37 protein-coding genes are annotated in these 46093 nt (G+C 47.8%); 19 read left to right on the top strand and 18 right to left on the bottom strand.

Annotation, left to right across the window (positions count from 1 at the left end; genetic code table 11):
* Positions 1–143: 143 nt before the first annotated feature.
* From RIF36_RS02750 to eat, 7 genes are all read right to left on the bottom strand, one after another.
* A complete protein-coding gene (locus tag RIF36_RS02750) occupies positions 144–848 on the bottom strand; it encodes a glutamine amidotransferase-related protein (RefSeq protein WP_350149309.1) in 705 nt (234 codons plus the stop codon).
* Between the two features lies 1 nt (position 849).
* Complete coding sequence (locus tag RIF36_RS02745; RefSeq protein ID WP_350121203.1) at positions 850–2235, bottom strand: aldehyde dehydrogenase family protein; 1386 nt, start codon at positions 2233–2235, stop codon at positions 850–852.
* A gap of 4 nt (positions 2236–2239) precedes the next feature.
* Positions 2240–3013, bottom strand: a complete 774-nt coding sequence (locus tag RIF36_RS02740) for a glucose 1-dehydrogenase (RefSeq protein WP_350121201.1) — start codon at positions 3011–3013, stop codon at positions 2240–2242.
* Between the two features lie 44 nt (positions 3014–3057).
* Positions 3058–3489, bottom strand: a complete 432-nt coding sequence (locus tag RIF36_RS02735) for a PIN domain-containing protein (protein WP_350121198.1) — start codon at positions 3487–3489, stop codon at positions 3058–3060.
* Positions 3486–3689 (bottom strand): hypothetical protein, encoded by a 204-nt coding sequence (locus tag RIF36_RS02730; RefSeq protein WP_350077036.1) that lies wholly within the window; start codon positions 3687–3689, stop codon positions 3486–3488. The genes RIF36_RS02735 and RIF36_RS02730 overlap by 4 nt, the downstream gene beginning before the upstream one ends.
* 96 nt (positions 3690–3785) lie before the next feature.
* On the bottom strand, positions 3786–5162 hold the full coding sequence (locus RIF36_RS02725; RefSeq protein ID WP_350121195.1) for a glutamine synthetase family protein: 1377 nt from the start codon (positions 5160–5162) through the stop codon (positions 3786–3788).
* Between the two features lie 2 nt (positions 5163–5164).
* Complete coding sequence (eat, locus tag RIF36_RS02720) at positions 5165–6499, bottom strand: ethanolamine permease (protein WP_350121192.1); 1335 nt, start codon at positions 6497–6499, stop codon at positions 5165–5167.
* 165 nt (positions 6500–6664) lie between these two features.
* Between eat and RIF36_RS02715 the strand changes: the two genes are divergently transcribed.
* The 8 genes from RIF36_RS02715 to RIF36_RS02680 all read left to right on the top strand — a co-directional run bounded on the left by RIF36_RS02715 (position 6665) and on the right by RIF36_RS02680 (position 11064).
* Entirely contained in the window at positions 6665–6937 is a 273-nt protein-coding gene (locus tag RIF36_RS02715; RefSeq protein ID WP_350121190.1) for a hypothetical protein, read from the top strand.
* 73 nt (positions 6938–7010) lie between these two features.
* Complete coding sequence (locus RIF36_RS02710) at positions 7011–7628, top strand: hypothetical protein (RefSeq protein WP_350077028.1); 618 nt, start codon at positions 7011–7013, stop codon at positions 7626–7628.
* Positions 7625–7915 carry a winged helix-turn-helix domain-containing protein gene (locus RIF36_RS02705; RefSeq protein WP_350089391.1) on the top strand — a complete coding sequence of 97 codons (291 nt, stop codon included), beginning with the start codon at positions 7625–7627 and terminating at the stop codon, positions 7913–7915. Before RIF36_RS02710 ends, RIF36_RS02705 begins: the two co-directional genes overlap by 4 nt.
* A 52-nt stretch (positions 7916–7967) precedes the next feature.
* Positions 7968–9308 (top strand): cell envelope integrity protein CreD, encoded by a 1341-nt coding sequence (gene creD, locus RIF36_RS02700; RefSeq protein WP_350121187.1) that lies wholly within the window; start codon positions 7968–7970, stop codon positions 9306–9308.
* 100 nt (positions 9309–9408) lie between these two features.
* Positions 9409–9792: a VanZ family protein gene (locus tag RIF36_RS02695; RefSeq protein WP_350121184.1), complete on the top strand. Its 384-nt coding sequence runs from the start codon at positions 9409–9411 to the stop codon at positions 9790–9792.
* Positions 9793–9899: 107 nt separating this feature from the next.
* The gene (locus tag RIF36_RS02690) at positions 9900–10151 is read left to right on the top strand and encodes a hypothetical protein (protein ID WP_350121181.1); all 252 of its coding nucleotides are present in this window, start codon (positions 9900–9902) and stop codon (positions 10149–10151) included.
* 134 nt (positions 10152–10285) lie between these two features.
* Positions 10286–10756, top strand: coding sequence for a hypothetical protein (locus RIF36_RS02685; protein ID WP_350121178.1), 471 nt, complete (start codon positions 10286–10288; stop codon positions 10754–10756).
* 128 nt (positions 10757–10884) lie between these two features.
* Positions 10885–11064 carry a type II toxin-antitoxin system HicB family antitoxin gene (locus RIF36_RS02680; RefSeq protein ID WP_350121175.1) on the top strand — a complete coding sequence of 60 codons (180 nt, stop codon included), beginning with the start codon at positions 10885–10887 and terminating at the stop codon, positions 11062–11064.
* 7 nt (positions 11065–11071) lie between these two features.
* Here the strand turns inward: RIF36_RS02680 and RIF36_RS02675 are convergent, their stop codons facing one another.
* The 6 genes from RIF36_RS02675 to RIF36_RS02650 all read right to left on the bottom strand — a co-directional run bounded on the left by RIF36_RS02675 (position 11072) and on the right by RIF36_RS02650 (position 18846).
* The gene (locus RIF36_RS02675; protein ID WP_350121173.1) at positions 11072–11515 is read right to left on the bottom strand and encodes a hypothetical protein; all 444 of its coding nucleotides are present in this window, start codon (positions 11513–11515) and stop codon (positions 11072–11074) included.
* Positions 11516–11750: 235 nt separating this feature from the next.
* Positions 11751–12815, bottom strand: coding sequence for a 3-isopropylmalate dehydrogenase (gene leuB, locus RIF36_RS02670; RefSeq protein WP_151998450.1), 1065 nt, complete (start codon positions 12813–12815; stop codon positions 11751–11753).
* Between the two features lie 5 nt (positions 12816–12820).
* On the bottom strand, positions 12821–14335 hold the full coding sequence (locus RIF36_RS02665) for a hydroxymethylglutaryl-CoA lyase-like TIM-barrel protein (RefSeq protein ID WP_350121170.1): 1515 nt from the start codon (positions 14333–14335) through the stop codon (positions 12821–12823).
* Positions 14336–14344: 9 nt separating this feature from the next.
* Complete coding sequence (leuD, locus tag RIF36_RS02660; protein ID WP_350121167.1) at positions 14345–14938, bottom strand: 3-isopropylmalate dehydratase small subunit; 594 nt, start codon at positions 14936–14938, stop codon at positions 14345–14347.
* A gap of 23 nt (positions 14939–14961) precedes the next feature.
* Positions 14962–16359: a 3-isopropylmalate dehydratase large subunit gene (gene leuC / locus RIF36_RS02655; RefSeq protein ID WP_350089375.1), complete on the bottom strand. Its 1398-nt coding sequence runs from the start codon at positions 16357–16359 to the stop codon at positions 14962–14964.
* Positions 16360–16626: 267 nt separating this feature from the next.
* Positions 16627–18846 carry an ATP-binding protein gene (locus RIF36_RS02650; protein ID WP_350121164.1) on the bottom strand — a complete coding sequence of 740 codons (2220 nt, stop codon included), beginning with the start codon at positions 18844–18846 and terminating at the stop codon, positions 16627–16629.
* Between the two features lie 215 nt (positions 18847–19061).
* Here RIF36_RS02650 and RIF36_RS02645 point away from each other — a divergent pair, with 215 nt between their 5' ends.
* The 7 genes from RIF36_RS02645 to RIF36_RS02615 all read left to right on the top strand — a co-directional run bounded on the left by RIF36_RS02645 (position 19062) and on the right by RIF36_RS02615 (position 32335).
* Positions 19062–19403: a PadR family transcriptional regulator gene (locus RIF36_RS02645; RefSeq protein WP_151998445.1), complete on the top strand. Its 342-nt coding sequence runs from the start codon at positions 19062–19064 to the stop codon at positions 19401–19403.
* The gene (locus RIF36_RS02640; RefSeq protein ID WP_350121161.1) at positions 19400–21985 is read left to right on the top strand and encodes an FtsX-like permease family protein; all 2586 of its coding nucleotides are present in this window, start codon (positions 19400–19402) and stop codon (positions 21983–21985) included. Before RIF36_RS02645 ends, RIF36_RS02640 begins: the two co-directional genes overlap by 4 nt.
* A 39-nt stretch (positions 21986–22024) precedes the next feature.
* Positions 22025–24670, top strand: a complete 2646-nt coding sequence (locus RIF36_RS02635; RefSeq protein WP_350121158.1) for an ABC transporter permease — start codon at positions 22025–22027, stop codon at positions 24668–24670.
* A complete protein-coding gene (locus RIF36_RS02630) occupies positions 24670–27288 on the top strand; it encodes an ABC transporter permease (protein ID WP_350121155.1) in 2619 nt (872 codons plus the stop codon). The genes RIF36_RS02635 and RIF36_RS02630 overlap by 1 nt, the downstream gene beginning before the upstream one ends.
* A gap of 40 nt (positions 27289–27328) precedes the next feature.
* A complete protein-coding gene (locus tag RIF36_RS02625) occupies positions 27329–29938 on the top strand; it encodes an ABC transporter permease (protein WP_350121152.1) in 2610 nt (869 codons plus the stop codon).
* 133 nt (positions 29939–30071) lie between these two features.
* Positions 30072–31100, top strand: a complete 1029-nt coding sequence (locus tag RIF36_RS02620) for a DUF4097 family beta strand repeat-containing protein (RefSeq protein ID WP_350121149.1) — start codon at positions 30072–30074, stop codon at positions 31098–31100.
* Between the two features lie 113 nt (positions 31101–31213).
* Positions 31214–32335 (top strand): FG-GAP repeat domain-containing protein, encoded by a 1122-nt coding sequence (locus tag RIF36_RS02615; protein WP_350121147.1) that lies wholly within the window; start codon positions 31214–31216, stop codon positions 32333–32335.
* 65 nt (positions 32336–32400) lie between these two features.
* On the opposite strand, the gene RIF36_RS02610 is transcribed toward RIF36_RS02615, so the two are convergent.
* Positions 32401–34713 (bottom strand): glycoside hydrolase family 20 protein, encoded by a 2313-nt coding sequence (locus RIF36_RS02610; RefSeq protein WP_350121144.1) that lies wholly within the window; start codon positions 34711–34713, stop codon positions 32401–32403.
* A 127-nt stretch (positions 34714–34840) separates the two neighbouring features.
* Positions 34841–35995: an ATP-binding protein gene (locus RIF36_RS02605; protein ID WP_350121141.1), complete on the bottom strand. Its 1155-nt coding sequence runs from the start codon at positions 35993–35995 to the stop codon at positions 34841–34843.
* Between the two features lie 195 nt (positions 35996–36190).
* Between RIF36_RS02605 and RIF36_RS02600 the strand changes: the two genes are divergently transcribed.
* The 3 genes from RIF36_RS02600 to RIF36_RS02590 all read left to right on the top strand — a co-directional run bounded on the left by RIF36_RS02600 (position 36191) and on the right by RIF36_RS02590 (position 39258).
* A complete protein-coding gene (locus tag RIF36_RS02600; RefSeq protein ID WP_350121138.1) occupies positions 36191–37102 on the top strand; it encodes an SMP-30/gluconolactonase/LRE family protein in 912 nt (303 codons plus the stop codon).
* 23 nt (positions 37103–37125) lie between these two features.
* Positions 37126–37896 (top strand): 3-keto-disaccharide hydrolase, encoded by a 771-nt coding sequence (locus RIF36_RS02595; protein WP_350121135.1) that lies wholly within the window; start codon positions 37126–37128, stop codon positions 37894–37896.
* Between the two features lie 225 nt (positions 37897–38121).
* Positions 38122–39258: a glycoside hydrolase family 18 protein gene (locus RIF36_RS02590; RefSeq protein WP_350121132.1), complete on the top strand. Its 1137-nt coding sequence runs from the start codon at positions 38122–38124 to the stop codon at positions 39256–39258.
* Between the two features lie 551 nt (positions 39259–39809).
* Here the strand turns inward: RIF36_RS02590 and RIF36_RS02585 are convergent.
* Together RIF36_RS02585 and RIF36_RS02580 are read right to left on the bottom strand one after the other, a co-directional pair.
* Positions 39810–41807, bottom strand: a complete 1998-nt coding sequence (locus tag RIF36_RS02585) for a tetratricopeptide repeat protein (RefSeq protein ID WP_350121130.1) — start codon at positions 41805–41807, stop codon at positions 39810–39812.
* A gap of 225 nt (positions 41808–42032) precedes the next feature.
* Positions 42033–43358: a Zn-dependent hydrolase gene (locus tag RIF36_RS02580; RefSeq protein WP_350121127.1), complete on the bottom strand. Its 1326-nt coding sequence runs from the start codon at positions 43356–43358 to the stop codon at positions 42033–42035.
* A gap of 334 nt (positions 43359–43692) precedes the next feature.
* Here RIF36_RS02580 and RIF36_RS02575 point away from each other — a divergent pair, with 334 nt between their 5' ends.
* Complete coding sequence (locus RIF36_RS02575; protein WP_350121124.1) at positions 43693–44991, top strand: M28 family metallopeptidase; 1299 nt, start codon at positions 43693–43695, stop codon at positions 44989–44991.
* 226 nt (positions 44992–45217) lie between these two features.
* Here the strand turns inward: RIF36_RS02575 and RIF36_RS02570 are convergent.
* The coding region (locus tag RIF36_RS02570; RefSeq protein ID WP_350149308.1) for an IS1634 family transposase at positions 45218–46093 on the bottom strand (876 nt) is incomplete at its 5' end.

The following is a 46093-nucleotide window of genomic DNA, read 5'->3' as shown; positions in this document are numbered from 1 at the left end:
ATTTAGTCAGTTCGAAGGTTCAAAAGAAATGGTCCAGACCGGTATCATGGACCAAGGTGATAAGTATACTAACTATGACATATCCCGAAAGACTTGAACCCAACTTTTAAAAAATGACACACTTAACTGAACATAACCTTTTATTACTTTCGTACATCATATCCTTCCTCTAAGAATCCCAAAATCCACCCCTTCAACCCCTCCCTATCCGGCTCCACTTTCAAACTCTCGACAGCCCTGTCAACCTTCTCCTTCCCTATCCTTTCCACTCTCGATTCAAAGACCTCCCGGTCATATTCCAGGCTAAATTCGGGATGCCCCTGGATACCAAAAAAAGTATCGCCGACAGTGAACATTCCTACTGGGCACTCAGGAGATGAGGCCAGCACTTTTGAGTTGGGGGGTAGCTTCATTACCTGGTCCTGACAAAGCATGAGGATATTGTAGCTGTCAGGCGCTGGTCTCATCCACGTGGGTTTCTCTTTGATAGCGAATTGATGAACGCCAATCAGGTAGCCCACTTCAGCCCTTTCCACCTTTCCGCCAAGGGCTTCTCCCATCATTTGATGACCAAAGCAAACGCCTACAAACTTTTTTCCACTGTCGTAAATCTCTTTCGTAAACACTTTTAACTGGTGTATCCATGGAATGTCGTCGTATACTGAGGCTTTGGATCCGGTGCAAACAAAAGCATCATAGTCTGCGATGGACGGAAAACTTCCTTCGCAGACAAACCATGGTTCCAGTTTCAGCTCAGGCAGCAGTTGGTCAAACATGAAGTGGTAGTCGCCGTGCTTCTCTGCAAACTGCGCCGCCACATGATCACAAACCAGCAGGGCCACTTTCATGTTAAGATACTCTCAGGTGAAACGACTTGGGGCGGGTAAGTGCATCATATCCTAAGGAAGAAAGTGTATATCCCTTGCCAGAGTTCTTCACGCCAGTCCACGCCAGCTCCGGATCGAGGTAATCGCAGCGATTCATGAACCAGGTGCCAGTTTCCACTTCGTTGCCAATAGAAAGGGCTTTTTCTACGTCTTTCGTCCATATAGAGGCGGTGAGTCCGTACTGACTGTCGTTCATCAGCCTCATGGCTTGGTTATCGTCTTTCACCGGCATGATACCAATGATCGGCGCAAAGCTTTCCTCAGACATGATCTCCATGGTGTGATTAACGTCTACCAAAACATGTGGAGCCAAATAGGGCGCCGACATCTCCGGAAAGTCAATGGCACTGACTAGCAGTTTGGCTCCTTTGGCTACTGCTTCTTTCACTTGTTGCTGGGCTTTGGCCATATTGGAAGGTCGTACCATTGGCCCCAGTGTGGTATCTGACTTACGAGGGTCAGCTACTTTGTAGGTTTTTGTCAGCTCTACAAAGGCTTTAACAAACTCATCATATTTCGACTGGTGCACATAAATGCGCTCAATACCACAACAGCTTTGTCCAGAATTGAAGAAAGCCCCGTCCACCAGGTTTTCTACTGCAAAAGCCAGGTCAGCATCTTCCCGCACATACGCTGGGTCTTTACCTCCTAGCTCCAACCCTGCCGTAATAAACCTATTGCCTGCCGCTTCCTGAATGGCATGACCACCTTCCACCGAACCGGTGAATGCCACATAGGCAATTCTTGGGTCATGGATCAGGTCGGCTACCTGGGCATGGCTGATGTGCAAAAACTGGAAAACCCCGTCGGGGAGTCCGGCGGCTTTGAATGCCTCTGCATATCGCTCAGCGCACAACGCTGTTTGCTCAGCGTGTTTCAGTATCACTGTGTTACCCGCCATGATGGCCGGGATGACCACGTTTACCGAAGTAAGATAGGGATAGTTCCAAGGCGCCAGCACGAGCACAGTTCCCAGTGGCTCCTTTCGAATGAAGCGTTTAAAGCCCTCTTTTTGCGATACTTCTTTGTCCTTCAGGGCGTCGAAAGCAGAAGTGATCATGTATTCTGCCCGGTCTTTGAAACCACCTTTGATTTCGTTGGGTGTGTAGCGAACCGGCCGGCCCATTTGCATGGTAATTTCCATGCCCCAGTCGTCGGCATGATCGACAAAATACTGCACCGCTTTGCGGCAGATTTCCGCCCGCTTTTCTAACGATGTTTTTCTCCACGAAGGAAACGAATAGCAGCATTTTGCCACCACAGCATCGACTTCAGATGCTGTAGCATAGCTCCTTTCGGCGTAAACTGACCCGTCGACCGGGCTGATGATTTGAAAACCCTTTTGCATAAACTTATTGAGGAGTTACATAGGCCGCCGTGATACCACCATCTACCATAAACTCTGTACCTGTCACGTAAGACGAATCGTCGCAAGCGAGGAACAATGCTGATTTAGCCATTTCTTCCGACTCACCAAACCGTCCCATTGGCACATGCACCAGGCGACGCTGTTTCTTTTCCTCTGTGTTCAGGAACTTCATCAGTAGGTCAGTCCTTAGCGGGCCAGGGCACAAAGCATTCACACGAATGTTTTCTCTTGCATGAATAACTGCCAACTCTCTCGTCAGGGAAAGTACCGCTCCTTTGCTCGCCGTGTAGGCCACTTGCGGTGTGGCCGCACCGAGTATCGCCACAAAGGAAGCGGTATTAATGATGCTGCCTCCTCCTGCTCTTTTCAAAGCCGGGATACCATACTTACAACCAAGGAAAACCCCCTTGGCATTGATGTTCATGGTCAGATCCCAGGTTTCTTCAGAGGTGGTCTCGGCATTGTCGTCGTTGGAATCCATGATACCGGCATTGTTGAACAGGATGTTCAGCTTGCCATAAGTGCTCTCAGCGAACTTCACCATGTTTTCGCAGTCGGCAGCTTTGGACACATCTGCCCTCACAAATGCAGCCTCAAAGCCAGCTGCCTTGATTTCCTTTACCGTCTCGGTAGCACCTGCTTCATTCACATCGGCCACTACTACTTTGGCACCTTCTTTTGCAAACAGCATCGCACTGGCTTTTCCTATGCCACTGCTACCCCCTGTGATCAGGGCTACTTTGTCTTTTAGTCTCATGATAAATTATACTTGGTTCGGTTATAATCGTTTCCCTTATTGCTTTAAACAATCTCTAAAAGGTCTTTTGATAAAATAAACTTATCCCAGCCTTTTGCCTGCATCCCTGAAATCAATGCTTTGTCACCACTCCACAACTTTCCTTTGATATGGTCTGTCAATGCAATAAACTCGGTATCATCGACATCGACGTCCCTTGTCAAGTGCAAGGCATTCTTCATCAATGCTACGGGTATTAATCTAACGTCTAAGATCTTTATACGATTAGAGATTTGTGCAAAGACATCATCATACTGTTCTTGGGTGTAACCAGCTAATTGCCGCAACTTTTCTCTGTGGGATTCTATTTCAGTGAGCAGATGGTGAGTAGAATAAAAATTGAGCCCTGACCTTGGCTGAAGAATAATTCTGGCAATTCGACTATCTGCATTCAGTAAAGCACTAAATACGATGTTCGTATCGACCACTATCCTCATAAACCCAAAATGGATTTAGTCTTCTCCCATCTACCTTTCTTAGCTTCCCTCGCCAATTCATCGATTTGCTCCTGTGTTGCTTTTGACTTTCTAGAAATCTCTCTGAACTTAAGCCAGTCTACAACAGCCTGCAAGTCATCAATGTCGGTATCTCCAGGCAGCCGAAAAATAATTTCGTTATCCTTTCTTTCGATTATCATGATGATAAAAATATCGTTACTAAGTTAACACATTTCATTTCCAAATAAATTCAAACCTGTTCCGACCCTATCGGTTTGACTACCAAAGCATTGTCGTCAAATCCTCTCAAAATACCTTTTCCGCTCCCAGTCCGACACGGCTTTTTCGTGATCAGCCACTTCGGTTTCGTAGAAATGGGCGTAGTGTTTCACCACCTCTTCTCCAAACGCTTCTTTGGCAAATGAGCTTCCCTTAAACAACCTCACGGCCTCTTTCAAAGTTCTTGGCACCCCGGGCAAATGCGCAGCCGCATAAATATCGCCCTCGAAGCACCTTTCTGGCTGTAGCTTCTCCTTCATGCCTTTTAATCCACTGGCTATAGACGCCGCCAGGGTCAGGTAAGGGTTACAATCAGCACCCGGAATTCTATTTTCTATTCTTAAGCTATTCCCCTCTCCTACAATTCGAAATCCGGCCGTGCGATTATCCTTGCTCCAGGCCATGCGGGTTGGTGCCCAGCTTCCATCTACAAAGCGCTTATAGGAATTGATCGTTGGTGCATAAAACACCATCACATCAGGCACATACTTGATCCAGCCGGCCAGAAAGTGGCCAAACTCCTTCGACGCCTTTACCGACCCAAAATCTTCATCGCCCACAAAAAGGTTTTTACCGTCTTTCCACAAACTGATATGCACATGAGAGCTGCTCCCAGCCCTGTCCTCATGGAACTTGGCCATGAAGGTAACTGAGATGCCCATGGCATCGGCCAGCTCTTTCAGGCACTGCTTGTACACAGTATGGCGATCTGCCATCTCCAGTCCCTCGGCATATTGAACGTTGAGTTCGTGCTGACCAAGTCCCCATTCTCCTTTGGAGTTCTCCACTGGCACACCGGAATGCTTCAGGTGCTTGCGGGCAGCGGCTGTAAACTCCTCCGTTCTGGTGCCCTGCATGATATGGTAGTCTTCGAGGTACCATCCGGCAGGCGTCATTTGGCTATACCCAGCTTCATGTGCCGACCGATAGTCGTTTTCAAAAAGGTAGTATTCAAGCTCAGTAGCCGCAGCGGAATCGAAGCCCTGAGCTTTTAGCTGCTTGATTTGACCAGAAAGCAGGGAACGGGGTGCTTCTGGTATCAATTCATGCGTTTTGTCGGAATACACGTCGCAAACAACCAGGGCCGTGGATTCCAGCCAACTGGCTACACGCAGTGTTTTCATGTCGGGCACCAAATGAAAATCTCCGTAACCCAGCTCCCAATTGGCGAAGTCGTAGCCAGGAACCGGCTCCATTTCCATGTCGGTGGTGAGCAGGTAGTTGCAGGCATGCGTGCCACCTTTCACTACGCTTTCCAAAAAGAACTCAGCGTCGTAGCGCTTGCCCATCATGCGACCATAGTGATCGGTAAAGGCAGTGATCACCGTCTCGATCTCCTCAGAGGCCACTTTCTTTTTCAGTTCATCCAGGGTAAGCATTCCTTTCACTAGCATGGTCACGATTCTTTATAGGTGAGCTTAAACCAAATATAAGCGATAATCAGCAGTCCGAAATACACCAGCGCCAACATTGGGTTGTACCAGGTGATGGCCACAAAAGCAATCGCTGCTATCACTAACGCTGTTGCAGGAAACAAAGGGTAAAATGGCACTTTGAATGGGCGCTCCAACTCGGGCTCATTTTTCCTGAGCACAAAGAAGGTGATCATCGACAAAATGTAAAGTGTCAACGCACCGAAACACGCAATGGTAATGATTTCGCCAGTTTTTCCGGTAAGCAGAGCTAATATCCCAATGCCCATGTTTACCACCAGCGCATTGGCAGGCGTACCGGTTTTGGGGTGCACCCTGCCCAGGGATTTGGGCACGTAACCTACTCGTCCAAACTCAAAAGTGGAGCGACCGGCTGCCAGAATAATACCATGAAACGATGCTACCAGGCCAAACAGGCCAACCGTAATCAGCAGGTGATACAGGATGTGCTCGTTCCCAACTATTTTCCCAAGCGCAAGCGGCAGTGGCGAATCTGACGCTGTGGTGCTTCCTTCGGGAAATACGATGGCCTCCCATCCCGCCACACCCACCGACGAAACAAAAGTGAGGATGCAGAGCACTACCAAAGTAAAAATGGCCGATCCAAACCCGATCAAGATACTGCGCTGCGGGTTTCTGGCCTCCTCGGCCACATTTGCCACCCCCTCAATGGCCAGGAAAAACCAAATAGCAAATGGCAGGGCTGCAAAAACTCCCTGAAAACCGTTGGGGAGTGAATTTGCCTGGAGGTTTTTGAATTCAAAAGCAGGCAGTGTCACCCCAGCAAAAATCAACAGTTCCACTACGGCCAGGATGGTAATGACGAGTTCAAAAGTAGCAGCCGCCCTCACGCCGACGATATTAAGTGATGTGAAAATAACATAGGCTGCCAAAGCGATCAGCAGGGTATCGATGGCAGGAAAGAAAATATGAAAGTAGGCACCAATGGCCGCTGCAATTGCCGGAGGTGCGAAAATGAACTCTATATTCTGAGCCATACCGGTTAGAAAGCCAAGGTTCTTACCCAGTGCCCGGTTTGCGTAGTCGAACGCCCCTCCTGCCTTTGGAATAGCACAGGCCAGCTCAGTGTAGCTAAAGGTGAAGGTTACATACATGATGATGATGAAAAAGGTAGCAATGGCCAGGCCGAGTGTGCCGCCTTCTGCGAGACCGAGGTTCCAGCCGAAGTACATGCCCGAGATAACATAGCCAACTCCCAGCCCCCAGAGCATCAGTGGCCCCAGCTTAGGTTCAAGTTTGTTCTCTACTACGGCACTTTCCGGTTTGGTTCCTCCCATCGTCCGAAAATAGCGATTTGTTATTCAATTGTTAAGTAGAAGTTGGGTTAAGGATATGTTAAGAGTGAAGTTGAAAGCACGCAAAGACGCCATGTCGCAAAGAGAAGAGAGACGTTTTGCTGTCTCACTCGCTTTGCGTCACAAAAATATATCTAACTTTCACCTATGCGCCTCCTCCCAACAGAGCATAAAGACATCATGAACTTGCTTAAAGAAGCGGGGCTTGACAACGAGATCCTGCTTACCAAAAAGACTGGATGGGTGCACCTGAAACACAAAGGTGAGGTTTTCAGCTTCCATCGAAAGAAAGTGACATCACTTGAAAGTGGGAAGTTTATCGACAGCCTTGAATACTATGTCGGCACGCCACGAAAACCAGAGAAAGTTGAAAACTGGCTTGAAGTTGCCGAACAACTAAAAGCCTGGCTGGAAAAATAATTTACCAGAACTGAAAAACACATTTGCAAAATATCCGTACTATCATTTACTTTGAAACACAAAGTACTTTTAAATGGAGAAACAAAAATACTTAGACGACCTGCATGAAATAAAGTCGATCATGGATCGCTCTTCCAGGTTTATCTCACTAAGCGGCATGTCGGGTATAGTGGCAGGCTGCCTGGGGCTCATCGGCGCTTATGTTGCCTACGAAATGGTGTATAGCGGTCAGAACTACCTGGGCTACCGGCAGGCACTGCTGAGCAACGAAAACATCTCTCAGTTGTTGATTATCGCTGTGGCCCTCCTGCTCTCCGCCGTAGGCGCCGGTTTGTTTTTCACACAACGCAAGGCTTCCAAAAACAATCAAAAACTATGGGACAGTCAGGCTAAGCGCTTGTTGATCAATCTATTTATTCCCCTGGCGGCAGGCGGCATTCTGTGCGTTATTTTGCTCTTCAAAGGTCTGATTGGATTGCTGGCACCCCTCACCTTGCTGTTCTACGGCCTTGCGCTCGTGAATGCCAGTAAATACACCCTCTCCGAAGTAAGAAGTCTGGGCTTGATCCAGATAATTCTCGGCTTGCTTGCTTGTCAGTTTATCGGCTACGGCTTGTTGTTTTGGGCGATTGGCTTCGGAGTGCTCCACATTGTCTATGGCATTGCCATGTACATAAAGTACGGGTCGTGAAAGAGCTGCTGAAAGACCTGAACAAGGCGTTCGAAAACAAGATCCGCCTGGGCATTATGTCTGCCCTGATGGTGAACGATGCCATGGATTTCAACTCATTCAAAAGCCTCCTCGACGTCACAGACGGCAATCTGGCCACCCACCTGAAGTCGCTGGAAACGAGCACCTATATCTCTGTACAAAAGGAGTTTATCGAACGAAAGCCCAATACTAAATACATGGCCACCGCAGAAGGAAAAGAAGCTTTTGTCAGACACATCAAGGCTATTGAGCAATTGCTAAAGTAAAAAAATTTATCTATTCACTTTGAAAAACAAAGTACTTTTAAATATACTCAACATGGAAAATGAAACCACTCCGCTAGAAAAAGTAAACAACTGGATTAAGAATTCAGTGATGTTAAAGCTCACCACCATTACCATTTTGGTGTTGTTGTTACTGATACCCACTTCCATGATCACCTCGATCATCAGCGAACGTGAATACCTCAACAATGAAGCTGTGTCAGAAGTCAGCGGCAAATGGGCCGATAGTCAACTGGTGAATGGCCCTATCCTCACCATACCGCTTGTGTACGAATACCTGAAGGACGACAAAACGGTAGAAACGGTGAAATACTGGCATATCCTGCCCAAGTCGCTCGATATCAATGGCACGGTTGACCCGGAGAAGCTCAGGCGGGGTATTTACGAAATTGTCGTTTACAGGTCGGCGCTAGCTGTTAATGGCAGCTTCGTGATTGATAAAATGCCAGATGAAAATAACCTGAAGACCATCAGGTGGGGGCAGGCATTTCTTACCATCGGTATTTCAGACCTGAGAGGTATTGAAGACGATGTGGTAGTCAAATGGAATAACCGTGACCTGAAAGTAGAGCCCGGCTCACGTATTTCGGACATCGCCTATTCTGGCTTTACCGTCGCAGTACCTGACCTTACTGAAGCTTTTGGGAAAGACCTGGCTTTTGGTTTTGACCTCAAGCTGCAGGGAAGTCGGAACCTGTCGTTCACTCCTCTTGGCAGCAACACCAATATCAAGCTGACGTCGGCGTGGCCCAGTCCCAGCTTCAATGGCAATTTCATCCCCGACGACCGGCAAGTGAGCGATGCCGGCTTTACTGCCAACTGGAAAGTGCTTCAGCTCAACCGCAACTTTCCTCAGTCGTGGATTGACACCGGGGAAGCAGAAAAACTTCAAAACGCCGCCTTTGGCGTGGATCTCATCTTGCCTCTGGATGACTACCAGAAATCGATGCGGTCAGCTAAATACGCCATCATGACGATTGTGCTTACATTCCTTATCTTCTTCCTGGTCGAGATATTGAATGGCAGAAAAATCCACCCTTTTCAATATACACTTGTGGGATTGGCTCTTTCCCTGTTTTATATCCTGCTTATCTCGATTTCAGAACACACCAATTTCAACGTTGCCTATGCCGTTGCCACCTGTGCAATAGTCGGCATGATTTCGTTGTATTCGATGAGCGTGTTCAAAATGCCGAAGCTTTCCATGCTGCTGGTGGCTACGTTGATTGGCATCTACGGCTTCTTGTTTGTCACACTTCAGCTAGCAGATTATGCCCTGCTGATGGGTAGCATTGGGCTAACTATCATTTTGGCGATTACAATGTACTTCACCAGGAATATCAACTGGTACAAACTGAATATTGCGACTGAGTAACATGCAATAAGATTTTAGACTTCGATTACCCCTACCCTAAAGGGAGCGAAGTCTAAAATCTTACCATTTAAATCCACAAGTATTTAATAAATCTATAGCAATGAGATACATTCCCTCTCTCCTTTTCTTTGGCTTTATCTGCTTCATCATTGTGATGGCAGATACCAATCATAAACTTGGTTTAATGAAGATTATTGAAGGCGTTCCCTTCGGCGACAAGGTGGGGCATTTTATGCTCTTTGGGTTTCTTGCAGGCCTGATCAATGTCGCACTGAAATTCAGACGATTAAAAATCCGATCACTCGATATCAATATGGCGGGGGTACTCGTCTTGTGCTTTGCGATAGCCGAAGAGTTTACCCAGCTGGCATTTGCCAACAGAACCTTTGAACTGGCTGATATGCTCAGCGACGTGTTGGGGGTGTGGAGCTTTGTGATAGTTTCGGAGTGGGTATGGAGGAAGGCCACTAAGACATCACGTTGAGAAACAAAGGCGCTGCAAAGTTGACTCCCCTTCGCACTGGCAGTTATAGCCGAATTTGGGAAGTCGTTTTATAAGGTTATTTTTATGTCGCACAAGAAAGCTAGCTTATGGCCCATTCGACTGATTTAAAGAGTAATATCCATTCTTTGGTTGATCAATCTGACAACCATGAACTACTCGAGATTGTGTATCATTTACTGGATTCAAAGGCCAATCAGAAGGCAGGTCAGCTCCTCGACAATTTGAGCACGGATGAGAAGAAAGAGCTTTACGAAGCCTACGATGATAGCTTAGATGAGTCAAAGCTGGTTACGCTCAAGGCATTCAACGACAAGCACAACAAGTGGCTAGACGAATAAGGCTAACGTCTAAGGCAGACAAGAAATTTTGAGGTATCCAACCGACGAAAAAAGCCGTATTAAGCTTCGAGTTGAGCTTGGCTTTTTTGGAAGAAATAGTCGAAGTCTTTATCAACACGTTTTAATTTCTGAGCATGGATATTAGGGTAATTTCATTCGCAGCATTAGTAATCATTATTGGCCAATTGTTTAGGTGGCTTTATCATGTCGGCTTTCAGATAAGCCACAGGAGCAATTCAAAAAGGGTAGTAATTACTGGCTCCATTGTTTCAATAGCAGCTCTTTTTGTGGTAGTAAGATACTTCTCCGAACTCTTTTTTAGACTCATGCAAGAGGATGATAGTATTGGCTTTGAAATTTTTCTATCCTCCATAATAGCCTATATCATTTACTATACGAAACCAAAAAATCTCATAGAAAAAGAGAGAGCTTTGAATGAAGCTTACGAAGAAAGGGAAGATGTTATCTCATCAAACAGTAATGAATTAGCTAAGACAGAGACACAAGCAAGTGTAGATGAAGAGAAAAGGCTCAATAGGATTTTAATGGAAAGAGAAGAAATAGTAAAGAACATCAAATCCAAATTACCTTCTAAGGACAATTGATGTGCACTAAAAAGGATCACAGACTAGGCACGTTGAGGTGCTTTTTTCAAATGATGTACTGCTAGCTCATTTCCAACTCAGAGGTTAAAACTGTCATCCATATCTCTAAAACCACAGGTCATCAACTCATGAAAATAAACTATCAGTTCACAGCACAAATAGAGAAAGACAAGGAAACCGGGCTTTACGTTGGTATCGTACCTAACCTGCCAGGAGCACACACACAAGCAGCTACATTGGACGAACTGCAGACCAACTTGAAAGAGGTAGTGGAACTTTGTTTGGAGGAATCCACAACCACGTTATAAATATTTATTATTTTATTATTTTCTCCTGGAGAGATACCACTTTCTGGAGAGATGAGATAATAGCATCCTTGTCTATAAGTTTTTCTTCTAAAAATTTAATTTTCAGAGAATCATCTAAATTGCTTTGCGCAGTTGTGCTCTGATTTTGTATACTAGATAGTGGCGCCTCGCCTGTAACAATATAATCAATGGAAACACCCCAATACACACTCATTCCTATAAGGTGTTCAATTGTAGGGTTGTTACCTCCGTTCTTTTTCCCCTTTTCGATCTTGTTCCAATTTTGTGCTGGCATGTTAAAAATTTCAGAAATGGCGTTTTGCTTAATAGAACGTAAGTTTTTGGTTGCTTTTGAGTCCCGACCATCTCTAAGATCCTTTATTCTGATGTGAATATTTTCAAACTCACTTAATCTCCTCTTTACTTCTTTGTCTTGCGATAGTTTAATCATGGCTATGTTTGTTGATGTCATGACACAAACGTACCACAAATATTTTAATAATAAAATAATTAATTTAATTCCTTTTTGTATTTTACTTATCACTTAAAATGTACTTATGTCAACTTACGCATTGATTTCTGAGCCGCCAACAAAAAAGCCCCGGTCTCTCCACCAGGGCTTTCTGTTCTCTACTCAGTCTTCGACAACCTTGCAGGTCGACGCTCAGAATGACGTTTCGTTTCCGTTAATTCTTCTTCACCCAATCAGCTACCCAGTCGCCTACTTCAGAGGTAGACTTGGAAGCTTCCTTGCTGATGTCTTCGGTAACGAAATTGGCATCAAGCGAAGCGTTTACAGCGTCTTTTATCTTCTTGGCTTCATCCAAGAGGTTGAAGGATTCCAGCAACATGGCGGCTGAAAGAATGGTCGCTACAGGGTTGGCAATGTTCTTACCAGCTGCCTGAGGGTATGAACCGTGGATAGGCTCAAACACGGACGTATGCAACCCAACAGATGCTGAAGGCAACAAGCCAAGGGAGCCTGTGATCACACTGGCTTCATCGGAAAGGATGTCGCCAAACATGTTTTCCGTCACCATCACGTCAAATTTCTTAGGCCACTGGATCAGCTGCATGGCAGCATTGTCAACAAACATATAGTCGACAGTGATCTCAGGATAATCTTTCTCCATGCGCTGCGACACTTCTCTCCACAAACGGGAGCTGGCCAATACATTGGCTTTGTCGACAACGGTCAGTCTCTTATTTCTTTTACCAGCATACTCAAACGCCAGTTTCAATATTCTCTCGATTTCATCAACTGAGTAGACACAGGTGTCAAAAGCGGTCTTCTGGTCTTCAGTTCTGCCTCTTGGCTGACCGAAGTAAATGCCACCTGTCAGCTCACGCACCACCACAAAGTCAGCACCTTCTACACGGTCGTTCTTCAACGGGCTTTTGTCAATCAAAGAAGGAAAGGTAGCTACAGGACGAATGTTAGCATACAAGCCAAGCTTCTTTCTCATGCCCAGCAAGCCCTGCTCAGGTCTTACTTTGGCCTTAGGATCGTTGTCATACTTAGGGTCGCCAATAGCGCCGAAAAGCACGGCATCTGCTGCCATACAAATCTCATGCGTGGCATCCGGATAAGGCTCGCCTACTTTGTCGATGGCAGCTGCACCCGTTAAGGCAAACTGGAAGTCAAAACTATGTCCGTATTTTTCACCTATGGCTTTCAATACTTTGATGGCCTGGTCTACGATCTCCGGGCCTATTCCGTCTCCGGGAAGGGTGGCTATTTTATACTGCATGCTCCTTATTTATGATTTTCAATAATGTTCAACATCTTTATGGTAGCCTTAATGGCCGCCACGGTCTGGTCAGGGTCAAGTCCCCTGGTTTTGAATTTCTTTCCGTTCTCCCACGTAATGGAAGTGATCACCAATGCATCAGTTTCTCCACCCGGGGGAATCTGCACCTCATAGTCGATCAGCTTGGGTAGCTTTCGCCCGAAGTCGTCGTAAATGGCAGTGAGCGAATTCATGAAAGCATCGTACTGACCATCGCCGGCGGCGGTCTTTTCATAGGTCTTCCCTCCTATCTGAATAGAAAGCGTGGCCATGGACTTGAGCCCCTGAGCGACCGACAATGAATAGTTCTTGATAATGACGTGCTGCTCGATCTTCTCGCTTCGAAGCACGTCGTTGATGATAAAGGGAAGGTCTTCCTTAGTGATGGTTTCCTTTTTATCCCCTAGCTCAATGATTCTTTCAGTAATCTTCTTGGTGTCTTCCTTGCTTAGCTCTATGCCCAGCTCTTCAAGGTTCTTCTTGATGTTGGCCTTGCCTGACATTTTGCCAAGCGCATAAGAATAACTCCTTCCGAAGCGATCCGGGCTCAGGCTGTTGTGGTACAAATTATCCTTGCTATCGCCATCGGCATGAATGCCGCTGGTTTGAGTGAACACAAACTCACCGATCAATGGCTTGTTGCCGGGAATCCGAACACCAGAGAATGACTCCACAATTTTGCAAACCTTATAAAGCTTGGTTTCATCTACCTGCATGTCGAGGTGAAGGTGGTCTTTCACAATGCCAATCACGCTGGACAGCGCCACGTTGCCCGCCCTTTCGCCCAGACCATTTAATGTAGTGTGCACGCCGTAAATGCCAGCCTCAAGTGCCGCATACACGTTGGCCGTACTCAGGTCGTAGTCGTTGTGGGCATGAAAGTCGAAGTGAGCCTGAGGAAATTTAGTGGTCATGGCCTTGCAGAAGTCGTATGACTCTTTGTGGTTGAGTATACCAAGCGTATCCGGCAGCATGATTCTTTTGATCGGCATCGTCTGCAAGCCTTCGATCATGGTGTCTACATAATCAGGCGAAGTACGCATTCCGTTGGACCAATCTTCGAGGTAAACATTGATAATCAGCCCTTGTCCGTGAGCATAGTCCACCGTTTCAGCAATATCCGTCAGGTGTTGCTCGACCGTCTTTTTGAGCTGGCCTTCGCAATGCTTGCGGGAGCCTTTGCAAAGCAGATTGAGCACTTTTCCTCCGGAGTTTTTGATCCAGTCGACGGAAATGTTTTTGTCGACAAAGCCAAGTACTTCCACCCGGTCGAGAAATCCGTTTTGGCTGGCCCAATTCAGTATTTTCGTCGCCCCCTTCAGTTCTCCTTCAGATACACGAGCCGACGCCACCTCAATCCGGTCGATGTTCAGCTCCTCCAGCAATAGCTGCGCTATCGTCAGCTTTTCACTGTCGGTAAAAGAGACACCAGAAGTCTGCTCCCCATCTCTGAGGGTCGTATCCATTATTTCAACCTTCATGGAATTGGCTTAAGCCCTTGAAGACTCGAATGCTTCAATATCATTTTTGATGTTCAGCAGGTAGTCGATATCATCGAAACCATTGATCATGCATTCTTTTTTGTAGGTGTTGATCTCGAAACTCTCTTTCTCGCCTGTAGCCAGGATGGTGAAAGTCTGATCCACCAGGTTGGTTTCAAATTCAGCTTTTGGATCTTTTTCAATCGCATCAAAAATCTTGCGCAGGAACCCTTCAGAAACTGTTACAGGAAGAAGGCCAGTGTTCAGGGCATTGCCTTTGAAAATATCGGCAAAAAAGCTTGATACAACTACCCTAAAGCCGGCATCGTAAATTGCCCAGGCAGCATGCTCACGGCTGGAGCCTGAGCCGAAGTTCTTGCCACCCACCAGGATTTTGCCACTGTACATCGGGTTGTTCAACGGAAATTCAGGAATTGGCTGATTGTCTTTATCGTATCGCCAGTCACGGAACAGGTTGTCACCAAATCCTTCCCGGGTGGTTGCCTTCAAAAACCTGGCAGGAATAATCTGATCTGTGTCAACGTTTTCAACGTCGACAGGTACCGCACGACTTACTAGGGTATGGAATTTATCTTTTGCCATGATAGTGTTCTGATTAGGGTGAATTACATTACTTCTCTGGGGTCGACTAAGTGACCGGTAACTGCTACTGCTGCTGCCGTTAGCGGGCTGGCCAGCAAGGTTCTTGAGCCCGGGCCTTGTCTTCCTTCGAAGTTTCTGTTGGAGGTAGATACAGCGTATTTTCCAGAAGGAATCTTGTCGTCATTCATTGCCAAACATGCCGAACAGCCAGGTTGACGCATTTTGAAGCCTGCAGCCTCCAGTGTTGCCACTATGCCTTCCTCAATGGCCATTTTTTCCACCATTTTAGAGCCTGGCACAATCCAGGCAGTGATGTTATCAGCCTTCTTTTTGCCTTTCACAAATTCAGCTACAGCACGAAGGTCTTCGATGCGGCCATTGGTACAGCTACCCACAAATACGTAATCGATAGGCTTGCCTTGCAATTCGTCGCCAGCATTGAAGCCCATGTATTTCATCGATTTCTCGAACGACAATCTCTCGCTGGCTGGCATCTCGTCCAGCTTCGGAATGTGCGACTTGATTTTGGCACCCATACCTGGATTGGTTCCGTAGGTGATCATCGGCTCGATGTCAGAAGCATCGTAAGTCAACTCTTTATCGAATTTGGCATCGGCATCAGTGCGTAGCTGCTTCCATTTAGCAACAGCCTTGTCCCAGTCAGCACCTTTTGGCGCAAACTCTCTGCCTTTTATGTATTCAAAAGTTTTTTCGTCAGGAGCGATCAATCCACCACGGGCACCCATTTCGATGCTCATGTTGCAGACGGTCATCCGGCCTTCCATAGAAAGGCTGGTGAAGGCTGAACCTGCATACTCCACAAAATAGCCCGTTCCGCCTGATGCGGAAATCTTGGAAATGATATAAAGAATAAGGTCTTTGGCAGTTACCGACTTGTGCAGGTCACCATTGACTGTGATTTTCATCTTCTTTGGCTTGGGCTGCATGATGCACTGGGTAGCCAGCACCATTTCCACTTCGCTGGTGCCTATACCAAAAGCAATGCTACCAAATGCACCATGAGTTGAGGTGTGACTATCGCCACAAACGATGGTCATGCCAGGCTGGGTGATGCCCATTTGTGGCCCCACCACGTGCACAATCCCCTGAAAAGGGTGGTTGATGCCGTATAGCGTAATGCCGTGCCTTTCGCAGTTCTCAGTCAGTTTGTCTACCTGAAACTTCGAGAGCTGGTCTTTGATGGTCAGATGCTGATCAATCGTTGGGATATTGTGATCTGGCGTAGCTACTGTTCTTTCCGGCCTAAACACTGGCACTCCCCTCTTTTCGATGCCTCCAAAGGCCTGAGGGCTCGTAACCTCGTGAATGAGGTGCTTGTCAATATACAAAACGCTCGGACCGTCCTTGATCTCCTTTACCACATGGGCATCCCAAATTTTATCAAACAGCGTGCTTCCCATTTTTTATTCTGTCTTTAAGTGTTGTCTTGCGATAATAATTCTGAAAAAGCGCAATTACTAATTCAAAAGAGGGTGCAAAATTAAGGAATAGAATTGGAAAATGCTTTTAAAGTAGTGAGACAATATGCTTTGGACCAGCAAAAAAATAGCACAGCCGGTAGATGGCACATAACGTCCCCTTCAATACCTCCAGGGTTGATCTGGTGATTTAGCCTAACTCAATGCTGGAATTTTATCGTTTTGACTTTCCTCCCGGAAGGCATTATCTCAGGAAGTGGGAATTGTAAAATGAAAGCTGCTTCCTTTTTTGAAGATGCTTTCCACCCAAATCCTGCCACCAATCACCTCCACAAAATGCTTGCACATCATCAGCCCAAGACCAACTCCTTTCTCGTTTTTGGTGCCAAGTGTTGTGAACTGAATGTCGTTGAAGATGCGCTCCATGTATTCGGGTGGTATGCCCTGCCCTGTGTCCTGAACAGTTATTTCGACAAAGCCATTTGCTTCTTTTGAGGAAGTGGTGATGGTGTCGCCTGCGTTGCAAAATTTAATAGCATTGCTTACCAGGTTACGAACCACCAACTCAACCATATACGGGTCAGCATATACCATAGTGGCGGGCTCCAGGTTATCAATGCATATAATTCCCTTCTCAAGCGCTGCTCTTTCGTACAGCTGCATTTTCGGCCCCAAATGTTCCTTGATATCAAACCTTTGAGGCACGGCCTTTATCCCTTCCATCTGGCTCCTTGCCCAGTAGAGCAAGTTGTCAGTGAGGTTGGTAAGACTACCAATATTGGTTACAACAGTCGGTAATAGCTTTTGGAACTCCTCTTTAGATATTGACTCGTTGCTAATTAACTCAACCAAGCCTCCCAGATTCACAATAGGGGCTCGCAAATCGTGAGAAACGATGGAAAACATAAGGTTCTTTATCTCATTCGACTTCCTGAGCGCCTCCGCCTGCAACGCCAATTCCTCCTTTTGTTGGGTTATCTCCAGATTTTTTCCGGTGAGCACTTTATTGATGCCCTTGATTTTCCTGTTGGTCACCACAAAATACCCACCAAAGGTCAACATGGCGACTAGCAATATAATCAACCCATATTGCTCAAGGCGGGCTCGCTGCAAATCCTGATCCCGAAGCAGGCTATCTCTCCTGAGCAACTCGTTTTCGTTTTCTTTCTTTTCCGCTTCAAACTGTTCCTTCATGAGTGTGATCTGCCGAAACTTTTCATCAGAAAACAATGAATCTTTGACCTCGGAATATCGCTGGTAGGTTTCGTACGCCTTTTGATAGTTATTTTGGAGTGAATACACCCTGGATATATTGAGGTAGTTGTCCTTTACTATTTCCTTGTATCCATACTTTTCTGCGATGGCATTACTTTCATTGGCATACTGAAGTGCATTCTTGTAGTCTCCCTTATCTGCCATGGTCGCCGAGATGCTTTCCTTAGCCAGCGCACGCCTGTAATCAGAATTGGTTTCCTCGGCCAATTGCAAAGCTTTGAAAAAGTAATCGAGGCTTTTATCGTAAGCTTTCATTTTGGCATATGTCTTTCCAAAACCATTTAAGTTCAGCCAGATTCCCCCGATATTGTCTTCGGCGTATTCTTCCAGCGACAACTGAAAATAATATAGCGCAGAATCGTACTGTGCCGCCGAACGCATGAAGCTGCCCATATTGTTGAGTGCATACCCGGTAGCCGACTGATCCTCTGCTTCCCTGGCGAGGGTCACGGCCCTTTTAAAATAAAAAAGAGCGTCCTCTTTTTGTCCCCACGACTCGTAAATGAGCCCTATGTTGGACATCGCCAGGCTTAGGAACTTGGTCATCCCCAACTGTTCGAAATAAGCAGTCGCATCTATATAGCTCTCAATGGCTTCACTATAATTACCCAAACCCCACAACACGGCTCCCTTGCTATTCAGTGCAATACCGAGAAGCCTGTTGGTTCGTAAGTCCGTTGAATCGATCAACCTTATTTTGTTTCCTAATTGGATGGTAGAATCGTAATAAAAAAGGCTTGTGACGAGCTTTCCCCACTGCCAATAAATGTAGCCAGTGCTGTTAAGTACACTAACAATTTCCCGTTGTTGGGCAAAATTGTCAGGATTAGTTTTCGAGAGTTTTCTATGTAGCTGTAGAGATTGGGCAAAAAAGGACAGTGCACCATCGTAGTCAGACCGGTAAAGCTCGTTATAAATTTGCCCACGGAATTGCAGGAGTTTTGCTTGTGCAAATTCATTGCCAGTTCTTTTGGCAAGATCCAGGCCTTCGAGCACTCTTTGCATCGCCTTCTCGGAGGGTGCAAGTTTATCGTAAAGCTCAATCAGGTCGATGTAAACTCTCAGTCGGGCTGTATCCGAATTTACCGACTTCAACTCAACTTCCAGGCTATCGATGCTGGCTATTTGTGCCTCCGTCTTCACAGAAAACAAGACACAAAGAATAAAAATCACTGACCAAACTAACTTTTCCATGCTCACTTAAAGGTTGCCACCATAAGGTAGTCAAATATATGCCGTATCATCAAGATATTCGATCAGCCCTTTCAAATATCCGTTCGACGCCCATTTATCTCGATGAAGATATTTCAGTCACCGCCTTTCGTGTCTGAAAAAGTATTTCCTACTAAAAAGTAGAACAAATAAAAACTCTCTTCGTATATTAGCTCTACAATCTAGTATCATATACCATGAAGGAAACAAAATTGGGCGAATTTGAAGAAGTTCTTTTACTACTTGTGGGCATTCTGGGAGAAGAAGCCTACTCTTTCAAAGTAGCAGAAGAGTTCGAAAGTCAGACGAAACGAGAAGTCTCCATCGGAGCCGTGCACTCCACTCTTAACCGGCTGGAGGAAAAGGGCTTTCTCGAATCAGAAATGGGCCAGGCCACTGCCGAGCGGGGCGGGCGCAGGAAGCGCATCTACACCATCACCGCCAGTGGTCAGAGGGCACTTGAAACTTCAAGAGACTTTAGGGTTTCGCTGTGGAGTCAGTTTCCGGCCTTTGCAACAGGTAAGCTAAACTTTGGTTGAAAAAGCGACCCCTCATACCGCCCCATTTAGCAGAACGGCTGCTCCAACGAGCGCTCAGAAGCGACCTCGCCGAGGAAGTGCTGGGCGACCTGGAGGAAAAGTTCTATGCTACAGTGGAACAGAAATCGGTATGGAGGGCGAAGCTGAATTACTGGTACCAGGTGGCGAATTACCTGCGGCCATTTGCTCTACGAAAGTCAAGACTCAAAAACTCAAATTATACGGCCATGTTCCAACACAATCTCACTCTCACTTTTAGAAACTTCCAGAAACACAAAAGTCAGTTTCTGATCAACCTTGCCGGGCTGTCTACAGGTCTCACTTGCGTTCTCTTTATCTATCTGTGGGTAACAGACGAAGTATCCACCGACCACTTTCACAAAAAAGGAGACCGGCTGTACCAGATCATGTCTAACCACACCGACGCCAGCGGGGTATCTACCTGGAAAGGTGTGCCAGGGCTGCTGCTGGAGGAAATTCAAGCAACAATACCCGAAGCAGAGAGTACTACTGCCTTTACCGACCCACATGAATACACCCTGTCTGTCGGCGACGTTTATTTCAAAGCGGACGGAAGGTTTGCAAGCCAGGACTTCTTTGATGTTTTCAGTTACCAGCTGGCTGAAGGAAATGGAAAAACAGCCCTGGCGGACAAATCTGGTATCCTCATCAGTCGCTCCCTGGCACAGCGGGTATTCAAAACAACCGACGCAATCGGTCGGCAAATCGTTTGGCATTCCTGGGGCAATGCAAAAACCGTTCAGGTTGCAGGCATATTAGAGGACATCCCTTCAAGCTCTTCTGAAAAATTCGACTTCATCATGTCATGGAATTATTTTCACGACGATCTGGTGAGCTATAAACAATGGAATAACTACTACGGTCGCATTGCCCTGGTGCTGGCGTCCGGGACGGAGCAGGATGAGGTGGCTGCCAAAATAGATGCGATCCTCAAAGAAAAGCTGGAAGGTGATCGTGTTTCCCTTTTTTTGGCCAAGTATGACGACAAATATCTCTACAGCGAGTACGAAAACGGCGTTCAGGCGGGCGGCCGGATAGAATACGTGCATCTTTTCTCGATGGTGGCACTCTTCGTTTTGCTTATCGCTTGCATTAATTTCATCAATCTGTCGACAGCCAAAGCTTCCCATCGCCTCAAAGAGATAGGCGTGAAAAAATCATTAGGTGCGTCCCGACAGTCGCTGATGGGTCAATACTTTACTGAGTCATTTTTCCTGATATTTCTTTCCATGATGGTGGCATTCAGTCTGGTGTGGTTGTTTCTGCCACAATTCAATTCTATCTCTCAGAAAGATTTGATGCTAAAACCAGATGGGCAGCTGATCGTAGCTGCTATCGGTCTGGTGGTGATGGTAGGTTTACTGGCGGGCAGCTACCCTGCTTTGTACCTTTCGGGTTTGAAGTCTGTCGAGGTGCTAAAAGGCAAGTTGTCCAGAAAGACTGGAGAGGTGTGGAGCCGAAAAGCTCTGGTAGTCGTGCAGTTCAGCCTATCGATTATTTTGATTGTAGCGGTGGTGGTGGTATACCAGCAAATGGAGTTCGTGAAAGACAAAAACCTGGGCTTCAACCGTGAAAACATTATCTACTTTGAAAGGGAGGGCAAGTTCATCGAAAACTCCGAAGCCTTCGTAAATGAGCTTAAAACCCTTCCTGGAGTGACCGGAGCAGCAGTTTCAGGCTTTATGCTTGGAGGTGCCAACTCAACCGGCGGAGTAGACTGGCCGGGTAAAACCCCGGAAGACCAGCTACAGTTTTGGGAGACCAATGTAGGCTTTGGTACAATAGAAATGCTGGGCATTGAAATGGTAGAGGGCCACGCTTTTTCAGAAAAGTTTGGAGCAGACTCCACAGGAGTCATCTTTAATGAAACCGCTATCGCCGCCATGGGTATCGAAAATCCTATTAGCCAAACCATTACTCACTATACGGGCGATAAAAAAATCATCGGCGTAGTAAAGGACTTTAACATGCTTTCTCTTCACAAAACTGTAGAGCCGATGATGTTTCTGCTGGAGCCTGCCAAGACACATTTTGTGATGGCCAGACTTAAAAGCGGAAACGAGGCGGAAACGATAAAGGGCATCCAAACCTTGTACGAATCATTTAATCCAGGGTACCAGTTTATTCCGCTGTTTCTTGATCAGGACTATCAGGCGCTGTATGCATCTGAAGAAAGAGTAGCCATACTGTCACGTTATTTTGCAGGCATAGCTATTCTTATTTCCTGTCTAGGCCTTTTTGGCCTCTCCTCTTTTATGACAGAAAAGCGCATCAAAGAGATCGGTATTCGCAAAGTGCTTGGTTCAAGTGTAATAAGGGTGATGTACTTGCTTACTGCCGACTTCACCAAAATGGTACTGGCAGCTACCGTTATCGCCCTGCCCGTAAGCTACATAATGGCCAGAAAATGGCTCGAGAACTTTGCCTACGGAATTGACCTGACCTGGTGGCATTTTGTCTTCGCCGGCCTTGCAGCCCTGCTCGTTGCCTGGCTCACTGTGGGCTTGCAGACATTCCGGGCAGCGAGAATTAACCCGGCGAAGTGCCTGAGGAGTGAATAAGTCTGGCAACAATGATTTCACTAAAAGTATCTAACAGCTATGCCACTGCCACCAAGCCTTGCGGTTAAATTACTTAAGAAGCTTCTCCGGCACGACCTCTCCGAGGAAGTGCTGGGCGACCTGGAGGAAAAGTTCTATGCTACAGTGGAACAGAAATCGGTATTGAGGGCGAAGCTGAATTACTGGTACCAGACGATTAATTACCTGAGGCCATTTGCAATACGAAAGTCAAGACTCAAAAACTCAAATAACAAGGCTATGCTACAACATTATATCAAAATTTCCTGGCGGTCGATCTCACGCCACAAGGTTTTTTCATCGATCAAAATCGGTGGCTTCGCAATAGGAATAGCTGCCTGCCTGCTCATTGCACTATTTATCAGGCACGAGCTCAGCTACGATTCGTTTTACAAAAACCAAGATTCGATTTATCGGCTGACGAATCAGTGGACAGAGGGCGGTGAGGTGGGCCGGTGGACAAACCTACAGGGGCCTTTGAAGACGGTAATAGAGGAAAACGTACCGGAAGTGAAACACGTAGCACGCACTGTGCAGTGGAGCTGGGGCAACGCCGGATCCAATCTGGTAAGAACCGCTGACTCACAGTTCAACATTGACGAAGAGGGGTTTATCTACGCCGACCCGGAGTTGCTCAGGATCCTTGAAGTAGACATGGTATTTGGCTCAAAGGAGCGTGCACTTGATGAGCCCAACTCCCTGGTCATCTCCCGAACCATGGCTGATAAGTATTTCCCCAACGAAAATCCGGTGGGCAAGCAGCTGGTACTCAACGATGACCCTGAAACTACCTATACCGTTGGCGGCGTAATGAAAGATGTTCCCGCCAATTCACATCTGCAGGCAAATTTCATCCTCACTCTTTTTGGAAGAAAGGCCGGTCCTGGCACAAGCGGCTGGTGCTGCACCAACTACGTATTTTACACCAGCCTGAATGCTGGATCCAGCAAACTGGCTGTCGAACAAAAACTTTTGGATGTAAGGAACACCTACGTGATGGATCAGCTAAAAACGGCCGGCAAAACAGGGCTGGAGGAGATGGAAAAACACCATGGTTACTATCTGCAACCAGTTGCCGATGTTTACCTGAATACAGCAGAGGTGAGCGACGACATTGCCCACGGCAATTACGACCTTGTATGGATTTTTGGCATCATAGCAGGTATCATTCTGCTACTGGCCTGCGTCAATTTTGTCAACCTCTCCACTGCCAGGTCTGTGCAGCGAGCCAAAGAGGTCGGGCTCAGAAAGGTAGTCGGTTCGGTTCGATCCAACCTGATTGCTCAGTACCTGTCGGAGTCGGTTGTATTCTGCACACTGGCGATTCTCGCTGCCCTCGTTGTCGCTACTCTGGCCCTACCCTTCTTTAACACCCTTGCGGGCAAGTCGCTGTCTATGCCGTGGCTTTCCTGGTGGTTTTTGCCTTCACTTGCAGCCGTGGCCCTGATTGTCGGTTTGCTTTCCGGACTTTACCCTGCCCTTTACCTCTCCAAATTCAGCCCGGTTGCTGTGCTAAGAGGCACCATGACCACCGGAGAGAAAGGATCATTTATGAGAAGCGGCATGGTGGTATTTCAGTTTGCAGTTACCGTGGTGCTTATTATTGGCGCTATCGTTACCCAGCAACAGTTTCGGCTGATCATGAACAAGTCGCTGGGCTATAACAAAGATCAGGTCATCAATATACAGGGGCTTAACACTCTTGACTCCGCAAAAAAAGCCTCTTTCAAGCAGGAGTTGATCAATCTTCCTGATGTGAAGTCTGCAACGCTAAGCGACTTCATGCCAGTGGCTGGAAGTGCAATACACAACCGAACCTACTGGCTGGCTGAAGAAAGGCTGATAGACGACGGTTTCGAGGCGGCCAGGTGGACAGTGGACGAAGACTATATCTCCACATTCGGAATGACCCTGGTTGAAGGTGAATTTTTCTCCGGCATTGCTTCTGATCAAAAGAATATCGTCGTCAATGAAAACATGGCAAAGCAGCTGGGTGTGGAAAACCCAGTGGGGGCTGAACTGATCGATATGTTTGACCAGAAATACAGGGTGATCGGGGTGGTCAAAGACTTCTATTTCGAATCGGTGCTAGGAACAGTTGACCCACTTGCAATGGTATACGGTGCAGGCAATGGCGTGCTTTCGGTAAGTGTGCAACCTTCCGAGATGAACCGGACGCTTCAGGCACTCAATACCGTTTGGGAAGGTTTCGTACCCAATCAATCGTTCAGGTATACTTTTCTGGATCAACGTTTCGAGGAAATGTACGACAGCCTCACCCGTGCCCGAACGCTCTTCATGATATTCGCCCTGCTGTCTATCGTTATTGCCTGCCTTGGTTTGTTTGCTCTGTCGGCTTTCATGGCTGAACGACGCAGCAAAGAGGTGAGCATTCGCAAAATTCTTGGTGCTAGCGTATCCGGCATTTTTACACTGCTGGCGCTTGACTTTATGAAGCTGGTAATAGCTGCTGTGCTGCTGGCCATTCCCATTGGGTGGCTTCTAATGGATGAGTTCCTGGGTGATGTCAAGAATCGGGTAGATTTATCATGGTACCTGTTTGCCGGAGCGGGTTTCACCGCTATAATCATTGCGCTGGCAACCATTAGCTTCGAAGCGCTAAGGGCCGCACTTGTGAATCCTGTTGAAAAATTACGGTCAGAATAATGCCACGTTCAGCAAAATCTTGCCCACCCCGTCTGGCTGAAAAGCTCCTCCTTCGAGTGGTAAGAGACGACCTCGCCGAGGAAGTGCTGGGCGACCTGGAGGAAAAGTTCTATGCGACGGCGGAAAGAAAGTCGGAGCTCCGGGCGAAGCTCAACTACTGGTACCAGGCAATAAATTACCTGCGGCCATTTGCAATCAAGGGACTAAAGTCAACAAACTCAAATAACATCGACATGTACATTAATTACATCAAAACCGCTGGACGCCACCTGCGGAAAAACAAACTGCATTCGTTTATCAATACCGCTGGCCTTTCAGGCGGCATAGCAGTGGCCATCCTCATTGGCCTGTGGATCTGGGACGAGTTGTCGTACAACAAATACCACAAAAACTACGACCATGTGGCCCAGGTAATACAAAACGTATCCAACAACGGAGAAATTCAGACCTGGAGAACAGCTCCCTATCCGCTAGCTGAAGAGCTCAGAAGCAGCTATGGAAGTGATTTTAAAGAAGTGATCCTCGCTTCCGGCCAATGGGAAATGATCATCGCAGCAGGTGACAAAAAGCTCACCAAGACTGGGCTGTTCGTTGAACCGAACCTACCCGAGGTGCTGACTCTAAAAATGATTGTCGGCAACCGGAACAGCTTGCAGGAGCCCGCTTCCATCCTGCTTTCACAATCACTGGCAAAAGCTTATTTTGGAGATAACGACCCGGTTGGACAGCAGCTTCAGCTCGACAACCGGATGAATGTGTTCGTCACTGGCGTGTACGAAGACCTGCCGGGCAACTCCACCTTCAAAAACGTTTCCTTCTTTGCGCCATGGCAGCTGTACTACGACGCCACCGAATGGATCAGAACGATGAATGATCCCTGGCGCCCCAACGCCTTTCAGGTGTTCGTGGAGTTGCCGGAAAATGCAAACCTAAATGCCATTTCGGCCAAGATAAAAGATGCGAAGCTCAAAAAGGTGAATTCCGAATTGGCCAAAAAACAACCAGCACTCTTTCTTGACCCCATGAGCAACTGGCACTTGTACTCTGACTTTGAAAACGGAGTGAACGTGGGCGGCAGGATCAAGTACGTATGGCTGTTTGGCATCATCGGAAGCTTCGTTCTGCTGATGGCCTGCATCAACTTCATGAACCTGAGCACCGCCAGGTCCGAAAAAAGGGCGAGAGAGATTGGCATTCGTAAAGCAATTGGCTCCCACCGAAGCCACCTGATAGCACAGTTCTTCACCGAGTCAGTTTTAGTCACCTGTCTGTCTTTTCTTCTTTCTGTCATCATCGTTCAATTGTCGTTGTCATTTTTCAACGAAGTGGCAGACAAGCAGATAGTAATCCTTTGGAACAACCCCGTTTTCTGGATGATTGGCATTGGCTTCACCTTGTTCACAGGCCTGATTGCAGGCAGCTATCCTGCGCTCTACCTCTCGTCGATACAATCGGTGAGGGCACTCAAAGGCACGTATAAGGCAGGTCGCATGGCAACTGTTCCACGCAAAGTACTGGTAGTCATTCAATTCTCTATCTCCTTTATTTTGATCGTGGGCACACTGGTCGTGTTTAAGCAGATCGAATTTGCGAGAAACAGGCCGCTGGGGTACGATTCAAACCGCCTGGTGGCCATACCCCTCCTGACCGACGATATTCATAAGCATTTTGATGCAGTCAAAACAGAGCTGACAAACAAGGGTGCCATTGTAGAAATGGCTGAATCGGAGAGCCCGATGACGAGCACCTGGTCAACCACCAGCGGCTTCGACTGGCCTGGTAAAGATCCCGCTCTTTCGGTCGATTTCCCTACGGTAGGTGTTTCCTTCGACTTTGGCCAAACCATTGGTTGGGAGGTAACACAGGGACGGGACTTCTCAAAAGATTTTGGATCGGACAGCTCGGCGGTGATTTTAAATGAGGCGGCTGTTGCATTTATGGGTCTGCCAAGTCCGGTGGGAGAAACTGTGAAATGGTTTGGCGATCCGCTAAAGGTGGTGGGAGTTGTCAAAGACGTCATTGCCAGCTCTCCATATGAACCCGTGGCACCTACTGTCTACTATGTTAACAATGACCCCGGCAACTATGTGATCGCCAAGCTCAATCCCACTGTGAGTGGCAGCGATGCCATGGCAACTATTGAAGCCGTCTTCACTACATTCAACCCATCTCAACCGTTCGAATATCAGTTTGTTGACGAGGCATATGCGAGGAAATTTGGCAACGAACAGCGAATTGGCAAGCTGGCCACCGCCTTCGCATCTTTGGCCATTTTTATTAGCTGCCTGGGCATTTTTGGGCTGGCCTCATTCGTGGCAGAGCAACGCACCAAGGAAATTGGTGTGAGAAAAGTGTTGGGTGCTTCATTGTTCGACCTTTGGAAACTGCTTTCCAGGGACTTTGTGGCTCTTGTGGTCATATCATCTCTTGTGTCTTTTCCAATGGCCTACTACCTGCTGACCGGCTGGCTGGATAACTATGAGTACCATACCACGCTCAACTGGTGGGTGTTCGTAGTCACGCTGGCGGGCACACTCATCATCACGCTGGCAACTGTCAGCTACCAAACCATCCGGGCGGCGATGGTGAACCCCGGTAGAAGCCTGAAAAGCGAGTAGATGAATGTTACACCATACATAATCAAAGCGTCCAAATAGCATGAACAAAACGAACACTCCTCCACGTCTTGCCGGAAAGTTGCTTTTAAAGCTTCTCAGGGACGACCTTGCCGAAGAAGTCCTCGGCGATCTGGAGGAGAAATTCTATCTGACGGCCGAAAGGAAGTCACTATCAAAAGCCCGACGCAATTACTGGTACCAAACACTTCACTACCTAAGACCTTTTGCAATAAGAAAGACGCAGTCAACAAACTCAAATATTACAACCATGTTCAAGCATAACTTACTACTTTCCTTCAGGAACTTTAAAAAGTACAAAAGCTCCTTCTTTATTAATCTCGTTGGTCTGTCAACCGGTCTGGCCTGCGCTCTGCTCATTTATATGTGGGTAAACGACGAGCTTCACGTCAACAAATTTCATGCAAACGACGACAAGCTCTATCAGGTAATGGAAAACACCGAGCTGGCCAACGGAATCATTACGCAAACCAGCACACCTGACTTCCTGGCCGAAAACATGATCAGGGAGTTTCCCGAGATCGAAATGGGCGCTGGCGTTACCCCCTCCGAGTGGTTTGGCAACTTCACGCTTGTGGAAGGCGATAATTATTTCAAAACCACCGGTCAGTACGCTGAGAAAGACTACTTCAAAATGTTCTCTTTCCCATTAATTGACGGCGATGCCTCCACAGCCATTGCCGACATCGGATCGATTGCCATTTCCGAAGACCTGGCCAAAAAAATCTTCAAAACCACTGAAAATGTGATTGGCAAAACCATGGAGGTTCAGCTCCTCAATTTCAAATATCCGGTAGCTGTTTCGGCTGTTTTCGAAAACCTCCCGGGCAACTCAACTGAAAGCTTCGACATGGTGCTTTCGTGGAAGATGTGGCAGGACATGAGCGATGCAATAGGAAGAAACGTGCACTGGGGAAATCATGGCCCCGACACCTATCTGGTACTCAAGCAGGACACTGACATTGATGCATTTAATCAGAAAATTGAGGGGTACATCAAATCAAAACTTGAGAACTCCAACGTATCACTGTTTGCCACCAGGTACTCCGACAGGTACTTGTATGGCTCCTACGAAAACGGCGTGCAAGCCGGTGGGAGAATAGAATATGTCAACCTTTTTTCGGTCATCGCCGTTTTCATCCTCCTGATAGCCTGCATCAACTTCATGAACCTGTCTACCGCCAAAGCCTCGAGGCGAGTGAAGGAAGTAGGTGTTAAAAAAGCGATTGGTGCCGATCGGAAATCTCTGGTTTTCCAGTACCTGAGCGAATCTACCCTGCTTGCCTTTTTCTCGCTTTTTGTAGCCATTTTACTCGTTTTACTTTTCCTTCCACAATTCAACAACATCACTGGAAAGCAGTTGTCGCTCGCATTTGATGCAAACCTTATTCTCATGGTGCTCGGTATCACAATTGCTACCGGACTTTTATCAGGTAGCTACCCTGCGCTTTACCTTTCAAAATTCAATGCGGCTTTTGTGCTAAAAGGCGGTAGAATAAGCACTTCGGTAGGTCAGCTCTGGGCAAGAAAGGGGCTTGTTGTCTTTCAGTTTGCCATGTCGGTAATTTTGATCGTTTCGGTGGTGGTAGTGTATCAGCAGGTGAATTATGTGCAGTCTAAAAACCTTGGGTATAGCAAGGACAATGTGATCCACTTCGACAAGGAGGGGCGAGTGATGGAGAATCAGGATGCCTTTCTTTCGGAAGCTAAAAACCTCCCTGGCGTAGTGAACGCATCGAGCATTCAAGCTATTGTGGTCGGCTCCCAAAATTCGACACAGGGCGTGGAGTGGGAGGGCAAAAACCCTGAGGACAATGTGCGGTTTGAGGTAGTGACGGTCAACTACGATCTTATTGAAACGTTGGGCATTGATATCCTGGAAGGCCGCTCTTTCTCGAAAGATTTCGGTGCCAATGAGGAAAACCTTATTTTCAACGAAGCTGCCATCAGAGCAATGGGGCTTGATGATGCAGTAGGGAAGCCTGTCAAGTTTTGGGGCAAGGACATGAAAATCGCAGGTATCGCTAAAGACTTTCACTTCCAGTCGTTACATCAAAAAGTAAACCCGCTCATCATCAGGTTCGACCCATCCCAAACGATGAAAGTGATGGTGAAAATTGAGGCCGGCAAAGAAAAGGAGACGCTCGCAAGGCTGGAAGACCTTTACGGGGAGTTCAACCCTGGCTATTCGTTCGAATATAGCTTTCTCGATCAGGACTACCAGGCACAGTACGTGGCCGAGCAAAGAGTCAGCAGCCTGTCGAAGTATTTTGCAGGGTTTGCGGTTCTTATCTCCTGCCTTGGCTTGTTTGGTCTTGCCTCCTTCACCGCAGAGCGTCGCCTTAAAGAGATTGGTGTTCGCAAGATTCTCGGCTCTTCAGTTTGGAGCATTGTATGGCTGCTTACATCGGACTTCACAAAAATGGTGGGCGCCGCCATCCTTATTGCCCTGCCCATCAGCTATTATCTTACAAGCACCTGGCTGCAGGACTTCGCATATTCTATCAATCTGACAGTTTGGTATTTTGCAGGAGCGGGAGCAGTTGCGCTTCTAATAGCATGGATCACAGTAGGCATGCAAACATTAAGAGCTGCCCGGGTGAACCCCGCCGATTGCCTGCGGTACGAGTAAGAAATAAAAAAAGAAGGTAACGCAACCTTTCGATCTGAAAAGCATCTTTATTAAGTGTAACCACACGGGCAACGGCGAGCGTCTTAGCCAGGTGTGGTTCATTACCATGCTTTTCTAACAAAACTCAAATAAAATGAAATCATTTGCTCTGCTACTTTTATCTGTCCTGGCAATGGCCTCAGCAGCCACGTCCCAGGATTTTGACTACTCATTCAAAGAGACCTACAGTGTTTCAACCCCGGCCCAGCTCAGCATATCGTCTTCCGACGGCAACATTGACGTGCTGCCCGGTAATGGCAGCGAGATAGAGGTGTTTTTTGTGGTAAAACAAAACGGCCGCATGCTTGACATCTCAAGAACTCAGCTGGAAGAAGAGTTGACACTCACCATTATCAAAACCGGCAGCAGCGTTGATATTACAGTGAAATATCCCAATAATTCGTGGAATATTGACTGGAGAGACCGCATCAATGTGGACTTTAGGGTGTATGCTCCCAAAGAAACTGCCGGTGACCTGAGGTCGTCAGATGGTAATGTGACGATCAAAGGCATGACCGCCAGCCAGAAGCTAAAGACCAGCGATGGCAACATCGTCATTGCAGAAATTACCGGAGACGTATCCGGCGTAACGTCGGATGGCAATATCAGAGGTGAGAAAATCAAAGGGAGTGTATACAGCCGCACCAGCGATGGCAACATCGACTTCAACAATGTAATTGGAGACGTAGAGTCTACGACAAGTGACGGCGACATCAGGCTGACAAATATCAACGGCACAGCCAGGGCTCACACCAGCGATGGCGACATTGAGATTTACAACGCCAAAGGGAAAACACACACCGCCCAAACTTCTGACGGTGACATCTATTTCGAAGACCTGGCCGGCGGAATGGAGGCCATAGCATCGGACGGCAGCATCAAAGGCAATATCATTGAGCTAAGGGGCTCTTTAAGGGCTAAAACTTCCGACGGGAACATAGAAATTTCTGTGCCCGACAATCTGGGCATGAACCTCTATGTAAAAGGAGAATCCGTCGACGTGCCACTTGTCAACTTCTCAGGACGGTCAACAAAAGAGGTCATCGATGGCAAGACCAACGGTGGCGGCGTAGACGTGAACCTGAGCACCTCCGACGGGAGGATCAGACTGGTGTACCGGTAGTTGCCTGTTTGCTCTGTATTTCGATAAGAAATTTGTATTTTCATTTGCAAATAGCCCACAACCCGGAGCTCAGCAGCCGGGTTGTTGCTTTTTCCATGTAAAGAAGATACGCTATGATTTACTTCCTCAGTCTCATCATCCTGGTGCTTACCACACCTCCCAAGCTCCCATTCGAGGCACAGTTAATTGATGACCAGGTGGCGATTGGCTACGGCATCGCCCTGGGCGACGTTGATGGCGACGGCAAGCCCGATATTCTCCTGGCCGACAAAAAGCAATTCGTGTGGTACCGAAATGGCGACTGGAAAAAGTTTGTTATGATCGACAACCTCACCGAGCGGGACAATGTGTGCATTGCGGCAATGGACATCACCGGAGATGGCAAAGTAGAAGTAGCCGTTGGCGCCCAGTGGAACCCCGGCGAAACCAGCAATGCAGAGCAATCGGGCTCCATTCACTACCTGATTGCTCCCGAAGATCGAACTCAGCGGTGGAAGGCCGTCGAGCTTCCACACGAGCCTACCATTCACCGGATGCGCTGGGCGAAGGCAACAAACGGTAAATTTCACCTCATAGTTGTGCCACTGCACGGGAGAAACAACAAAGGAGGTGAAGGAGACGGGGTGAAAATCATCGCCTACGAATACCCAAAGAACGTTGAAGATGCCTGGAACAGCGTGGTTTTGGACAACAACATGCACCTGACCCACAACCTGGATGTGGTAGCTTCAGGGCCTAAGAGTGGCAGCTTGTATTTTGGTGGCAAGGAGGGTGTGAGGGTCATTCAAAATTTCGCAGGTAAGAGTTCCTCCGGGGCAGCCAAAAAGATAGCGGGAATGGAGTACGGAGCCGGAGAAATACGGGTCGGTAGTAGCCTCCTCGCCACGATTGAGCCAATGCATGGAAATGCGGTGGTGGCATACCTGGGAAATGAAAGGACAAGGGTAGTGCTGGACGACCAATTGAAAGAAGGCCACGCCCTGGCAGTGGCCGATTTTCTTGGAATTGGCAATGAGCAGATCGTTGCCGGATGGAGAACGCCCAATGCCGAGGGAAAGGTAGGTATCAAGCTCTATCAGCAAGTAACCGGGGGCAAGTGGGAGTCGCAGTGGGTTGAAGACAATGGCATGGCTTGCGAAGATTTGCAAGTCATGGATTTGAACAGCGACGGCAAGCTGGACATCGTAGCAGCCGGAAGAGCCAGCAACAATCTGAAGATTTATTGGAATAAATAGCTTTTCCGGCAACTGCCCTAAAACGACGGAACCATCACCAGCACTTCCGGGAGTGCCAAACGCTCCTATTTCACCACAATCTCATCAATCAACATGTTGGCCGGTCTTCCTGCTCCCGGGTGCCAGCCGGGTGTGTTGCCTATTGAATAAGCCTTTACTTTTACATACCTGGCGTTTTGTGGGGCAAACTCTGCAATGAAGTCACGCTGCTGTCCTCCGTATTGATCGATGGGCAGGGTGTTGTTCACACTTCCTACCAGAGAATAGTTTTCGCCATCGGCGGAGATAAAGTAGTCCACCTTTTTTGGAAAAAGCCTCAGCCAGAAGCCATATTGAAAATAGGCCGACTCAATCCGGCGCACGGGTTGAAGTTCCTCCAGATCGATCACCACTTCCAAATCTTGTCCCGAAAAGCTAAACCAGTTGTAGGTGTAGTCCTGGCTACCCCGAATGCCATCTGTAAGCATAGTGGCATGTTCCCCGGCAATGTGGTCATTGGGCGGGCTAATAAATGTCGCCTTTTTACCGTAGGCCAAATGCTCATTCATGCCCTGAGCCAACAGGCGATAGTTGGCTGTTCTGTATTCGTCGGGCGAGGTACTCCATTCTTTTACCTGGGTCACTCCTTCCCTGATGCAGAGGTCAGTAAAGTCGTCGACTTTTGACCGGAACTTAGTGCTTGCCTCCCAGCGATTTCCAAACTTCTGAAACACGCCTCCTTCTCCACTGTATTTCTTTTTCGCCTGCTCCATCCATGCATACTCAAGGGGAAGTCTGGCTATTCTTACCTGCTCAAGCAGCTGGGCTGAATCGGCAACAGCCAGCTCAGCCGCATTAAACAATTCCTCGTACCGCTCCATCAATTCGGGTGAAAGGTAACTTGTAGCCGCTTCGTTGGGTGAACCAAAAATCCTGAGCGGTTGGCTGGAAGCAGCCTGTGCTTGCGTCATTTCATCGATGTATTGCTGTATATGCTTCGCAGCCGCTCCATAATACCCTTGAAGAAAATCGTCCATGAGAGCATCCACATCTTCATCAGGATTCCACATGAGTTTTGAGATGAGGTAAGCCCTCAAAGCAGCGAATTCGCCCCCCACTTCCCGATTGCCCTGCTCAAAGAGGGCATTTACCCCATTTTTGGCGAAAAACTGAATATTAGGCTGCAACGTATGAAGATTAGGGAAAGGGCTGATCAGGTGATTGAACTGGATCACATAATCCCACACGATAATGTCTTTAGCGATCTTGCCCCAGTCCTGCACATCTTTCACAAAATCGGCGCTGGTCGTATCCGTTTCAATGGGCTTATCTCTGAATGCCTCAATGCTGCACAGCATAATATTGACGTTGTCTCTCGGAATCAAAGTTTTGGGAGCGGACCGGCCGTATTCGTAGGCCAGGGTAGAAATCATTTTTTCAGGAAACTGATCTGCCACCTGATTCACAAATTGAATGATAGAGCCTGAAGGAGAGCCTTCCCTGTCATCGATGGCTTTGCAATTGTCGCAGGTGCAGAAATTCCGGTTGTCGTTTTGGCTGACCGACCAGTATTTGGCATCGGGGTTTTCTGCAATTTTCCGACGAAGGTTCTGGATGGTAATGTCCAGCACATCGTGGTTGGTCAGACAAAGTTGGGTGGGCAATCGTTTTCCGCCGACCATCGCAAAATACTCCGGATGTTCCTCATAGTATACATCTGGCGGCACCAGCTCGTTGAAGGTGTGCACCCACATGCCCCAGTCAGGCCTGCCGCCCTTAGCATTGTGATCCAGCTTGTGCCAGTCAATGTACTCAGCATCCCAGGTAACCCGATAGTGGGTATCCCGGAAGCCAATCACCGGCACTTGCTTATCATCAATTTTGTCCAGCACAATTGTCGCCTGCTTTGGCACCACCTTCACCTTCGGTGAATACATTCTGCACCCCAGGTACTTCTCCAGAAAAGTATACACACCATACAAGGTGCCCTTCTCGCTCCCTCCTATTATAAGCAGCCTTGTACTGTCCGTGCGGATAAGGAAACCATCATCCTTCAGTTCGTTAAGATCTACATTGATTCCCAGCTCACCCAGTCTTTCGTTTTGGCCCAGTACAATCTCGTGGGAACTACGACTCCTGTCAGCTTCGATAATAGGCAGAACAGCCCCGGAAATTTGAAGCAGGTAGTCTTGCAGTACGCTGGCAGCTTTTTGTTCATCAGCCGTGGCTGCCGACGGAATGACGATCCGATAGAGGGTTTGTCCTTTATCGGCAAGGGTTATTTTCTCTGGCACGTCGTTCCCATTCTTTGACTTGCTCTTTTTTTGGGCCAAAAGTGGACATAAGCTGCCTGCAATTAAGAAAGCAACTGTTAGGCAGGTAGATATTCGTAAAACCATGATAGTAGGGTGTGTTAGCAGATCAGGATAGCACAAGTAGATGGAAAATGCAATAGGAATTGATGTGTGAGGCTACTTTCGTCTCTGGACGAATCCCATTCGTCCCTGGACTTTCTTTAAAATAGCCCTAACTGTCTGCCAAAAATGTCAGTATTGCTTTTAAACTAGTTACTTCCACACCATCGGCAATCCTGTAAGTGTCGGCACCGGGTGTAATTACGTGAAGTATTTCTACTTGCAAATCCTCTTTTGCCAGGTAGCTGCCCTTGGTCAACACGGGAGAATTCGTCAGCTTGATTTCAGCGGCTAACAGCCAGCGGCTATTTCTGCGTACCAGCAGGTCAACTTCAGCCCCATCCTGTGTACGGTAGAAGTACATTTCATCGTCGGCACGAAGCACTGTCGACACCTGATGGATTACAAAACCTTCCCAGGAGCGCCCGGCTATTATATGCCCCATCAGACTGTCATAGGTTGAAATATTGGACAGGTAGTGCAAAACCCCCGTGTCACGCATGTATACTTTGGGAGATTTCACTATCCTTTTGCCGACATTCGCAAACCAGGGTTGTAACAGCGTAATCAAAAACGCATTTTCTAAAAACATCATATACGTTTTGACAGTGGGCACTGTAAGCCCTATCGACCTGGCCAGATCGCTATAGTTCAAAATTCCACCATGCACAGAGGCAATCATCTGAAGCAATTGCCTGGTAACACGGGGCGCAGCAGGCAAGCCATAAAGGGGCAGATCCCGCTGAATATAGGTATTGATAAAGCTTCGGTACCACCTTTCAATAAATGTCTTTTTAGCCGACAGAGCAGGCTCGGGAAAGCCCCCATGTGTCCACAAGCTTTCAAGTGAAATCTCCCCCTTCACTTCCATGAGGCTCAGCGGCGGCATTTCAAGGTAATTAATCCTTCCTGCCAAACTCTCAGAACTTTGCTTCAGGAGTGACGGAGAAGCCGAACCCAACACTACAAATCTGCCGGGTCTTCGGTTTTCGTCTACCAATGCCCTGATCAATGGAAAAAGCTCCGGCTTGTGCTGAATCTCATCAAGGATGATCGTCTTATTGATGTGAGCAGAAAAGAATAGCTCCGGATCCTGAAGCTTGTTGATATCCGAATCCTTCTCAAGATCCAGATAAATCATTTCAGCTTCAACGAAGGCACTTTTGACGAGTGTAGTTTTGCCCACCTGTCTGGGGCCGATAAGGGCCGTGACTGGGAACTCTTCCAAAGAAGTAAGGTAATCTTTTTCTATAAGTCGCTCAATCATCCCTGCAAATTTAAAAATTTATTTTAAATTTGCAGGGATGATTGCATCTGTATTTTTGCAAAAAACAGCTCTTTTTTTTAAACAAAAAGAAGGCTTGTGAATAGCACTAAACGACCTTCCATGTATCTTTTTAGCTAATGCTTTTTCCTTTGATTTTAAAAGCTGAAATTCAACACTGCTACTTAAACAATCCTTATGCAAAAAACTTCATCGTTATTGTCAATATGCCTGTTTCTGCTCGTCGGGGTAGCGCAAGCCCAGATCACAGACGACCGTTCATTGCTGGCACCGGGTGCAACCGTCGAACTACTTGGCGATGGCTACAAATTTACCGAGGGCCCAACACCCGACAAAAATGGTAATGTTTACTTCACAGACCAGCCCAACAACACCATTCTGCGCTGGGATGCCGCTTCAGGCGAAATAAGTACCTTCGCTGCTACTTCCGGCCGCTCCAATGGCCTGTACTTTGACAAAAAAGGCAACCTGGTAGCATGTGCCGACATGGACAACCAGATGTGGTCGTTCAGCATGGATGGGCAGCACAAGGTGCTTATCGAAAACTACGACAACAAGTTGCTCAACGGCCCCAACGACCTGTGGATCGATGCCAAAGGCGGCATTTATTTCACTGACCCCTTGTACAAAAGAGACTACTGGACAAGAGACCCGGCCATGCAGCAGGACGGGCAACATGTATACTACCTGAGCCAGGACAAGAAGACATTGAAGCGGGTGGACGAAACGCTCAAGCAACCTAACGGCATCGTTGGCAGCTCTGATGGAAAGAACCTGTATGTGGCCGACATTGGCGACCGCAAAACCTATCGCTACGACATTCAAAAAGACGGTTCACTTAGTAACCGCATGTTGTTTATTGAAATGGGCTCCGATGGCATGACCATCGACAGCCAGGGTAATCTATACCTCACAGGAAGAAGTGGCGTAACCATTTTCGATAAAAGTGGAACTGAAGTCGGCAACATCCCAACCGGCAAAGGCTGGACAGCCAATGTGTGCTTTGGTGGTAAAGACAGAAAGACGCTGTTTATCACTGCCCTGGATGCTGTGTATGGTGTGAAAATGAATGTGGCTGGTGCTAAATAATCGATATAGATAAACATAAAACAATGCTAAAAAACACCCTTCTGACCGCTCTCTTTCTGGCTGCTTCTGCAACCAGTATTTTTGCTCAGTCCAACATAAACGTCGGTGCTAAACCCACTAAAAAAGCCGTAGTCTACTTCGACGGTTCCCGTGAAATGCTGGATAAAAACTGGACTTACTGGGACGGCCCCAGGCTGGCAGCTCAGCTGCCGATTAAATGGCAGATTGTGAAAGACCCGGTCGACGGCGGAACTGTCATGAGCAGCAACGACCCAGCTGGTGCGGGCGGAAAATACGGCGCCGCTGATATCGTCACCAACAAGAAGTTCCGTGACTTCCGGGCCCATGTGGAATTCCTGATTGTCAATCCCGGCGGCAATAGCGGGGTGTACCTGCAAAACAGGTACGAAATTCAGGTGCTGGATGGCGATTCCACCAGTCATGGGCTGGGTGCTGTCATCAACGAATCCGAATCGCCTTACTTCGCTTACAATGGTTTGGGGAAATGGAATTCGTACGACATTGTCTTCCGTGCTGCACGCTTCAAAGATGGCAAGCTGACGGAAAAGCCAATGGTGACCGTTTACTTCAACGGCAAAAAAGCCCATACCAACCAGGTCATCAGTCAAGTGTGGGGTGGGCCCAACTCTGGCATCGACGGTGGCAACGATGGAGGCAAAGGCATTACTGATGTTCCCGGCGGTCTTAAGCTGCAGGCAGAAGGCCACGATGTGTACTACCGCAATATTTGGATTGAAGAATTGAATTTGAAGAAGGCCGATACTGATTTTTAGTCCAGGCAAAGGTCATTGTTTTCCAAATTGAAAACTCCTAAGCCTGGTACGTACAGCAGATACCTCTCTGGAGGGAAGGTGAAAAATGGCGGCAGGGTGTGCGTTTTTTGGCCTGTGCGTTAATTTTTCGATGACTTTTCGGTCCGCCGAAGCGGGTTACTTTTTGTCAAGAAAAAGTAACAGCCCGTCCGGCTTGAGGACAAAATGATCTTTAGTCTCCACATTATGAAAAAGTCGCTTTATTACATCTTTGCACTTTGCTTACTGTTTCACAGCTGCCGCCAGGAGCCACCCAAAGAAGCTGTTGGAACTCCCACTTCAAAAAAAGAAATCATTGGCTACGTGCCAGGCTTCCGTGGTTTGCTCGATGAAAAAGATATAGACGCCAACAAGCTCACCATCATCAACTACGCCTTTGTAGACGTAAAAGACAGCCTGGCCTGGCTTACGAACCTTGAGACTGATAGTGTTAATTTTCGTAAGCTTAACTACCTGAAAAAGGACAATCCAGCACTAAAGATCGTCATCTCCATCGGCGGCTGGTCGTGGAGCGAAAACTTTTCCGATGCGGTGCTTACAGCCAGCTCCAGAGAAAAGTTTGCTAAGAGTGGTGCCAAAATCATGGCCGACTACAACCTGGATGGTATCGACATCGACTGGGAATACCCTGGCCTGAAAGGGGAAGACAATGTATTCAGGGATGAAGACAAGGAGAACTTTACGCTGATGTTTGAAGCCATCAGAAAAGAGCTGGATGCTTTGGCAGTTACCACTGGCAAGAAATACATTGTCTCCACTGCCCTGCCCTGCTTCCCAAGGCTGTTTGAAGTCACCAACATGGGCGAAGTAGCCAAACACATCGACTTCGTGAACATCATGGCGTACGATTTCTATGTCGTCGGCGATACAGTTGGCCACCATAGCAACCTCTATCCTTCAGAAAACTATGAGAAAGAAAATTCTGCTGACAAAGCCGTGAAAACCTATATCGAACAGGGCGTTCCGGCCGAGAAGCTGGTGCTGGGCGTTCCCTTCTACGGCCGCAGCTGGACGATGAAAAGCACAGACAACCTGGGCATCCTGCGCCCCAGGGACCAGGTAATGAGAGGTGGCGGCTTTACGTTCATCAAAGATAGCCTGATGGCCAAGCCGGGGTTCGTACGCTACTGGGATGATGCGGCTAAGTCACCTTACTTGTTCAATGCCGAGAACAACCAACTGGTGGTGTACGACGACGAAAGCTCTGTGAAGCTGAAGTGCGAATATGTTAACGACAATGGCCTTGCCGGCATCATGTTCTGGCAATACGCCAGCGACCCTAAGGAGTACTTGCTAGATGTGGTGAATGAGAACTTGGATTAAGAACTTTTTCTCAGAGTCTTCTGCAAGGGACTCTGAGAGAAAAACTTCTCCTGAATCAAGACACGAGCACATCGACCGTCGCCAGACCAACGTCATATCGAACCGAGTCACCCCGACCTTACCGAAACAAAGTGTAGGCATTGTCGAAGGGACGAGGGAGATATCTCCACGCTGCTTGCAGTCAGCCCCTCCCACCGCAAGTTTGCTCTGCGAAACTTATGCCTTCATTTCAGCTTCGTTTACCACTGGATCCTAGCTCACCTTTGCTCGCAAAAAAAACAAAAGGTCCAGGCGGGACGCCTGAACCAGTTTTGTTTTTTTATCACCAATGCCCTCTAATCGAAACACGCAGTTCCAATTACTTACTCTGCGCTGCCATCCACTCCATCACAGTAACTGGCCTGCCCTTCACCATCACGGGCGCTCCATTGAAATCAGTGCGAGGGAGGTTCTTGTGCAGGTATACCCACGACCAGTGGCCGTTGTAGTAGTAGTCGCTACCCCCTGCTTTTCACTCAGCATCCCTTTCAGGAGACTCTCAGCAACACGCATCACCCCTCCCTATAAGGCAACATCAACTGTACCCTGGTGCCCGAGCTTCCACCCCCTGCCAAATCCTCCACTATCATTCTGATTTTGCTTTTAAGCCCGGCATTGAACAGCTCAATGCGTTCATTAGTAATCACGCCGGCCAGGGACTTATGGCCTTCTTTCGCCTTCACTTCGCTCGCTATTCCCTTGCCGTTGTCTTCCACGGTCAGGAGCACATAACCATCCTCCTGCCGGAATGTAATCTTCACCCTGGCCCCGTCTATTTTCCCTTTAAGCCCATGCTCCAGTGCGTTCTCTATCAAGGGTTGGGCAAACATCGGTGGAATCGATACCTCCTCTGCGTCAATCGCCTCGTCCACCGTTAGCTCATATTCAAACGAGTTATTGAACCGCAGCAGCTGCAGTTCCAGGTAGTTTTCCAGTGTGGCCACTTCCTCGTCCAATGTAATGAAGTCCTCCCGGGAATTCTCCAGTATCTGACGCATGAGCCGGGCAAAGCGGCTCATGAACGAAGCGGCATCCTCGGGTTTGTTTTGCAGCATGTAGTTTTGGATGGCACCCAGCGCATTGAAAATAAAGTGCGGATTGAGCTGGCTTCGCAAGGCTTTCTGCTCCAGCTGGGTCAATGCTTGAGTCTGACGATCCGCCTTTTGTCTGAAGTAAAGCACCAAAATGGCAATCACCAGCAGAAGCACAATCGCCCCGCCAATGATCAGGTATCGCTGCTGGCTGAGCTGCAACGTCTGGATCTCACCCATTTGTGCCAGGCGGTCGATCTCGTTCTCCTTCTTCTCCGTTTCGTATTTGATGTTTAGGTCCGATATCTGCAACGCTTTGGTTTGATTCAGCATGGTGCTGTCCAGCTTATAAAATTTGTGCAGTGCCTCCAACCCCTCTTTATAGCGGCCCGACGCCCGGTAAGCATTGCTCAGCATCCACCAGGCATCCGATTCCTTTTCAATAAACTCAATCTCCTGTGAAACGTCAGCCCCCAACCTGGCATAGCGGATTGCCTCGGCAGTCTGCCCAGTCTTAAGATAGACCTCCGACAGGTTCACATACGCCGCCGAAAGATTTCGTTTCTCCCCTACTTCTTTGCACAGCTCAATAGCCTTCAAATGGTTAGCAACCGACTCCTTGAATAACCCCATCCGTCCCTGCATTTCGGCTAGCCCTTCGTAAAAGTAGGCTTGCAAAAACTTATTGCCCTCTACCCCAGGGCTTTCAAGGGCCTGCTGGTAATAATAGGAAGCCGAGTCAAACATATTGAGGGCGGTGTAGCTATTGGCCATGTTGTAGTTCACTATTGACAGGTTGGCCTGATTGGCCTGACTAAGCAACTGGTCACGTGACTTTCGGAAGTACCTGATGGCCAGCTGATAGTCTTCGTTCTGATAATAGGCGGCACCAAGCGTGATAACAGCCCGGTTAATCGTCGACTCATCAGGGATTTTCTCTGCCAACTCCAGGGCTTTCAGTGAATAAAAAACAACCGAGTCGTTTTTAGAGAAGTCGCTGTAATAGCTGGCTTTTACCAGGTAAATCTGCGCTGCCATAAAGTCTGACTTCAGTCGCCGATTGATCACTTCAGCCTGAATGAGAGCAGCCAGGGCCGAGTCGGTCTTGCTGAGCTTCAGGTAACTATTGGACAAGTTGACAAGACTACGAATAGTGAATTCGTCATCCCCTGCTTGTTCGAACAACGCAACCGCTCGCCCGTGCCCTTGAATAGCCTTCTGGAACTGCTGCTGACAGGAGGCATTGTCGCCCATCAACTTATAAGCCCTGGCCTGATAGCTGATCTCTTTTGCTTGTTGAGCCTGGTCGAGCAATCGGGCAGCCAGTGAGTCGGTCTTTTCTACATCCTGGCACAAGACACTACTTGCTTCAGTAAACAGCTTCTCAAGTTCGCTGGTACCGGACTGCTTAGCGAATACATTGGCAGCAAAGAGGAGCAGAGACATCAGGACAAGCTCCCTCACAAAAGGTTGGCGCATAAAACGGGACAATTATGGGTTAGGCAGCAGATGGTCTTACACGACCTTTCCACACACCTACGACAAAAATAGAGGGTTATGCCAATTTAACAGTACGCCCTAAATAAAATATGACCCAGCGGCGAAATAGGTGCATGAGCGAGGGAAGTTTGGCGCTTGTAAACTACCGTTGTTCGGTTCAAAGCACCTTCAACCAGTCTTAGAGTCGGCAGTCCGTTTCTGGTCCTATGCCTTATCCACAGTCAAAATTGTTTGCAAAAGCACGTTAGCTCCGTTGGCCATGTCCTCCGTTTTGGTGAACTCCTTGAACGAATGACTGATGCCACCTATGCTGGGAACAAAAATCATTGCCACGGGAGCAATCATCGCCATGTTTTGTGAATCGTGGCCTGCACCGCTGGGCATGAATTTGGTACTCAACCCCAACGCCTTAGAAGAAGCATGGATAATCTGCTGAAGTCCTTTGTCAGTAAGGGCTGGCATTGCCACACTCGGCTGTCTGACAAAACTGATTTTCGTACTCGTCTCGTCAGCGATAGCTGTTGCTCGTTTTTCTATTTCAGCGAAAAGCCGTTCAATTTTTTCGGACGACAAATCACGCATCTCAAGCCCCAGGGTCACCTTGCCGGGAATGACGTTGTATGCGCCTGGATAGGCATTAATCTTTCCGATGGTGCCTACCTGGCTTCCTTCTGTCCCCCTGATCACCTCATTCACAGCAATAATCAATTTTGAAGCTGAAAGCAGAGCGTCCTGGCGCAAACTCATGGGTGTGGTGCCTGCGTGATTAGCAAAACCCTCCACTGTCACCTCCCAATGCTCTATGCCCACTATCCCTTCCACAATACCAATTTGCAGCCCCTCCTTCTCCAAAACCCCTCCTTGCTCAATATGCAATTCTAAAAAAGCATGTATGTCGCCTCTCTTGCGGCGGGCGTTTTGCATAGCATCAGGGTCGCCTCCAAGCGCTTTAACTCCCTCAGAAATGGTGAGTCCCGCATGGCTTTTCTGCTTTAGTATTTCCGATGTAATCTCGCTTGACAAAGCTTTGCTGCCAATCATGCTCCCCTCTTCATCAGCGAAAATAATCACTTCAAGGGGATGGTCTGTGACTACTTTATTTTCATTAAGGACTTCGATAACCTCCAGTGCTGCCAGCGAACCCAGCGTACCATCGTAGTTACCACCGTCAGGCACCATGTCGATGTGCGAGCCAAAGGCGATGGGTTTAAGCGAAGGCTTCTTCCCTTTTCGTTTGCCAATGATATTCCCAGCCTGGTCGATGGTTGTTTCGAGCCCCGCCTTCTTCATCAGATCAACGAACCACGCATGTCCTTCCACATCTCCCTGGGTAAACGCCATCCTATAGCCGTGGCCATTGTCGTTCCTCCCAAATTTGGCCATCCCCGCAATCCTGTCTTCAATCCGCTGTGCGTTAACATTCAGCATGTCACCACGTAAAACTCGTTTAAAATTCCACTGAATAGCGCCAAAAGCGGCAATACTTAGAGTTGTTAACGAGGACTTCTTAATAAAACTTCTTCGTTGCATAGTGTATAGGTGGGGGACTTAAGTAGATGATAATGAATGCTATTTGCGAATCAAACACCTCCCAATATATCAATAATTAACTTGGTTCTGCCTGGGTTGTACAAAGCCCTCTCTTTTGAATTGCTCCCACATCACGCCTCAGCATGTAAAAGTTGCAGTGGGGTTTGCTCTCTTCTGCCGCAAGCGTCCCGCTTGTGGCCACCCTGCTTTGGCGTCCGCCATTGTACGACTGGCTATTCACCTTTGGTGATACAAAGGCATCCCGGCCTGTTGACCAAGTCGAAAAATTAATAGTAACTTTCCGACTCCATTAAAATCTTTGACTTAGCCTAATATGAAAAAGACCTCAATCCTCCCCTCTTTGTTGTTATTGTTCACCTCACTGGTCATCAGTTGCCAGCCGGCTGCCGAAATCAAGGAAGCCGATGTGACCCGTATCATTACCACGCTGGCTGCCGATGACATGGAAGGCCGTAGGATGTTCAGCCCGGGCATCGAAAAGGCGTCGGAGTTTATTCAGGGAGAATTTAAGGCCGCCGGGCTGGAATATGTAGACGGACTTACCAGCTATGAGCAAAAGTTCGACATGTACACCATTACCCCCAAAAGTGTATCGGTGACGCTCAACGGGCAACCTGTGGCTGAAGAGTACGCTGCCGTTTCGGTGAACAACGAAAAACTGGAAATCTCAAGCATTGACGAGGTAGAAGTGATCGTGGTGAACGCTGACGGCAACCTGCGGGGAGCTATTTCTCAGGCCAGAGGCATGAAAGGGAAAGCGCTGATTCTGGCTGATCCTTCTCATCAGGTCATGTTCGAAAGGTACCGTGGCTCATTGTCGGGAGGTAACCACGTGATGGCATTGGATAAAAAGGCTTTTGTGCTGATCCTTACAAGTATTACCGACGTAAGCTCGTTAAGCGTAAGCGTAGAAAACGACGTTAAAACAGAAAGCCTGTCGAACGTGGTTGGCAAAATCAGCGGCAAGCGTGCCAATGAAGTCGTGCTTTTCAGCGCTCATTACGATCACCTGGGCATCAGGGGTACCAAGGGAGACACCATCTTCAACGGTGCCAACGACGATGCCTCAGGTACTACAGCCGTTATTACTCTGGCCAAATACTTCAAAGACATGGGCACGCAGCCTGAGCGCACCATTCTGTTTGCTGCCTTTACCGCCGAGGAAGGTGGAGGCTACGGTTCGAAGTACTTCTCCCGACAACTGAACCCCGACGAGATTGTGGCCATGTTCAATATTGAAATGATTGGCAAGCCTGCCGTGAGCGGGCCCAACACCGCCTGGGTAACCGGCTTTGACAAATCCAGCTTTGGTGAGCTGCTCCAAAAGGCCGTGAAAGGCACCGAATATGAGTTCTACGCCGACCCCTACCCCGACCAAAACCTGTTCTACCGTTCCGATAACGCCACGTTAGCAAGGTTAGGCGTGCCTGCTCACTCTATCAGCACCACGCCCATAGATGTTGACAAAGACTACCACAAGGCATCGGATGAAGTAAGCACGCTGGACCTGGCACACATGACTAATACCATCAAGGCCATTGCTGCAGCCGCCACCGGGATGATCTCAGGAGAAGACACGCCAACAAGGGTGGATCCGGCTAATGTGAATTAAAAGGCTTACTAAAAGCAGGGTAGGCAGCAGTTTTTTGAGTGCTGTCGCCCTGCCAGGTGTTGCCAATGCATTTACTATCATCCGGCTTCAGCCAAACTGTTTCGGTTTCATTCCTTTGCCGGCAAGATCAGCTACTTCGGCAATTCTTTTTCCTGAGTTTGACACAATTTTAAGATAAGTATTTGATATAGAGCCGATTAGAAAATGGCTTTCGATATACAGTATTTTATAAGTATTTGATTATATGCTCTTTAGAAAGAAGGTCTGGCAGGTTCTTTTCAGCCACTGCTTGTAGCAATTGCTGTGAGATTTCAGAGGTCTTGGAGCGTAGGTAGAAGTATTGGTCGGCTTGTTTGACAAGACTGACCTGCATTTTGGACAAGTGAGTTCGGATGGTTTGTTCTGTAAGTGGTGTGCCTTGTCTGATAAGTCGAAGTTGCAATTGGTTTAACAAGCTATAGGCGATATAGCACAGACAAATGTGACCCTGGATGCGCTTGTTGGTCCAGTGGAACATCGGGCGGGTTTCCAGATAGCCTTTGAAAGTACGGAAGCTATGCTCTATCTGGTATAGATGGTGGTAGTGATCCAGCACTTGTTCATGGGAGAGTCCTTTGGCGTGGTAGGCGATGGCAAGGAACCCGTCATACTTTTCGCTTCGCTTGATTTTTTCAGTATCAACCACATACTTTTCCCCTTCTGTGTTTTTGAGGTAGTAGTGATGGGCCTTCTTTTTGAGTTGCGCTGGATTTTTGAGCAACAGTTCAGCCTTACGAAGCTTTTCTTCTCTTTCTTGGCGATCCTTTTCAGCTCGCTTTTCGCTGTAGGTGGCTATGATCTTGCGCTCATTGTATTCCAGGACAGTGTAGCGCACTTTGATCGGCTCACGCTGCGAACCTACTGAAGAACTCATCCATTGATGGTGATAGTTATCCAGGTTGATCAACCGGGCCTGGATGGGTTTGGGGAGTACCTTGAGCCGCTCTCCCATGATGAACTCATAGCCTTTGTCAACAGTGACTTGCAGGTTGTCAGTATTGAGCATGCCTCGGTCGGCTACCAAGACGATGTTTTCGATCTGGTATTCTTTCTTGAGGCTTTC

Source organism: Imperialibacter sp. (genome assembly GCF_040222815.1).
GTDB lineage: Bacteria > Bacteroidota > Bacteroidia > Cytophagales > Cyclobacteriaceae > Imperialibacter.
The sequence above is the reverse complement of the archived record's forward strand: the minus strand, read 5'-3'. Positions and strand labels throughout refer to the sequence as shown.

Bases quoted from the DNA above. Each gene is read 5' to 3' on its own strand.
- RIF36_RS02735 (WP_350121198.1), bottom strand. From the start codon at position 3,489: ATGAGGATAGTGGTCGATACGAACATCGTATTTAGTGCTTTACTGAAT.
- RIF36_RS02665 (WP_350121170.1), bottom strand. From the start codon at position 14,335: ATGAAGGTTGAAATAATGGATACGACCCTCAGAGATGGGGAGCAGACT.
- creD (WP_350121187.1), top strand. From the start codon at position 7,968: ATGGAAAATGAAACCACTCCGCTAGAAAAAGTAAACAACTGGATTAAG.
- RIF36_RS02585 (WP_350121130.1), bottom strand. From the start codon at position 41,807: ATGCGCCAACCTTTTGTGAGGGAGCTTGTCCTGATGTCTCTGCTCCTC.
- RIF36_RS02730 (WP_350077036.1), bottom strand. From the start codon at position 3,689: ATGATAATCGAAAGAAAGGATAACGAAATTATTTTTCGGCTGCCTGGA.
- RIF36_RS02725 (WP_350121195.1), bottom strand. From the start codon at position 5,162: ATGCTAGTGAAAGGAATGCTTACCCTGGATGAACTGAAAAAGAAAGTG.
- RIF36_RS02635 (WP_350121158.1), top strand. From the start codon at position 22,025: ATGCCACTGCCACCAAGCCTTGCGGTTAAATTACTTAAGAAGCTTCTC.
- leuB (WP_151998450.1), bottom strand. From the start codon at position 12,815: ATGCAGTATAAAATAGCCACCCTTCCCGGAGACGGAATAGGCCCGGAG.
- RIF36_RS02615 (WP_350121147.1), top strand. From the start codon at position 31,214: ATGATTTACTTCCTCAGTCTCATCATCCTGGTGCTTACCACACCTCCC.
- RIF36_RS02650 (WP_350121164.1), bottom strand. From the start codon at position 18,846: ATGGAAAAGTTAGTTTGGTCAGTGATTTTTATTCTTTGTGTCTTGTTT.
- RIF36_RS02740 (WP_350121201.1), bottom strand. From the start codon at position 3,013: ATGAGACTAAAAGACAAAGTAGCCCTGATCACAGGGGGTAGCAGTGGC.
- RIF36_RS02575 (WP_350121124.1), top strand. From the start codon at position 43,693: ATGAAAAAGACCTCAATCCTCCCCTCTTTGTTGTTATTGTTCACCTCA.
- RIF36_RS02605 (WP_350121141.1), bottom strand. From the start codon at position 35,995: ATGATTGAGCGACTTATAGAAAAAGATTACCTTACTTCTTTGGAAGAG.
- RIF36_RS02645 (WP_151998445.1), top strand. From the start codon at position 19,062: ATGAAGGAAACAAAATTGGGCGAATTTGAAGAAGTTCTTTTACTACTT.
- RIF36_RS02625 (WP_350121152.1), top strand. From the start codon at position 27,329: ATGAACAAAACGAACACTCCTCCACGTCTTGCCGGAAAGTTGCTTTTA.
- leuC (WP_350089375.1), bottom strand. From the start codon at position 16,359: ATGGGAAGCACGCTGTTTGATAAAATTTGGGATGCCCATGTGGTAAAG.
- RIF36_RS02620 (WP_350121149.1), top strand. From the start codon at position 30,072: ATGAAATCATTTGCTCTGCTACTTTTATCTGTCCTGGCAATGGCCTCA.
- RIF36_RS02610 (WP_350121144.1), bottom strand. From the start codon at position 34,713: ATGGTTTTACGAATATCTACCTGCCTAACAGTTGCTTTCTTAATTGCA.
- leuD (WP_350121167.1), bottom strand. From the start codon at position 14,938: ATGGCAAAAGATAAATTCCATACCCTAGTAAGTCGTGCGGTACCTGTC.
- RIF36_RS02680 (WP_350121175.1), top strand. From the start codon at position 10,885: ATGAAAATAAACTATCAGTTCACAGCACAAATAGAGAAAGACAAGGAA.
- RIF36_RS02590 (WP_350121132.1), top strand. From the start codon at position 38,122: ATGAAAAAGTCGCTTTATTACATCTTTGCACTTTGCTTACTGTTTCAC.
- RIF36_RS02595 (WP_350121135.1), top strand. From the start codon at position 37,126: ATGCTAAAAAACACCCTTCTGACCGCTCTCTTTCTGGCTGCTTCTGCA.
- RIF36_RS02745 (WP_350121203.1), bottom strand. From the start codon at position 2,235: ATGCAAAAGGGTTTTCAAATCATCAGCCCGGTCGACGGGTCAGTTTAC.
- RIF36_RS02695 (WP_350121184.1), top strand. From the start codon at position 9,409: ATGAGATACATTCCCTCTCTCCTTTTCTTTGGCTTTATCTGCTTCATC.
- RIF36_RS02750 (WP_350149309.1), bottom strand. From the start codon at position 848: ATGAAAGTGGCCCTGCTGGTTTGTGATCATGTGGCGGCGCAGTTTGCA.
- RIF36_RS02710 (WP_350077028.1), top strand. From the start codon at position 7,011: ATGGAGAAACAAAAATACTTAGACGACCTGCATGAAATAAAGTCGATC.
- RIF36_RS02580 (WP_350121127.1), bottom strand. From the start codon at position 43,358: ATGCAACGAAGAAGTTTTATTAAGAAGTCCTCGTTAACAACTCTAAGT.
- RIF36_RS02630 (WP_350121155.1), top strand. From the start codon at position 24,670: ATGCCACGTTCAGCAAAATCTTGCCCACCCCGTCTGGCTGAAAAGCTC.
- RIF36_RS02675 (WP_350121173.1), bottom strand. From the start codon at position 11,515: ATGATTAAACTATCGCAAGACAAAGAAGTAAAGAGGAGATTAAGTGAG.
- RIF36_RS02600 (WP_350121138.1), top strand. From the start codon at position 36,191: ATGCAAAAAACTTCATCGTTATTGTCAATATGCCTGTTTCTGCTCGTC.
- RIF36_RS02715 (WP_350121190.1), top strand. From the start codon at position 6,665: ATGCGCCTCCTCCCAACAGAGCATAAAGACATCATGAACTTGCTTAAA.
- eat (WP_350121192.1), bottom strand. From the start codon at position 6,499: ATGGGAGGAACCAAACCGGAAAGTGCCGTAGTAGAGAACAAACTTGAA.
- RIF36_RS02690 (WP_350121181.1), top strand. From the start codon at position 9,900: ATGGCCCATTCGACTGATTTAAAGAGTAATATCCATTCTTTGGTTGAT.
- RIF36_RS02685 (WP_350121178.1), top strand. From the start codon at position 10,286: ATGGATATTAGGGTAATTTCATTCGCAGCATTAGTAATCATTATTGGC.